At 45.1% G+C, this 57,671-nt stretch carries 50 protein-coding genes and 1 tRNA gene (1 of these 51 running past the window's edge); 26 read left to right on the plus strand and 25 right to left on the minus strand.

Annotated features, from left to right (window positions below; genetic code table 11):
- From ACX0G7_RS05840 to ACX0G7_RS05860, 5 genes are all read right to left on the minus strand, one after another.
- The coding region (locus ACX0G7_RS05840; RefSeq protein ID WP_458922494.1) for a tetratricopeptide repeat protein at positions 1 to 760 on the minus strand (760 nt) is incomplete at its 3' end.
- An 84-nt stretch (positions 761 to 844) separates the two neighbouring features.
- Positions 845 to 1,489 (minus strand): response regulator transcription factor, encoded by a 645-nt coding sequence (locus tag ACX0G7_RS05845; protein WP_458922495.1) that lies wholly within the window; start codon positions 1,487 to 1,489, stop codon positions 845 to 847.
- 140 nt (positions 1,490 to 1,629) lie between these two features.
- Complete coding sequence (locus ACX0G7_RS05850) at positions 1,630 to 3,219, minus strand: DUF1501 domain-containing protein (protein ID WP_458922496.1); 1,590 nt, start codon at positions 3,217 to 3,219, stop codon at positions 1,630 to 1,632.
- A gap of 15 nt (positions 3,220 to 3,234) precedes the next feature.
- Positions 3,235 to 4,911 (minus strand): DUF1800 domain-containing protein, encoded by a 1,677-nt coding sequence (locus ACX0G7_RS05855; protein WP_458922497.1) that lies wholly within the window; start codon positions 4,909 to 4,911, stop codon positions 3,235 to 3,237.
- A gap of 208 nt (positions 4,912 to 5,119) precedes the next feature.
- A complete protein-coding gene (locus ACX0G7_RS05860) occupies positions 5,120 to 6,298 on the minus strand; it encodes a thiolase family protein (protein ID WP_458922498.1) in 1,179 nt (392 codons plus the stop codon).
- A gap of 174 nt (positions 6,299 to 6,472) precedes the next feature.
- Here ACX0G7_RS05860 and ACX0G7_RS05865 point away from each other — a divergent pair, with 174 nt between their 5' ends.
- Entirely contained in the window at positions 6,473 to 7,546 is a 1,074-nt protein-coding gene (locus ACX0G7_RS05865) for a quinone-dependent dihydroorotate dehydrogenase (protein WP_458922499.1), read from the plus strand.
- Between the two features lie 31 nt (positions 7,547 to 7,577).
- Here the strand turns inward: ACX0G7_RS05865 and ACX0G7_RS05870 are convergent, their stop codons facing one another.
- Positions 7,578 to 8,306, minus strand: coding sequence for an RsmE family RNA methyltransferase (locus ACX0G7_RS05870; protein WP_458922500.1), 729 nt, complete (start codon positions 8,304 to 8,306; stop codon positions 7,578 to 7,580).
- Complete coding sequence (gene dnaB, locus ACX0G7_RS05875) at positions 8,296 to 9,855, minus strand: replicative DNA helicase (RefSeq protein ID WP_458922501.1); 1,560 nt, start codon at positions 9,853 to 9,855, stop codon at positions 8,296 to 8,298. The genes ACX0G7_RS05870 and dnaB overlap by 11 nt, the downstream gene beginning before the upstream one ends.
- A gap of 633 nt (positions 9,856 to 10,488) precedes the next feature.
- Between dnaB and pheT the strand changes: the two genes are divergently transcribed.
- Positions 10,489 to 12,915, plus strand: coding sequence for a phenylalanine--tRNA ligase subunit beta (pheT, locus tag ACX0G7_RS05880; RefSeq protein WP_458922502.1), 2,427 nt, complete (start codon positions 10,489 to 10,491; stop codon positions 12,913 to 12,915).
- A 1-nt stretch (position 12,916) separates the two neighbouring features.
- Positions 12,917 to 13,204, plus strand: a complete 288-nt coding sequence (locus ACX0G7_RS05885; RefSeq protein WP_458922503.1) for a hypothetical protein — start codon at positions 12,917 to 12,919, stop codon at positions 13,202 to 13,204.
- Here ACX0G7_RS05885 and ACX0G7_RS05890 read toward each other — a convergent pair whose 3' ends face one another.
- Positions 13,205 to 13,462: a hypothetical protein gene (locus ACX0G7_RS05890; RefSeq protein WP_458922504.1), complete on the minus strand. Its 258-nt coding sequence runs from the start codon at positions 13,460 to 13,462 to the stop codon at positions 13,205 to 13,207. It abuts the gene before it with no gap.
- A 126-nt stretch (positions 13,463 to 13,588) separates the two neighbouring features.
- Here ACX0G7_RS05890 and ACX0G7_RS05895 point away from each other — a divergent pair, with 126 nt between their 5' ends.
- The 6 genes from ACX0G7_RS05895 (at position 13,589) to ACX0G7_RS05920 (ending at position 19,388) form a co-directional block, all read left to right on the plus strand.
- Positions 13,589 to 13,885: a cell division protein ZapA gene (locus ACX0G7_RS05895; protein ID WP_458922505.1), complete on the plus strand. Its 297-nt coding sequence runs from the start codon at positions 13,589 to 13,591 to the stop codon at positions 13,883 to 13,885.
- Positions 13,886 to 14,009: 124 nt separating this feature from the next.
- Positions 14,010 to 15,575: a ribonuclease Y gene (rny, locus tag ACX0G7_RS05900; protein ID WP_458922506.1), complete on the plus strand. Its 1,566-nt coding sequence runs from the start codon at positions 14,010 to 14,012 to the stop codon at positions 15,573 to 15,575.
- Between the two features lie 72 nt (positions 15,576 to 15,647).
- A complete protein-coding gene (gene rplS / locus ACX0G7_RS05905; RefSeq protein ID WP_458922507.1) occupies positions 15,648 to 16,025 on the plus strand; it encodes a 50S ribosomal protein L19 in 378 nt (125 codons plus the stop codon).
- A 279-nt stretch (positions 16,026 to 16,304) separates the two neighbouring features.
- Positions 16,305 to 16,547: a Sec-independent protein translocase subunit TatA/TatB gene (locus tag ACX0G7_RS05910; RefSeq protein ID WP_458922508.1), complete on the plus strand. Its 243-nt coding sequence runs from the start codon at positions 16,305 to 16,307 to the stop codon at positions 16,545 to 16,547.
- 81 nt (positions 16,548 to 16,628) lie between these two features.
- The gene (gene gatA / locus ACX0G7_RS05915; RefSeq protein WP_458922509.1) at positions 16,629 to 18,086 is read left to right on the plus strand and encodes an Asp-tRNA(Asn)/Glu-tRNA(Gln) amidotransferase subunit GatA; all 1,458 of its coding nucleotides are present in this window, start codon (positions 16,629 to 16,631) and stop codon (positions 18,084 to 18,086) included.
- Positions 18,087 to 18,224: 138 nt separating this feature from the next.
- The gene (locus ACX0G7_RS05920) at positions 18,225 to 19,388 is read left to right on the plus strand and encodes a lytic transglycosylase domain-containing protein (RefSeq protein WP_458922510.1); all 1,164 of its coding nucleotides are present in this window, start codon (positions 18,225 to 18,227) and stop codon (positions 19,386 to 19,388) included.
- Positions 19,389 to 19,453: 65 nt separating this feature from the next.
- Here ACX0G7_RS05920 and ACX0G7_RS05925 read toward each other — a convergent pair whose 3' ends face one another.
- The 4 genes from ACX0G7_RS05925 to ACX0G7_RS05940 all read right to left on the minus strand — a co-directional run bounded on the left by ACX0G7_RS05925 (position 19,454) and on the right by ACX0G7_RS05940 (position 25,120).
- Positions 19,454 to 20,761, minus strand: a complete 1,308-nt coding sequence (locus tag ACX0G7_RS05925; RefSeq protein WP_458922511.1) for an anthranilate synthase component I family protein — start codon at positions 20,759 to 20,761, stop codon at positions 19,454 to 19,456.
- 81 nt (positions 20,762 to 20,842) lie between these two features.
- Positions 20,843 to 21,304 carry a hypothetical protein gene (locus tag ACX0G7_RS05930; protein ID WP_458922512.1) on the minus strand — a complete coding sequence of 154 codons (462 nt, stop codon included), beginning with the start codon at positions 21,302 to 21,304 and terminating at the stop codon, positions 20,843 to 20,845.
- A 224-nt stretch (positions 21,305 to 21,528) separates the two neighbouring features.
- Positions 21,529 to 22,794, minus strand: coding sequence for an adenylosuccinate synthase (locus ACX0G7_RS05935; protein ID WP_458922513.1), 1,266 nt, complete (start codon positions 22,792 to 22,794; stop codon positions 21,529 to 21,531).
- An 85-nt stretch (positions 22,795 to 22,879) separates the two neighbouring features.
- Positions 22,880 to 25,120 carry a RelA/SpoT family protein gene (locus ACX0G7_RS05940; protein ID WP_458922514.1) on the minus strand — a complete coding sequence of 747 codons (2,241 nt, stop codon included), beginning with the start codon at positions 25,118 to 25,120 and terminating at the stop codon, positions 22,880 to 22,882.
- Between the two features lie 219 nt (positions 25,121 to 25,339).
- Here ACX0G7_RS05940 and ACX0G7_RS05945 point away from each other — a divergent pair.
- The 7 genes from ACX0G7_RS05945 (at position 25,340) to ACX0G7_RS05975 (ending at position 31,100) form a co-directional block, all read left to right on the plus strand.
- Positions 25,340 to 25,421 (plus strand) — tRNA-Leu (locus tag ACX0G7_RS05945).
- A gap of 62 nt (positions 25,422 to 25,483) precedes the next feature.
- Positions 25,484 to 26,305 (plus strand): universal stress protein, encoded by an 822-nt coding sequence (locus ACX0G7_RS05950; protein ID WP_458922515.1) that lies wholly within the window; start codon positions 25,484 to 25,486, stop codon positions 26,303 to 26,305.
- A 133-nt stretch (positions 26,306 to 26,438) separates the two neighbouring features.
- A complete protein-coding gene (gene tig / locus ACX0G7_RS05955; RefSeq protein ID WP_458922516.1) occupies positions 26,439 to 27,818 on the plus strand; it encodes a trigger factor in 1,380 nt (459 codons plus the stop codon).
- Positions 27,819 to 28,027: 209 nt separating this feature from the next.
- Positions 28,028 to 28,720, plus strand: coding sequence for a ClpP family protease (locus ACX0G7_RS05960; RefSeq protein ID WP_458922517.1), 693 nt, complete (start codon positions 28,028 to 28,030; stop codon positions 28,718 to 28,720).
- 31 nt (positions 28,721 to 28,751) lie between these two features.
- A complete protein-coding gene (locus tag ACX0G7_RS05965; protein ID WP_458922518.1) occupies positions 28,752 to 29,405 on the plus strand; it encodes a ClpP family protease in 654 nt (217 codons plus the stop codon).
- 105 nt (positions 29,406 to 29,510) lie between these two features.
- Entirely contained in the window at positions 29,511 to 30,749 is a 1,239-nt protein-coding gene (clpX, locus tag ACX0G7_RS05970) for an ATP-dependent Clp protease ATP-binding subunit ClpX (protein WP_458922519.1), read from the plus strand.
- A gap of 177 nt (positions 30,750 to 30,926) precedes the next feature.
- Positions 30,927 to 31,100, plus strand: coding sequence for a hypothetical protein (locus tag ACX0G7_RS05975; protein ID WP_458922520.1), 174 nt, complete (start codon positions 30,927 to 30,929; stop codon positions 31,098 to 31,100).
- 240 nt (positions 31,101 to 31,340) lie between these two features.
- Here the strand turns inward: ACX0G7_RS05975 and ACX0G7_RS05980 are convergent, their stop codons facing one another.
- From ACX0G7_RS05980 to porX, 6 genes are all read right to left on the minus strand, one after another.
- The gene (locus tag ACX0G7_RS05980) at positions 31,341 to 32,483 is read right to left on the minus strand and encodes an acyl-CoA dehydrogenase family protein (protein WP_458922521.1); all 1,143 of its coding nucleotides are present in this window, start codon (positions 32,481 to 32,483) and stop codon (positions 31,341 to 31,343) included.
- 163 nt (positions 32,484 to 32,646) lie between these two features.
- Entirely contained in the window at positions 32,647 to 32,841 is a 195-nt protein-coding gene (locus ACX0G7_RS05985; RefSeq protein ID WP_458922522.1) for a hypothetical protein, read from the minus strand.
- A gap of 141 nt (positions 32,842 to 32,982) precedes the next feature.
- Positions 32,983 to 34,176 carry a ComEA family DNA-binding protein gene (locus tag ACX0G7_RS05990; protein ID WP_458922523.1) on the minus strand — a complete coding sequence of 398 codons (1,194 nt, stop codon included), beginning with the start codon at positions 34,174 to 34,176 and terminating at the stop codon, positions 32,983 to 32,985.
- A 382-nt stretch (positions 34,177 to 34,558) separates the two neighbouring features.
- Positions 34,559 to 35,335: an MBL fold metallo-hydrolase gene (locus ACX0G7_RS05995; RefSeq protein ID WP_458922524.1), complete on the minus strand. Its 777-nt coding sequence runs from the start codon at positions 35,333 to 35,335 to the stop codon at positions 34,559 to 34,561.
- A 10-nt stretch (positions 35,336 to 35,345) separates the two neighbouring features.
- Complete coding sequence (locus ACX0G7_RS06000; protein WP_458922525.1) at positions 35,346 to 35,621, minus strand: hypothetical protein; 276 nt, start codon at positions 35,619 to 35,621, stop codon at positions 35,346 to 35,348.
- Between the two features lie 112 nt (positions 35,622 to 35,733).
- The gene (gene porX / locus ACX0G7_RS06005; protein WP_458922526.1) at positions 35,734 to 37,290 is read right to left on the minus strand and encodes a T9SS response regulator signal transducer PorX; all 1,557 of its coding nucleotides are present in this window, start codon (positions 37,288 to 37,290) and stop codon (positions 35,734 to 35,736) included.
- Between the two features lie 155 nt (positions 37,291 to 37,445).
- On the opposite strand from porX, the gene ACX0G7_RS06010 reads away from it, so the two are divergent.
- The 5 genes from ACX0G7_RS06010 (at position 37,446) to ACX0G7_RS06030 (ending at position 43,002) form a co-directional block, all read left to right on the plus strand.
- Positions 37,446 to 38,666 carry an HD domain-containing protein gene (locus tag ACX0G7_RS06010; protein ID WP_458922527.1) on the plus strand — a complete coding sequence of 407 codons (1,221 nt, stop codon included), beginning with the start codon at positions 37,446 to 37,448 and terminating at the stop codon, positions 38,664 to 38,666.
- Positions 38,667 to 38,732: 66 nt separating this feature from the next.
- On the plus strand, positions 38,733 to 39,779 hold the full coding sequence (gene lpxD / locus ACX0G7_RS06015) for a UDP-3-O-(3-hydroxymyristoyl)glucosamine N-acyltransferase (RefSeq protein ID WP_458922528.1): 1,047 nt from the start codon (positions 38,733 to 38,735) through the stop codon (positions 39,777 to 39,779).
- Positions 39,780 to 39,949: 170 nt separating this feature from the next.
- Positions 39,950 to 41,356 carry a bifunctional UDP-3-O-[3-hydroxymyristoyl] N-acetylglucosamine deacetylase/3-hydroxyacyl-ACP dehydratase gene (locus ACX0G7_RS06020; RefSeq protein WP_458922529.1) on the plus strand — a complete coding sequence of 469 codons (1,407 nt, stop codon included), beginning with the start codon at positions 39,950 to 39,952 and terminating at the stop codon, positions 41,354 to 41,356.
- 244 nt (positions 41,357 to 41,600) lie between these two features.
- A complete protein-coding gene (lpxA, locus tag ACX0G7_RS06025) occupies positions 41,601 to 42,407 on the plus strand; it encodes an acyl-ACP--UDP-N-acetylglucosamine O-acyltransferase (protein ID WP_458922530.1) in 807 nt (268 codons plus the stop codon).
- Positions 42,388 to 43,002 (plus strand): ABC transporter ATP-binding protein, encoded by a 615-nt coding sequence (locus ACX0G7_RS06030; RefSeq protein ID WP_458922531.1) that lies wholly within the window; start codon positions 42,388 to 42,390, stop codon positions 43,000 to 43,002. The genes lpxA and ACX0G7_RS06030 overlap by 20 nt, the downstream gene beginning before the upstream one ends.
- A gap of 91 nt (positions 43,003 to 43,093) precedes the next feature.
- On the opposite strand, the gene ACX0G7_RS06035 is transcribed toward ACX0G7_RS06030, so the two are convergent.
- Together ACX0G7_RS06035 and tsaE are read right to left on the minus strand one after the other, a co-directional pair.
- Positions 43,094 to 44,308, minus strand: a complete 1,215-nt coding sequence (locus ACX0G7_RS06035) for an alanine dehydrogenase (protein WP_458922532.1) — start codon at positions 44,306 to 44,308, stop codon at positions 43,094 to 43,096.
- A gap of 76 nt (positions 44,309 to 44,384) precedes the next feature.
- Positions 44,385 to 44,795 (minus strand): tRNA (adenosine(37)-N6)-threonylcarbamoyltransferase complex ATPase subunit type 1 TsaE, encoded by a 411-nt coding sequence (gene tsaE, locus ACX0G7_RS06040; RefSeq protein ID WP_458922533.1) that lies wholly within the window; start codon positions 44,793 to 44,795, stop codon positions 44,385 to 44,387.
- A 65-nt stretch (positions 44,796 to 44,860) separates the two neighbouring features.
- Here tsaE and ACX0G7_RS06045 point away from each other — a divergent pair, with 65 nt between their 5' ends.
- Positions 44,861 to 47,143: a heavy metal translocating P-type ATPase gene (locus ACX0G7_RS06045; RefSeq protein WP_458922534.1), complete on the plus strand. Its 2,283-nt coding sequence runs from the start codon at positions 44,861 to 44,863 to the stop codon at positions 47,141 to 47,143.
- Positions 47,144 to 47,152: 9 nt separating this feature from the next.
- Positions 47,153 to 49,066: a RecQ family ATP-dependent DNA helicase gene (locus ACX0G7_RS06050; RefSeq protein ID WP_458922535.1), complete on the plus strand. Its 1,914-nt coding sequence runs from the start codon at positions 47,153 to 47,155 to the stop codon at positions 49,064 to 49,066.
- A gap of 3 nt (positions 49,067 to 49,069) precedes the next feature.
- Here ACX0G7_RS06050 and ACX0G7_RS06055 read toward each other — a convergent pair whose 3' ends face one another.
- Entirely contained in the window at positions 49,070 to 50,650 is a 1,581-nt protein-coding gene (locus ACX0G7_RS06055; protein ID WP_458922536.1) for a helicase HerA-like domain-containing protein, read from the minus strand.
- Positions 50,651 to 50,699: 49 nt separating this feature from the next.
- Positions 50,700 to 51,077, minus strand: coding sequence for a co-chaperone GroES (locus tag ACX0G7_RS06060; RefSeq protein WP_458922537.1), 378 nt, complete (start codon positions 51,075 to 51,077; stop codon positions 50,700 to 50,702).
- 157 nt (positions 51,078 to 51,234) lie between these two features.
- On the opposite strand from ACX0G7_RS06060, the gene ACX0G7_RS06065 reads away from it, so the two are divergent.
- Positions 51,235 to 51,942, plus strand: a complete 708-nt coding sequence (locus tag ACX0G7_RS06065) for a response regulator transcription factor (RefSeq protein WP_458922538.1) — start codon at positions 51,235 to 51,237, stop codon at positions 51,940 to 51,942.
- A gap of 143 nt (positions 51,943 to 52,085) precedes the next feature.
- Here the strand turns inward: ACX0G7_RS06065 and ruvB are convergent, their stop codons facing one another.
- A complete protein-coding gene (ruvB, locus tag ACX0G7_RS06070) occupies positions 52,086 to 53,114 on the minus strand; it encodes a Holliday junction branch migration DNA helicase RuvB (protein WP_458922539.1) in 1,029 nt (342 codons plus the stop codon).
- 115 nt (positions 53,115 to 53,229) lie between these two features.
- Between ruvB and ACX0G7_RS06075 the strand changes: the two genes are divergently transcribed.
- Positions 53,230 to 53,514, plus strand: a complete 285-nt coding sequence (locus ACX0G7_RS06075) for a hypothetical protein (protein ID WP_458922540.1) — start codon at positions 53,230 to 53,232, stop codon at positions 53,512 to 53,514.
- Between the two features lie 8 nt (positions 53,515 to 53,522).
- On the opposite strand, the gene ACX0G7_RS06080 is transcribed toward ACX0G7_RS06075, so the two are convergent.
- Positions 53,523 to 54,224 carry a peptidoglycan DD-metalloendopeptidase family protein gene (locus tag ACX0G7_RS06080; RefSeq protein WP_458922541.1) on the minus strand — a complete coding sequence of 234 codons (702 nt, stop codon included), beginning with the start codon at positions 54,222 to 54,224 and terminating at the stop codon, positions 53,523 to 53,525.
- Positions 54,221 to 54,703, minus strand: a complete 483-nt coding sequence (locus ACX0G7_RS06085; protein ID WP_458922542.1) for an ankyrin repeat domain-containing protein — start codon at positions 54,701 to 54,703, stop codon at positions 54,221 to 54,223. Before ACX0G7_RS06085 ends, ACX0G7_RS06080 begins: the two co-directional genes overlap by 4 nt.
- Positions 54,704 to 54,961: 258 nt before the next feature.
- Here ACX0G7_RS06085 and ACX0G7_RS06090 point away from each other — a divergent pair, with 258 nt between their 5' ends.
- On the plus strand, positions 54,962 to 57,671 hold the 5' portion of the coding sequence (locus ACX0G7_RS06090) for a S41 family peptidase (protein WP_458922543.1). Its footprint extends 548 nt past the window's final position; only the first 2,710 of its 3,258 coding nucleotides appear in the window; the start codon lies at positions 54,962 to 54,964; its stop codon lies off the right edge, out of view.

The following is a 57,671-nucleotide window of genomic DNA, read 5'->3' on the forward strand; positions in this document are numbered from 1 at the left end:
ATAACCTCAGCGCTTTGCTTGCATATATAAGCGCTGAATCATATCGTTTCTGTTCAACAAAAACATCGGCTATATTCAGGTTAGCAGCCCAGAACCCCGAAAGATTACCCTCATCCTGGTGCTGTTTATAATTATCACGAAAAAACTGCAATGCCTGCTCATACTGTTTCTTCTTGAAATAAACATTTCCCAGGTTATTGTATAAGTTGCTCATGTCGATCTTTGCTTCAACCGGTTTGCCCAGCCTGAGCGCCTCATTCAATACATACATGGCACTATCGTACATTTCGAGCTGTGTAAATATTACACCAAGATTGATATAGGTTCCGATAACCGAGCCCAGCTCGCCTCTTTGCCTCACGAGTTCCGCAGCCTGCTGATAGAATTTTTTTGCTTCATGTGGTTCCTTCACGGCGGTATACACAATAGCGAGGTCACTCAGTACAGAGATCTCATACTCAACTGCTTTGATTCTTCTTGCCTCAGCAAGCGCCTGCAGATAAAATGATAATGCTTCTTCGTAGAAATTGGACAATTCGGCATAATAGCCGTTCAGGCGTAGTGTGAGCACATCGCCTTTCTCAAAGTCAAGACGGTCAGCATGTTTACGGATAAACTCGCTATAGTATTTTACAGAGTCTTTTTTTGATTCATCAAGATCTATGCAGTGATCGTACAAAGCTTTAAGGTAGTTGGTATCTACCTGTGAAACAGCGCACAAGGACGCCAACGAAAATATGAAGGAAAAAATATATCTCAAAGCCCTACTGGATTACAGGGGCAAGTTAATTTCTTTTTTGAATATGAGAAGCGGCAAGATTTTTCGATGGGGATTAAGGGGTGATTATTCTATCAGCTTGTTTTTCAATGCATATTTAACAAGTCCCACAGTATTATTAACCCCAAGTTTAGCTATCAGGTTTTTGCGGTGTGTTTCTACTGTGCTGATGCTAAGGAATAATTTGGCCGCGATCTCGGCATTACTGAATTCTTTACAGATCAGGGTAAGTATCTCAATCTCCCGCTTGGATAAGATCTCGTCAACCTTTTTGTCGTCAACGGTAATTGTCAAACGGAAGTCCTGGTCAGTATCAGTGATATTTATCTCCTTGCTGAAATATTCGCCACCCTCGGAAACAATACGGATAGCTTCCTTTAATTCTTCGATGGAAGCATTCTTCAGCACATAACCCTGGATACGGTGCTTAACCAGCTTATGTATAAAGCGGGTGCCGCGCATCATCGTAAGATATATGATTTTGATGTTGGGCTTCAATGACCTTATCCGGATCAGTAAGTCTTCTTCATTGATGTCATTAAGATGTACATCGAGTAAGAGGATATCTGCGTCAAGATCGGGTAATTGTTCCAGCAGGGACTGCCCTGAAAGGCAAGTGCCGGTTACTGACATTCCCTCTTGCTTGTTAAGCAAGAGCGTAAGACCCTCCAGGTACAACTCCTGGTCATCGGTGATGTGCAGTTTTATCATAACACTTTTAAGATCAGTATTACTGGCAAGAATAGTAACCGGCAATATAAAGCATATTGGGAGATTACAAAGAAAAAGCGCCTAAAATAAGAGGTCTCTAAGCGTTCTTTAATCTGGATGTAAAAACCGGCCAACTGCACTTATCTCACCTTTAGCATTGATCTTACCTGTTGAATTGAACCATTCTGGAACCGGGCATAATACACACCATTTTGTAATCCATAAGCATCAAACGCTACAGAAAACACGCCAGGAAGATATTCCTTGTCAATCAGCACCCTGATTACGCGGCCCAACTGATCCATTACCTGGATCAGGGTGTGGCCACCTTTTGTCCGGAAAGTTATAGTGGTTTTATCGACGAAGGGATTAGGATAATTGGTGATCAGTTCCTCGCCCGAACCCCTGATGACGTCCTCGAGCCCGGTGGTTTTACAGGCGGCGTTTATGCATAGTTGTAGTTCCTGGAAGTTCTTCAGCATGATGGTCTGCAGATCCGTATCATTAACACAAAACCATTGTTTGAGAATCGATGCGTAAATACTCCGGAAATCATATTGAAAAGGTATGTTGTCATTAACGCTGGCTGAAACTGGTATTGCCGGATTGTTTCCCGTAATGCCCGATCTCACATTTTTACCAAACACAAATACCGGGGCAGCAGCACCATGATCGGTACCAAGGCTCGAGTTCGATTTTACTCTTCTTCCAAATTCGGAAAATGTCATACCAATCACCCGGTCGTCAACGCCCAGGCCTTTAAGGTCATCCATAAATGCCTTGATCGCATCGGATACCCTCGACATCAATACTGCATGGGTTCCCGTTGTCGTGTCTGTAGCATTAACCTGGCTCGCATGTGTGTCAAAGCCACCGGTGCTCACCATATATATTCTTGTCTTCAATCCTCCTTTAACAAGCCTCGCAACAATCTTAAGTTGATCGCCCAGCGAATTGGTGCCCGGATAGCTGCCCTGCGTGGGCACTTTAGCAGCGGCATCGCGGATCACCGCAGAATAGATCTGGGTTTGTTCTGTAACCAGCCTGATATATTTGAGCTCTTTGCCCCAGGGTGTATCCGGAACGGGATCTTCCACACCATCAAGAAAATTATAGAAACCCGTGGGATCGCTGATGCTCATACCCATACTTACAGATGGCCCCTGTAAGGTAACAGAAGTTACTGAGCCAATCTGGATAGCCACCGGATCCTGCATCTGCGTATTGGGATAACCGTTAGGAAAGTTGGGATACTCAACCCCAAGGTAACGGCCTGCCCATCCCGAAGTAAGTACCTGGTCAGAATCAGAAGCAGTCATCCATATATCTGTTGCCCTGAAATGTGAAAAATTAGGACTGGGATAGCCAACAGCCTGGATGATATTCACCTTGCCTTCATTGTAAAGTGTTTGTAAGCCCGTCATGCCGGGATGCAACCCCGTTTTCGCCGTTCCATTTAATGTAAGCACTTTGTTTTGCGGAATGGCTATGTTTGGCCTGGCATTGAAATAGTTCGCATAAAACTCAATCGGGATAACCATATTAAGTCCATCATTACCGCCGTTCAGCTGTATAAGCACCAGCACCTTATCTGTTTCAGTGGTTGTTCCCATAAGTGCACGAACAAGTGGAGACTGAGCAGTAAAAGCTTTTACCGATAATCCATTCAGCAAAGCTGGCATTGTTATAGACGCGGGCAATGCCTGTTTCAGAAAATTTCTACGCTGCATATGACGGATTTAATATTAGGACAATTGATATTCAGCCAGGTTCATCAGGTACTTATAAAGATCACGCAGCCGGGTATAAACAGTAGTGTAAGCTGCGTTATCGCCGGGCGATGCGAGGTAAGCGTTCCATGCATTGCTCCAATAGTAATCCTGGTCCTGGCCACTGAGCAGCAATTGCTTTTTGATGATAGCCTTCGAATTTTCAGACAGCGGCACACGGTACAGAATGTTCAACGAATCATTGATCAGTACGTTCGGATCTACCGGGTTAGATAAACTTTTTGCAAAGGCTACCGGATCGATCTGGATCTTTTTTCCATTCCTGCTATACCCGTTTCCAATCAGCTGGTCAGTAAACCTGTTTCTCTTCGGTAACGTATCTGAATTGATCCAGATTTCATAAAACTGCGGAACCTGGTAATATGGTGGCCATCCCGATACACTTGGCGGATCACCCAGATTCTGTTGCATGGTTGCTGCCTGGGACCTCACATATTCATACATAAACACTGCATTCACAAAATCAGTATCCGGCGGAAAGACAACATTGAATTCGCGTATAGTCGTAACCGTTATGTCGATGGGACTTTTTATCAGACATCCCTGGTTGAGGACATCATAAAAATGTTCACTTTTCAATAAAGCTTCAAGTACCGGCTTTATTTCCCAGTTACTGTCACGCAGAATCTTCGCCAAAGGCTTAATAACTGTTGTAACGGTATTGGCATCTATGGTATAATAACAAAACCACAGGTATATACGCTTTACAATATATTCAGAAACCTCCACATCTTTACTGAAGATCATGTTCAACAATTCATCCAGTTCCACATCTCCGGCGGTTGCATCTGTACGCCCGGCAATCACTTTGCCTCCATAAAAAGACGAAAACGTTTTTGCGCTTTTGTCATGCCTGTTTATATCGAAAAACAATGTGTCGTTTGCCGCATTAATGCGCCATCCTGTCAACACCCTTGCGGCTGCCTTTACATCGTCTTCAGTGTAGTTTGGATTGTTCTCCTTTCCCAGCGTGAAGAGTTCCTGCAGCTCCCTTGAATAATTCTCGTCCGGGGCTGTGTTAGTATTAAGATAACCATTCAGGTATCGCATCATTGCCAGATCAACAGTGACTCCGCGAACCAGCGTTTTGAAATTGCCGACAGCCAGTTGCCTCAGTAAAGCGGTATGACGATAGCCGTAAATACCGCGGATATATTCGTTGGATTCCGTGGCGAAATGATTGTGCCAGAACAACACCATTTTTTCCCTGATCGTGCGGGTCTGGTTGATCATGAGACCGGTCCACCAGCTTTTCCATGATGCGATCCGCCTGCTGTTCACAGTGCCGTCACCAGACCAGGTGTTAACCCAGGTAGCGCCCTGTGGAATGGCAAAGTCAGGATCCGTTGCAGGAATACCGGTGTTATCATAGGTTTTTAGTGGCGGTGGAGGAGCTGTGGTACCTATATTCAAAATCTCATCGACTGATTGCGCCATGGTCAGATTTTTGAAATAATTTATGTCCGCCACCTTCGCCCCGAACATCGTCCGTTTAAGCAGGTGGACAACTTCTGTTGATGACCAGGTGCCGGTATAAGTATTTAATCCTGAATAGATTTGACGGATTCCCGCATTAGAAGTGGGCTGGCTTTGCGAAGGCCTGGTCCCGGTAAGAAAGTTTCTTCTGTCCATAGGGATAAGTTGGGTTGGGTGGTTACTGCAGACCGGGTTAGGACTGTAATAACCCTCCTGGGTTTAACGAAACATAAAGAAAAATGTTGCCAATTGAGGCGTCATAAGTCGTCCTTAACTACTACGAATATGCGAAAAAAAAGTCCGCAACGAATTGCGGACTGATTTTAAGCTGCTTAAAGTAACTCGGCACTTAGTAGTTGCTGCGCTAATTAATATTTTCTATTATACCCGCAATGCCCTGGCCGCCACCCACGCATGCGGTAACAATGCCATATTTCTTGTTAAGTCGTTTCATGTCATGCGTGATCTGTATGGTAAGTTTTGCACCGGTACAACCCAATGGATGCCCCAATGCAATCGCACCGCCATTGATATTCACTATAGAAGGATCGATCTCAAGTTTCCGGATAACCGCCAGCGCCTGTGAAGCAAAAGCTTCATTTAACTCTACGAGGTCAATCTGCCCGAGGTTCATATCTGCCTGTTTCAGCGCTTTGGGTACAGCCTCCACCGGTCCTATACCCATCACACGGGGATGCACACCTGCAGAAGTACATGCCACCAGTCTTGCTATAGGCTTCAGCCCAAGCTCATTCACCATCTTCTCTCCCATCACTATTACGAAAGCAGCACCATCGGATGTCTGTGAAGAATTACCGGCGGTTACCGTACCATTCAACGCAAACGCAGGTTTCAGTTTATTCAGCGCTTCGATGTTGGTGTCCTTGCGGGGCCCTTCGTCGGTATCTACGACATATGATTTCTTTTTCTTTTTGCCATTCTCGTCAAGGTAAACTTCATCTACAGTAACAGGCAGGATTCCTGATTTGAAATATCCGTTCTGTATTGCATTGATTGCCTTGACATGGGATTGATAAGAAAACTCATCCTGGTCTTCGCGGGAAACTGAATATTCCTTTGCCACTGCTTCAGCAGTAAGCCCCATGCTGAGATAATAATCAGGCTCCTCGGATGCGATGCTATAAGCAGGAACGGTTTTCCATCCTGCCGTAGGAACCAGACTCATACTTTCTGTACCACCGGCAATGATACATTCGGCCTGCCCTGTCCGGATCTTGGCAGTGGCAATAGCGATTGTTTCCAGGCCTGATGCGCAGTACCTGTTAACCGTCATCCCGGGTACTTCAAATCCAAGTGCCCGCGCAGCAATAATACGGCCGACCTGTAAACCCTGCTCAGCCTCTGGCACCGCATTGCCAACAATCAGATCATCCACCCTTTTTGGATCGAGTTGCGGAACCGAAGCCAGGAGACCGCGGATCACATCAACCGCCAGGTCGTCGGGACGGTAAAAGCGAAACCCGCCTCTTTTAGCCTTGCCAACGGCAGAACGGAACCCGGCAACTATATAAGCTTCCTGCATATTCTTTAAATTTTAAAATTGTAAAATGCCGGGGCAAATTTCCCCGGACTCGGTAGTTGTTTATGCAACCTTCTATACCAAATGTAAGAGAATATTGTCAAAAATACCAGCCCTGCCTTTTGCGAAATTCGGTCTTTAGCACTTCATTAGCACGCCTTATCTTCGCGGTCAGCTATGTACAAACTGATCAGAAAATTTCTTTTTCTATTTCCGACCGAGCCTGTTCACTACTTTTCTATGAATTCGCTCAAACTTCTCAAGGAAGTGGGCTTCATCAGGCGGTGGATCACAAAAAAATTTACTCTGCGGGATAACTCGCTTGTCACCCAATCCTTTGGCCTGCGTTTTCAAAATCCCGTTGGGCTGGGTGCCGGCTTCGACAAAAACGCAAGGTATCTTGAGGAACTGCAGATGCTGGGCTTTGGTTTCGTCGAGATCGGTACTGTTACACCGAAACCACAGGCCGGAAATGAAAAACCCCGGCTGTTTCGCCTTCCTGAGGACCAGGCGCTGATCAACCGGATGGGTTTTAATAATGATGGCGTAAAGGCCGTTGCCGCAAGGCTAAAGGACTGGAAACTCCGGTCCGAAAAAACCAAAAATCGGATCATCATCGGGGGTAACATTGGCAAAAACAAAATGACGCCCAATGAAGACGCCTGGAAAGATTACGAGATCTGCTTCCAGCAACTGCTGGGTCTGGTGGATTATTTTGTGGTAAACGTGAGTTCGCCGAATACACCCGGACTGCGTGAGTTACAGGAAAAGGATTCTCTTCGTAAGATCCTCTCTCATCTTCAGACCATCAATGCCCAACAGTTGAACCCCACCCCATTGTTGCTGAAAATAGCCCCGGATCTGACCGATGAGCAGCTCAATGACGTGATTGATCTCGCTATGGAAATAAATCTCGATGGGATTGTCGCTTCAAATACAACGATCAACCGCCAGGGTTTGAATACACCGGAAAGCAAACTCACCGATATCGGCGCCGGTGGTTTAAGTGGTAAGCCGGTAAAGAACCGGTCCACTGAGGTGGTGAGGTATATCAGTGCAGGTTCAGGGGGGCGCTTACCCATCATCGCATCGGGCGGAATATTCACCGGGGATGATGCGGTCGAGAAACTGAATGCCGGGGCTGTACTGGTGCAGGTATGGACCGGTTTTGTTTACCAGGGACCATCGATCACAAAAAACATCTGTGCAAAAATCCTTAGGTCACAATCGCAGCTGGTAAAGCAGGCCTAGACATTTATTACTGATAGTTTACAGGAGCCCCTCAAAGATTTAGCTGTATAATCGTTGCGGCAACCACGCCGGCCGTTTCCGTTCTGAGCCTTGTCCCGCCCAGCTCTACGGGCAAAAACCCTTTACCTGTGGCAAGGCTGATCTCTTCCGGCGTGAAGTCACCCTCGGGCCCGATAAGTACCAGCTTTGGTTTGGCGTTTCGATGTCCGGAAGCATGCAGCGGCTCCCTGGTAGTGTCCTCGCAGTGTGCGATAAAACCAAGCGAATCTGAAAGCAGATCCCGTGAAAGAAAATCTTTGAAGGTTATTGGAACCGACAATTCGGTTAACCATGGTTGTTGAGACTGGAGCATGGCACTTACCAGGATCGACTTCATCCGATCATAACGAAAATGCTGTTTCTCGGTGCGCGCACAAATAAGTGGTACAATCTTACTGATACCAAGCTCTGAAGCTTTCTCGAGAAACCATTCGAATCTTGTATTATTTTTTAGCAGCGAAATTGCGATCACATTCGCAGATTCCGGGCGGGGTGCCAGGTAAACCGCGCTGATGGTTACTTCCGTTTTTTTCTTATGATCGTTGATTATTACTGCTTCGGCCAACTTGCCCAGTCCGTCTGTCAGTCTTAACAACTCCCCGGTCTTCATCCGCAGCACCTGCACGATATGCTTCGAAGCTTCCTCCGAAAGCATTTGTGTAGCACCTTTATCACCCAGAGTTTCGACAAAAAAAAACGGCTCGGTTCTCTTAGAAGTCATCGTCAAAAGGTATGTCCTTCATTTTGCTGCCGGTCTGAACATACAGGCGGGCATTATCTCCACCGGCCGAAGCATCTGGTGTAACCGGCTTCCAGCTTCCGCCGCCAAGACCAAGATTGTTGAAATCATCCTCCTCCATATCATTGAACTTCTGGATATGAAGCAAAGCCCGCAGTTTAATGGTCTCGAGTGTACCGTTACGATGCTTGGCGATACGGACGTGGGTTTCCCCTTTATTGCTCTCTCCCATTTCGTTGGAAGTAATATCATAATACTCCGGACGGTAAAGGAACATTACCATATCTGCATCCTGCTCGATCGCACCTGATTCACGAAGATCACTCAGCTGTGGCATCTTGGCTCCGTCTTTTCTTTTCTCCACTTCCCGGCTTAACTGGGACAAAGCGATGATGGGCACCTGCAGTTCTTTAGCCAGGCCCTTCAGATCACGGGAGATCTTACTGATTTCCTGTTCACGGTTACTTTGCCTGTCCGAGGTTCCGCTCATCAGCTGCAGGTAATCGATGATGATCAGGCCTATATTGTGTTTATTTTTCAAACGGCGGCATTTTGCCCGAAGCTCAAATATATTCAACGCAGCAGAATCATCTATAAATATAGGCGCCTGCGCCAGCTTTTGTATACCCTTCGCATATAGCTGTTTCATTTCATGCTCTTCGAGCTTACCACGGCTGATCTTTTCGAGCCAGATCTCAGATTCTGCACTCAGGATACGCTGAACCAACTGGCTGGCACTCATCTCAAGGCTGAACAGCGCTACGGGTGTCGACTTAGTTGGATGAAGGGCAGCATTCCTAGCAAGGTTAAGCGCAAAAGCGGTTTTACCAACCGCAGGTCTTGCTGCAAGAATAATAAGATCAGTAGCCTGCCATCCATAGGTCACCCGGTCCAGCGATACGAAACCGCTTGGAACACCGGTGATATCTTCCTGGCGGTTGCGCATGTCTTCAATACGCTGCACCGTTTTCACCAACACCTGGTCGATACTGTCAAAGTTTTTGCGCAGGTGATTATTGGTGATCTCGAAAAGCTTCGATTCTGCATCATCGAGCAAATCAAATACATCAGTACTGTCTTCATAAGCATCCCCGATGATCTCTCCACTTATCCTGATTAATTCACGCTGAATAAATTTCTGCAGTATGATCCTTGCGTGCGTTTCAATATTAGCAGAGGAAACAACTGAGTTAGTGAGTTTGGTTACATAATAGGGACCGCCGACAACCTCGAGTTCTTCCCTTGTTTTCAGCTCTTCCACCACTGTAAGTATATCAATAGGCTGATTTTTTTGCTGCAGTCCCTGCATTGATTTGTAGATGCGCTGATGTGCATCAACATAAAAACATTCTGGTTTCAGGATCTCAATCACAGCATCGAACGCACTTTTTTCAAGCATTATGGCACCAAGTACCGCTTCCTCCAGGTCCTTTGCCTGGGGTGGTACCTTTCCATATACCATTGTACTCAGGTCAATCGAACTCTTCCGCCGGCTCTTCCGGTCCTTATTATTCAGGTTAGTAATATCCATTTTATTGTTGAGCGTAATAGGTTAAAGCAAAAGTCTGGCCTGGCAATAACCTGCCAGGATCCGGTCTGTTTAAACAAGTTCAGGATTACTGGTTCTGATAGGAAGACAATGAAAAATGCCGGTGGATTTATGTACTCCCTCGACAATTGGTAAATTTTCAATGTTAACCGAATGTTACCAGCGTTCCGGGGAGGGCGAATATAAACCCCCGGACAACAGCGAAAAAAAAAATCGCAAATCAATATTTTATACCACGCGACTCACAATGATATGCACATGAAATGGCGGGTTATCCACAGCAGCCCGCTAATCTTTCCACAAAATACAAAAGTTTTCCGGCGATGCGGATTGGTAATCAACATTCGTTGTGCGAAATAAAAAAGACAGTTTTATTTGGCTAGCAATCTTATTGCATAAGATGCCCTGCCATAGTACATATGGGGTTTTTTCTTCACAGTAACATGATGCTTCACGGTACTTTCAGCTTAATCAAACCGGTGTAATCAAACAACAACAATGGTTTCCGCTTACAAAAAACCATTAGTTGCTATTGCTGCTTTGTTTCACGGATCGATAATTACATTTCAGCTTCTGATCAATCATTATCTTTGTTTTTAAGCATAAGAACTATACATGACAATCTCATATAACTGGTTACAGGAATACCTGCCTGTAACAATAGAACCGGAACGACTTAATAAGATTTTGACATCGATTGGCCTGGAAGTAGAAAATTTTGAAGCATATGAAAGCCTTAAAGGCGGACTAAAAGGATTGATTGTAGGAGAAGTTATAGAGAAAGAAAAACATCCGAATGCAGACAAATTATCCGTTACAAAAGTAGACATCGGCGGATCGGAACTCCTGCAGATTGTTTGTGGTGCACCAAATGTTGCTGCCGGACAGAAAGTAATAGTGGCGCCGGTAGGTACTACCATATTTCCGGGATCGGGTGATCCGCTCACCATGAAAACAGCAAAGATCAGGGGTGTTGAGAGCCAGGGGATGATCTGTGCGGAAGACGAGATAGGGCTGGGAGAAGATCATAATGGTATCATGGTCTTATCCTCCGATACAAAGACCGGCTCGGAAGTTGCGAAATTATTTGACACTTACTCAGACTATATTTTTGATATCGGCCTCACGCCAAACCGTATGGATGCAATGAGCCACCTGGGAGTGGCCCGTGATATCTGTGCATACCTGAGTCATCATGACGGAATTGATCTCAAAGTAAAACAACCCTATCCGGATCATTTCAACGAAGGCACTAAAGAGCCGCCAGCGGTGCTGATAGAGAATACGGATGCCTGTCAGCGTTATGCCGGGATCAGTATCAGCAACATCGTTGTAAAGGAATCACCATTGTGGCTTCGTGAGAAGTTGAAAGCCATCGGCCAGCGCCCGATCAATAATATTGTTGATATCACCAATTTCATTCTCCACGAAACCGGGCAACCACTTCATGCCTTTGATATAAGCGCAATCGCCGGCAACCGCATAATTGTAACCAATCTCCCCGACGGAACTCTGTTCAGAAGCCTGGACGATAAAGAAAGAAAGCTTAGCGCTTCAGATCTCATGATTTGCGACGGCAACCGTGAACCCCTGTGTATAGCCGGCGTTTTTGGAGGGATAAACAGCGGTGTCAGGCCAGGAACAACAGGCATCTTTCTGGAAAGTGCCTGGTTCAACCCGATCGACATCAGGAAAACATCTTTCCGCCACGGCCTGCGGACAGATGCAGCCACGCATTTTGAGAAAAACATCGATATATCGAATGCGGTAAAGGTGCTTCAGAGAGCCGCCCTGCTTATAACAAGTATCGCGGGCGGAGAAATTGATTCGAAGCTGGTTGATGTTTATCCGCATCCGAAGGAAAAGACGGAGGTCACCGTAAAATACGCGTTCCTTAAGAAGCTGAGCGGAAAAAATTATACTGCCGGTACCTCGAAGAAAATACTGCTCTCGCTTGGTTTTGAGATCATCCGGGAAGACGAAGCAGGGATAACTGTGCTCGTTCCTTTTAGTAAGCCTGATATCTCACTTCCGGCTGACCTGGTGGAGGAAATCATGCGGATTGACGGGCTTGATAACGTTGAGATCCCGGGCGCCATTACCATTTCGCCCTCAATAGATACCAATGGTTTCCGGCAGATCCTGGCGGAAAAAACGGCTATTTACCTGGCCTCTGTGGGTTTCAATGAAATTCTGACCAACTCCATTACCAACTCGGCATATTATGATGATAAGGAGTTGGACAAAGCCGTCAGGTTGTTGAACAACCTGAGTGCGGATCACAACATGATGCGTCCGTCGATGCTTGAAACAGGGTTGGAGTCACTGGCCTACAACATCAACCGCAAAAATGCCGATCTGCGTTTTTTTGAGTTCGGTAAAACTTATCATCAGCAAGGTCCCGGCGTTTATACGGAAACAAAAAAGCTTTGTCTTTATGTGACCGGTAACCTCCATAATGATAGCTGGAAGGGAAAGTCTGGCAGTGCTGATGTTTACTATCTGAAGGGAGTTGTGGCAAGAATCTTGCAACTGATCGGGGTTGAAAAAACGGAGTGGGAAGCCGGCACCGGGAGTAAGCTCGAATCAGGTTTACAGGTGCGCATCAATGGCGATATAATCATCGAAGCTGGTCTTGTGGCGGAAAAGGAACTGAAACGTTTTGATATTAAGCAACCGGTCTTTTTCGCGGATATTAATTGGGAAAGATTATTGGAAAGCAGACCGGGAAAGGGCGTTCAGTATCGGGAACTGCCTCGCCAATTGCCGGTACTCAGGGACCTGGCAATGGTTGTTGATAAAGAGGTACCTTATGCGGCTATAGAAAAATCGATCAGGAAACTAAGGTTAGAGAAGTTGGAAAAACTGCAGCTCTTCGATGTTTTTGAGTCCGAAAAGCTGGGTAAGGATAAAAAGTCAATGGCTGTAAGTTTTACTTTCCTGGATGAGCAAAAAACACTTACTGACAGCGAGATTGATGATATGATGCAACAATTAATAAAGGCCCTGACACAGGATCTACAGGTTGAAATCAGAAAATAATATGAATGACATCGGGCAACAACTCAAGCGAATCAATGAAAAGCTTCAGCTTGTTCTGAAGCAAAATCAATTGTTGCTCCGGGATAATGAAAAGCTTAATGCAGATCTTCGCCAGGCAAAGGAAATCCATGATGACCAGCTCAAAAAAATAGACGAGCTGGAACAAAAAATTTCATTGCTGAAAATGGCAACCGGGCAATTGCTCGAAACTGATAAAAAAGAGTTGGAAAAAAGACTCAATCTTTATATCAGGGAGATAGATCGCTGCATTACCATGCTGGGAGAGTAACTAAACCCTTTTTACAAGGCGCATTTTCATTTCTTCCTGGCCGTTCGAAAGTTCCAGGGTATAAACACCGTAAGGGAGGTCATTGAGACGATTCCAGGTTACAACCTGGTTGCCTTCAGGAATTTCTCTTTCGAAACGACTGCATTCATACCCGGCATCATCGCGTAAAATAGCGCAGATACTGCAGGCAAGTGTAGCAACCATTTCAAAGCTCAGCATGTCGATGAAGACAGGCGATTTAATTGTAGCAAAAATCATAATCGTTGGGTTATGGATTAAAAAATAAATTTCCAATAACTATCCAAACGATCCGTAAAAACTGTCCAAATAAGCCGTGACACTTATATGGACTAAATTTAATCAAAGGTTTTCAAAATTGCAAGCATGGACACACTGATTCCTATTAATATTATTATTGCGGACCGTAGTTACCGGATAAAAATCGAACCTGCGGATGAAGAAGTCGTCCGGAAAACGATAAAGCTGATCAATGACAAAATCATTGAATATAAAAACCAGTTTGCCGGCAAGGATATGCAGGATTATATTTCCATGGTAATACTATGGTATGCGACCGATATGAAACAGCGTGGCGCCGGCGAAGCAGCCATCCGGGAAATTTCCACCAGCTTCAACCTTCTCGAATCTATGCTCGACAAAGCTTTAGAGAAAAAAAGCTAGTTACTCATAATTCATAATTCATAACTCTTTTTCAGTATTTTCGCAAATTCCCTCTCGTTCTACTTGAATCACAACAGATAACGAGCGCTGAATATGAAAGAACAATCTAAATTATTTGTACAAAATGGAACCAAACACATTGACCTATATAGTTGGCATAGTGGCACTCATTGCCGGCATTATAGCCGGTAAGCTCATTTTCGCCAAAAATACACAGGCAAAAATCAACGAAGCAGAGTCAGAAGCATCAAGAATTATCGCAGACGCAAAAACAAACGCAGAGAATCAGAAAAATCAGAAAATGCTGGAGGCCAAGGAGAAGTTCCTTCAGCTGAAATCAGATTATGATAAAGATGTCCTTGAAAGAAACCGCAAACTGGGCGATGCGGAGAACCGGATGCGTCAGAAAGAGCAGACGACCAGCCAGAAACTCGAGCAGCTGGAAAAACAGATAAAAGAAAATGACGCCATCAAGGAAACGCTCAACCGGCAGATCGAGGTGGTCAACCTGAAAAGGACCGAACTGGAGAAACACCAGGAGGAACATATGCGGAGGCTGGAGAAAATTGCCGGGCTCACGGCTGAGGAAGCCAAGGCGCAGCTGATCGAGGGACTCAAACACGAGGCTCATACGCAGGCAATTGCCATTCAACAGGAAATTGTTGATGACGCCAAACAAAAAGCCAACAAGGAAGCAAGAAAGATCATCATTCAGTCCATACAGCGTACCGCTGCCGAACAGGCCATAGAGAACTCGATAACGGTTTTCAACCTTGAAAGTGACGAGATCAAAGGACAGATCATCGGCCGGGAAGGAAGGAACATCCGGGCGATCGAGGCTGCTACAGGTGTTGATCTTATTGTTGATGATACCCCGGAGGCAATTATTCTTTCTTCATTCGATCCGCTGAGACGTGAAATTGCCCGTCTGAGTCTGACCAGGCTGGTAACGGATGGCCGTATCCACCCTGCGCGCATTGAAGAAGTGGTTGAAAAAACACGCCGCCAGATCGAAGAACAGGTGATGGAAATAGGCGAAAGAACAGTTATTGAGCTTGGCATTCACGGCCTGCATAAGGACCTTGTCAGGATCGTCGGCAAGATGCGGTTCAGGTCATCTTATGGCCAGAACCTCCTGATGCACAGCCGGGAAGTTGCTAATCTCTGTGCTATAATGGCCTCTGAACTCGGCATGAATCCAAAACTGGCAAAACGTGCAGGGCTTTTGCATGATATTGGCAAGGTGCCGGATGAGGAAACTGAATTGAGCCACGCGTTGCTCGGCGCTAAGCTGGCTGAGAAATACGGTGAAAATCCGGCGGTCATCAATGCAATCGGTGCGCACCACGATGAAATGGAAATGCAGTATGTTATCTCACCGATCGTCCAGGCCTGCGATGCCATCAGTGGTGCACGTCCGGGAGCGCGGAGAGAGATTATGCAGCAGTACCTGCAACGCATCAAGGATCTGGAGAATCTGGCCATGGCCTATCCGGGGGTTGAAAAAGCATACGCTATCCAGGCCGGTCGGGAGTTACGTGTAATTGTGGAGTCAGAAAAAGTGAGTGATGCAGATTCTGACAGACTTTCATTTGAAATAGCCCAGAAGATACAGAATGAGATGACCTTTCCGGGCCAGATCAAGGTGACCGTGATCAGGGAGAAGCGCGCAGTGAATGTTGCCAGGTAAAAAAAGCTTGCAATATCTGACGAATTTTAATTTTTTTAATTACCTTTGCCTCCCTTAAAAAAAGTGAATGTTATGAGTACCGCAGTCCAATTTGTACACGAACAGTTAATGGGCCAGAAAGAATTTCCAAAATTCAAAGCTGGTGACAATATAACTGTCAACTATAAAATCGTCGAAGGTGGCAAAGAGCGTATCCAGAGTTTCCGCGGCGATGTTATCAAACGCCAGGGCACTGCGCATACTGCTACTTTCACAGTGAGAAAGATTTCTGATAGTATCGGTGTTGAAAGAACTTTCCCTATTTATTCACCTAATATCGATTCTATCGAGGTAAATAAATCAGGCCGTGTTCGCAGGGCTAAATTGTTCTTCCAGAGAAGCCGTAGCGGTAAGAGCGCCCGTATCCAGGAGAAAAGAAGAGCTGTTGCAACTGTGCCTGCCAAATCTTAATTGCCGGCAACAACATAATTCTGAGGGCAGGATCAAACACGATCCTGCCCTTTTTTATGGTTTTTATAACTAAAATCCAGCGCAAACCGTACTAAGACATCCTATCTTCAACCGTCAGTTCCCTGAACACACCGATCCCTTACCTTACAATAATAGTTTTATAGTACCGTTCATCTTTATTGACTTCATTTGGCAATTAGCGAATTCAATAAGCGTTATTAGATCGCAAAAAGCTGTAATTTCGTAACTGTATCTATACTTAATAAAAAAATCAGTATCATGTCTATCTTAAATTCCAACTTCCTGATGATCTCAATGCCCGGCGGTACTGAGTGGATCCTCATTGTATTAGCTGTGTTAATTCTCTTTGGTGGTCGCAAAATACCTGAGTTTATGAGAGGTATTGGTCGTGGTATCCGTGAGTTCAATGACGCGAAAACCAATGTAAAGAAAGAGATCGAAGAAGGTATGACTGAAAAAGAAAAACAAACTACGTCTACTTCTTCTCCATCTCAGAACTAATTCTTTTGTTACCTTCGCGGGCACCGGTTAGCAGCTGATAAATTCTTAGTTATCTGCAATTTAACCTGCCGGTCTTGTGCGGTGAAATTCGAATCGATCTCAAAATATCATACGGAATTGTTGAATGGTACTACCACCTGCGTGGGTACTGTTCAACATTTTTTATTTCAGGCTGAGTCTAAGAAACATCTGAACGCTTTTGTTGAGGTGTACGCGCAGGAAGCGCTCGACCGTGCCGCCTTCCTTGACCAGGAAATTGCCGGGAAAAAACCTTTCCGCAGGTTACACGGGGTTGTCATCGCCCTCAAAGATGTGATCTGTTACAAAGATCACAGAGTCACTGCTGCTTCAAAGATCCTCGACGGTTTTACTTCTATTTATAGCGCCACGGCGGTAACAAAGTTGCTCGAAGAAGGGGCTATTATTATAGGTAATACCAACTGTGATGAATTTGCCATGGGATCCACGAACGAAAACTCGTGCTACGGCCGGGTGCTTAATGCCATGGATGAAAGCCGGGTTCCCGGGGGCTCGTCCGGCGGTTCCGCCGTTGCCGTACAGGCCGGTCTGTGCATGGTAAGCCTGGGCAGTGACACCGGTGGATCAGTACGCCAGCCAGCAGACTTTTGCGGAATCGTAGGCCTGAAACCAACCTATGGAGCAATCTCCCGCTACGGGTTGATCGCTTATGCCTCGTCTTTCGATCAGATCGGCATTTTCGCAAACAATATACCGGATACCGCCCTGGTGCTGGACGTAATTTCCGGACCCGATGACTTTGACAGTACAGCCTCACCAGAGAAGATTAACGCCGACCCGGCACTCGTGATCAAATCCCCAGGGAAGCCACTTCGCATTGCTTATTTTGATGAAGCATTGAACAGCAGCGCTTTAGACCCTGAAATTAAAACAGCGATCTTCGGACTTATCAATAGGTTGAAAGCAGATGGACACGACGTGCAACCGGTTAATTTTGAATACCTTGACTACATCGTGCCGGCTTATTATGTGTTGACAACGGCCGAAGCCTCCTCCAACTTATCCAGGTTCGACGGAATCAAGTACGGATTCCGCAATGTGGATAAAAACAATGATTTAACGGACCTTTATAAAAAGACCAGATCTGATGGTTTTGGCAGAGAAGTAAAGAGGCGGATCATGCTCGGAACCTTCGTGCTCAGCGCCGGGTATTTCGACGCCTATTTCACCAAAGCCCAACAGGTGAGACAATTATTGGTGCAGAAAACCGATTTGGTTTTCAACGAGTTTGACGTTTTACTTCTACCAACCTCCCCCACAACTGCATTTTCAGCCGGCGAGAAAACCGACGATCCCATCGCGATGTACCTGGCTGACATATTTACAGTTTTTTCCAATCTAACAGGACTTCCCGGAATCTCACTCCCGCTTTTTTGGCACAGTAATGGCTTACCATTTGGCGTACAAGCTATGACAAACCGATTTTGCGAATTATCTTTACTGCAGCTGTCACACCAATGGATGCAGTTATACAGAGAAACCGGTAATGAAAGACCCTAACCATTCGACCCCGGTTTTTTACCATCTGTACTGATATTCCACCAATTATCCTATGCATTTCTTCCCAATAGTCCTGTAAGAAATCATCCCTTTAATCCATACCTGAGCGTCGGCATTGTTGAGCAAATTAAAATGATGATGAAACAAAAATTATTTCTGCTCGCCATTTTGTGCATTGGAACGCTGAACCTCGTATCTGCGAACGACGGAGAAAAAAAGAAGACTACCACGTCTTCAAAAACAACCGTTAAAAAGAAAGCAACTACAGGAACAAAGCGACCGGCAAAAAAAGTATCAGAGAAAACACCCGCTGTAAAAACTATTATCCTCAGGGATACTATACAGTCGCCTGGTAAATTTGATACAACTACTAATACAGAAGGCTTCGAAGATCTTTTCGAGCAAGATACAAAAGCCGGAATACTATTAAATGCCAAGGCTGTTGAGTTCGTAGAAGATTATATGGAGAAAAACTCCGATGATCTTTTGGCTATGAAGTCTTCATGTACGCCTTATTTCAAAACTATTGAGGGCATACTTTCACAGTACGGATTACCAGTTGAGTTAAAATATCTTGCCTTTATAGAATCACAGCTTAAGATTAAAGCTAAATCATGGGCAGGAGCTGTCGGTCCATGGCAATTGATGCCGGTTACCGCCCGCGAACTCGGTCTGACCGTTAACAAAACAAGGGATGACAGGTACGATTACAAAAAGAGTACCCATGCCGCTTCGAAATACCTGATTGACCTTTACAAAGAATTTGGCGACTGGTTACTGGTTATCGCTGCTTATAATGGCGGTCCGGGTAATGTTTACAGTGCCATCCGGAAAAGTGGTGGAAGCCGTAACTTCTGGAAATTACAGAATTTCCTTCCGGCCGAATCCAGAACACATGTCAAAAAATTTATCGGAACTCATTATATTTTTGAAGGCTCAGGGGGTGTAACAACACTCACTAACGCAGAAGCAAAAAAACAAATCGGGGTAACAGCCACTTATTTACTGAACAGGAAACTTACCAGTAAAGAGAAAGCAAACGCAAAAACGCTGATCGTCTCCGGTAAGTATCGCTCTGAAATGATCTCGAAAAACATCATGATGAGCCACGAAGATTTCCTTCGATACAATCCTGAATTCGACAAAAAAATGTCCAGCAGCGACAACGCCTATGAACTGAAGTTGCCTGCCGATAAAATGGAACTATTTAACGCCAACAAGTATAACATCCTGAATGATTCAGTTCAGTCAATGATGAATTCCAATACGGTTATGACTGTAAGGACTGACGCAGGACAATAACCTTCAAACTCTTAAGACAATCAACAGGGAATCATAATAATTTATGGTTCCCTTTTTTTATCGCCTTACCTAAGGATACTCCGTATCGCGGCTACTTTTAGCAGGCATTCTTCATATTCTGATTCGGGGTCGCTGTAAAACGTGATGCCTGAACCGGCAGGAAACGATAGATACCCGGTGCTTTGATTATATATCAGGCTCCGGATTACCACATTCAAGTCAAAGTCTTTTTCAGGGCTGATATATCCTATGGCCCCGGAGAATATGCCCCTTTTCGAACGCTCATATCTTTCGATCAGCTTTAGTACCATCTGCTTCGGAGCTCCCGTCATGGATCCCATCGGAAAAGTGGCCCGGATAACTTCAAGCCAGTCCATATCAGACTTTAATTCGCCACTTACAGTGGAAATCATCTGGTAAACCTGTGGGAACGTATAAACGCCGAACAACTCGTCTACCTTAACTGAACCTTCAACGCATATTCTTGACAGATCATTACGCACTAGATCGACCACCATAACGTTTTCAGACCTGTCCTTGGCACTTACGGACAGGCGTTGCCGGTTGGCAGCATCATCGTCAGTATCGTTAAGTGGGCGCTTGAGGGTGCCTTTAATGGGTTGCGAGATAACCCTGGTCCCTTCTTTTTTAAGGTATCGTTCCGGGCTCGCACAAATCAGGTACTTATCATCAAGTTTATAAAACGCAGAAAACGGGTTTGGAGACAAACGGTTCAGTCTCAGAAACACCTCGACAGGGTTCATTGAAATATTGTCAGCATAGAATTCCTGGCAAAAATTGATCTCGTAACAGTCCCCCCGAAGGATATGTTGCTTAAGCAGATTGATCGTGTGCAGGTATTCATCTTTTGAGTAGCGCTCGCGGATATCGAAACCCGCATTCAACTCCTGACCTGTTACGGCTTCATCCCTGGTTCCCGGCAAATGGATATTGATTATCTCATTGTAGGCAGAATGAGTAGCGTCGCCGATGGTACCTATCCGCATACTGTTTGCCGTTAGCTCTACAACTATCTCGGGAACAAAAAAAAACAAGTCGGGAAAACTGATCCTGTCGGGATGCGAAGAAGTTAACTGTTCGGTCTCATTTTTCAGATCATAACCAAGATGCCCGAAGATCCAGTCCTGGTGTAAATTGCCAAACTCCTGGAGTTGAGCCAGGGCGTTCCCGCTGCTGGCCGTTAACGAATGCATTGCCCCTGCTCCGACAAGGCATTCTATTTTATGATGGCCGGAATCATAGCCATTGTTATCCAAAAAACAACAAATGTTGAACCGGTTGGCCCAGTTCAACATTTGTAATTTTGTGTTGTCGAAATCCTGAATAGGATATGAAACGAAATTTCTGTTCACTTAGTTAATTGGAACGCTGCAAAATATTCAACCAGGTACTCATTACCACGAAATCATTTACGATTACCTGCAGCGTGATGATCAGTAGTCATCGTCATCATCATCAAAGCCACGGTCATTGAAGAGGTCAAGATCTTTGAATTCTTCATCTACGCTAAGATCATCGTCGTCATCCCCCTTGCCAGCTTTCTTACCGGCGCCGGTGCCACCTGTTTTCTTAACCTTTGATTTAGGCAGATCAAACTCCTCAAAATCGGGATCCCAGTTTTCTTCTTCCTCCGGCTTTTCCCAATCATCTGGTTCATCTGCTGCATCGTCATCATCGTCGTCATCAGCGTCCTCATCCTTCTTTTTTGCAGTAGTGCCTTTTGCAGATTTTTTGGCGCCTGCCTTAGGAGTGTCCAACTCTTCATCGTCACCCAAATCATCATCCTCCTCATCCTCATTTACTTTCTTCGCCTTGGATGCATCTTTCTTAGGAGTTTCCTTAGAAGACTTTGGTGCACCGCCGGTCTTTTTGTCTTTGTCAGATTTTGTGGCCATAGTCTGGTAAGATTTTACCGGGGGTTAATGATTTTTCAATTAATTGATTAAAATTGGATCAGTGGAAAAGCCCGGGTTTCTTTTGTTAGGATCCAATTGCAATAATAAGATTACTGTAAAATTTCAGCGAAGTTTTTAATTCGCCAAACTTTTTTTTAAAAATTTTTAAGCGGTAATTTTTTAAAGAAAACACCTGTTTATTTCAATAATTTTCTCTAATCAAGTTAGTGAATTTTTATTAATTGATCCCTGCCTGGACCGTTCGATATAAAGTGAATATTTACTCCAAGGTAGTTATTAATGAAGTCAACATACTGAGACATTTCACCAGGTAATTCTGTAGCCGATTTCAGAGCTGTGATGTCTTTGTTCCAACCTTTGAAAGATTGAAGTTCCGGTTCAATTTTAAGCCTGGTCATCTGGAAAGGTACTTCTTTGGTCTGGCTGCCATTGATATTATACGCAGTGCACACTTTCAGGTCTTCAAAAGCATCCAGAACGTCGGCCTTTGTCATAACCAGTTTAGTGACCCCATTGATCATGCAGGCGAAGTTAAGCGCTACCAGGTCTATCCAACCGCATCTGCGTGGTCTGCCGGTTGTTGCTCCGAACTCAGCCCCGATCTTCCTTAATTCTTCACCGGTGGCGTCATGTAGTTCTGTGGGGAAGGGTCCACCACCAACCCTGGTGCAATAGGCCTTGGTTACTCCGATTACGTCTTTAATGTGTTGTGGAGCGATTCCCAGGCCTGTACAAACTCCGGCTGAGATGGTATTGGATGAAGTAACATATGGAAATGTTCCGAAGTCAACGTCAAGCATAGAGCCCTGCGCCCCTTCTGCCAACACTCGTTTTCCCTGCCTGATTTTTTCATTGATAAAATACTCTCCGTTTACAATTTTGAATTCTTTCATAAATTCAACGGCTTCGAAAAATTCTTCTTCCCAGGCTGAAATATCCTCATGGAAATTCATGCTGTCAAGCAGTTTCTGATGTTTCAGCCTGAGCTTGATATACTGCGTTGTAAAAGTTTTGTCGAACAGATCACCTACCCTTAAACCATTACGGCCGGTTTTATCCATATAGGCGGGGCCTATACCTTTGAGTGTTGACCCGATCTTTTCACTTCCCTTTATTAATTCTGAAGCTTTATCAAGTGCCCTGTGCGTTGGAAGGATAACATGGGTACGCTGAGCGATATATAAATTCTTACTATAGTTGACGCCGAACGCCTTAACGGCTTCACATTCCCTTTTCAGGGTTACCGGGTCAAGGACCACTCCGTTGCCGATCAGGTTAATGGTATTTTCGTGGAAGATGCCTGAAGGTATCTGGTGAAGAACAATTTTTTTGTCGTTCACGTATAAAGTATGACCCGCATTTGGTCCGCCCTGGAATCGTGCAATAACATCGTACTGGGGCGCAAAGAAATCCACAATCTTGCCTTTGCCTTCATCGCCCCATTGAAGACCTAATAATACATCAACCATTGATTTGCTTTTAAGTTTTGCTTGAAGAGCGGCAAAAATAGGTAGATTAGGTTAATATGCGGAAGGCATTTTGAGCTGTAGCTTATTATGGGGATTCTGTATCATAACGGTCAACCGTTTCGATACCAGGAAGTTTTTTCAGTCTTACCACGAGCTCATCAAGCTCTTCCTTATCATGCACATAAATCCTGACATTTCCAAAAAAGAGGCCCTCTTTGGCTTCGATGGTCATTGCATTGATATTGATCTTCAGTTCACCGGAGATAAGGTTAGTAATTTTATGGATCACGCCCACATCATCAAGCCCAACGATCTTAAGACCCGTGAGGAAGGATATTTCTTTGTTTTTCGCCCATTTGGTTTTAACCACGCGGTGGCCATAATTTGCCATTAGTTTCGCCGCATTCGGGCAATTGGTACGGTGAATGGTCAGCCCTTTACCGGTGGTTACAAACCCGAATACATCGTCTCCGGGAATCGGTTTGCAACAGTTTGCAAGATTGTACACGATGCGGTCGCTGCTTTCACCAAAGATGATCAGCTCTGCATCTTTTTTTGCCATTGCCGCCTGGGCCGCACTTTCCGTTTTTACTTCCTGGATCACTCTCACCGGTTTGGGAGGCTCAAGTTTGTCACCGAGAAGCTGGAACTCATGGAGTTCTTTCAGGTCGATCGTTTTTACCGAAATCTGGTAATAGAGGTCAAGTGGAGATGGTAGTTTATAGTAGGCAGTAAGTATGTCTACATTATGCTGCGTGTAGGCTGCACCGAAATTCTCCAGCTTTTTCTGCAACATGTATTTACCGTCATCTGCAACTTTTCGTTTTTCTTCTTTTAGTGAATCTTTGATCTTGGTTTTCGCCTTTGCAGTTACAACCAGTTTCAACCAGTCTTCATTCGGCTTTTGTTTAGCTGAAGTGATAATCTCAACCTGGTCCCCGCTGCGAAGCTTGTGACTAATGGGCACCAGTTTGTGATTCAGTTTGGCACCAATACACTGCGAGCCGACCATCGTATGGATAGCAAATGCAAAGTCCAGTGCTGTTGAGCCAACCGGCAACATTTTTACATCTCCCTTAGGCGTATAAACATAGATCTCTTCCGCAAGAAAACTGGTCTTGAAATCCTGGAGAAAATCCACTGTATCGGTATCCGGGTTGTTAAGCATTTCCCGGATCTGGTGAAACCATTTATCAAACCGGCTTTCATCTGAGGTACCTTCTTTGTATTTCCAGTGTGCAGCAAGACCTTTCTCGGCAATCTCATTCATCCTCTTTGTCCTGATCTGTACTTCAACCCATTTTCCCTGGGGTCCCATCACCGTGGTATGCAGCGCTTCGTAGCCGTTTGCTTTTGGATTGCTCAGCCAGTCGCGCAGGCGTTCGGGAGCAGGGGTGTATTCATCAGTGATCAATGAGTAAACCTTCCAGCAATCTTCCTTTTCCCGTTCCTGCGGTGAATTCAGAATCACACGGATCGCAAACAGGTCATACACTTCTTCGAAGGCAACTCCTTTTTTGCGCATCTTGTTCCAGATAGAGTGTATGCTTTTCGGACGCCCGTAAAGTTCAAATTGGAAGTTGCCCTTTTCGAGTTTTTCCTTGATCGGTTTTACAAACTCATTGATATATCTTGATCTCTCTCTTTTGGTTTCAGCAAGTTTCCTGGCGATCTCTTTGTATTCTTCCGGCTCAAGATATTTCATGGAAAGATCTTCCATTTCCGTTTTTATATTATACAAGCCCATTCGGTGTGCGAGGGGTGCATATACATAAACGGTTTCCGAAGAAATCTTAAGCTGCTTCTCCCTTTTCATGCTGTCCATCGTCCGCATGTTATGCAGGCGATCTGCCAGTTTGATCAGGATAACCCTTGGATCATCAGTAAGGGTCAGTAATATTTTTTTGAAATTTTCTGCCTGCTGCGAAGCATTGACATCAATTACATTGGAGATTTTGGTGAGTCCGTCAACAATACGCGCAATTTCGGAGCCGAACTCGCGCTCTATATCTCTTAAGGTGATATCTGTGTCTTCAACGGTGTCATGCAGTAAAGCGCAGATGGTCGACCGCACACCAAGGCCAATTTCCTCGATACAGATCCGGGCTACGGCCAACGGATGAAGTATGTAGGGCTCACCGCTTTTACGGCGGGTGGTAACATGTGCTTCGGCTGCCATTTCAAATGCAACGCGCACAAGCTCCTTATCTCCGGGTTTTAATTTCGGCTTCAATCCGCGTAACATAGCCCGGTACTCACGCAAAATCAACTTCTTTTCCTGCTCTTCGTTCAGGTTATATTTGGGTATTGCAGCAACTGTATCCATTCATCCCTTCATAATTATTTTAAATTGTTCCCGCACGTGCGGGAGAAACTCCCTGTACACATCTCCAAGGGTGTCAAAATCCAACCTGGGTGTTTCATCTTATTATCTCTACGAATTTACAAAAAAGAAAGTGTTTTCTCTATTTCTATTAAAACTCCTACTTTTGCAAACCTTAAAGGAAAGGTTGACTGACTTTTAAGGTGGATCCGATTACAGATTGCGCATGTGGCGTAATTGGTAGCCGCGCCAGACTTAGGATCTGGTGGAGTGATCCGTGGGGGTTCGAGTCCCTCCATGCGCACAAACGGTCCCGCCAGGTAGCGGGACCGTTTTTATATTTGTAACTTTAGGAAAATTACGGTTATGGATACACTACTTGTTCCAATCGACTTTTCCCCTTCTTCAAGAACCGCGAGTATTTATGCTGCATCCCTTGCCAAGGCATACAAAGCAAAACTGATCCTCTTTCATGCCTACATGATGCCAACGCCGGTTACCGAGGTCCCGTACGTCATGATCTCCGTGAATGAACTTCAGACGGAAAACGAACAGATGATCCGCCGTGAAGCCGCTGAATTGCATGAAAATTTTGATATTGAGGTAGAGAGCCAGGTCCAGATCGGTATGCCCTCAGAAGAGATAACGCTGGCTGCCCAGGAGGCAAAAGCCGACCTGATCGTTATTGGCATGCGCGGTGCAGGAGGCCTTGACAATTTAATAGGAAACACATCGGCAAGTGTAGTAAGAAAAGCAAAGACACCCGTGTTGGTGGTACCGCATAACGCAGTGTTCAACCCCATAAAACAGATTGTTTATGCCAGCGATTTCAGTTATTCATTTTCTGCCAATCTTTTCCGCCCGATGCTGGACATAGCAGAAAAATTCCAGGGGCAGGTACATATCGTCCACATCAGGAAAGCCGGGATCAGCGAGAGCAGCGAGCGGGAACTTCTTTCGAAAAAGAACATTTCGGCTTTGCTCGGCACCGTCAACCACAGCTTTACAATTATCACCGACGAATCAATCACTCACGGCATCAACCACTACGTTGATGAACACGATATCCAGATGCTGGTAATGCTGGCCCATAAGCATACATTTTTTGAAAGATTATTCAATAAGATCCATACCGCCGAAATGGCCCATCAGACCAAAATCCCGCTGCTGGTGCTTCATGATGGCTGAAATCCCGGAAATTGCGAATGAACTCCCCGGAAATTGCCAGATAAAAGTTAAAATATTCGATCTGAAAATATTCAACTGTATTCTTACCTTTGCACCCCAAAATAAAATTTGGGACATTTTCAAATAAAAATATATGGCAACAGTAACAAGAGAGAATATTGGTCTGCTGAACGACAAAATCACAGTGAAAGTAGGCACCAATGATTATCTGCCTTCTTTTGAAAAAGCATTAAAAACTTACAGCAAATCTGCAAATATCCCGGGTTTCCGTAAAGGAATGGTTCCCGCCGGCATGATCAAAAAGATGCATGGCCCCGCTGTTTTTACCGAAGAGGTACTAAGAACCGTTGAGAAGGAACTTAATACCTACATGACGTCTGAAAAGCTGGAGATCTTTGCTCAACCCCTCCCACTTTCGGAGAACGATGCGCGCCAGATCGACATGAACAAACCGGACGAATACGCCTTTGCATTCGAAGTGGGTCTCAAACCGGAATTCCAGTTACCTGATCTGCGTTCTGAACCGCTTACCCGTTACAAGGTCATAGTGACAGACGAAATGATCAATGACGAGATCGAGCGTGTCCGCCTGAGAAATGGTAAAATGACCGACCCCGAATCAGTAACCGGTGATGAAAATGTCCTGAACCTGACCTTTACTGAAATTGACGCTGACGGAAATGAAGTAGAAGGCGGTATCAAAAAAGATAATTCGCTCCTTGTCAAATATTTCTCAGAAAGCTTCCGCCCTAACCTGATGGGAAAAAAGATTGGTGACACTGTCAATGTCCGGTTGTCTGAAGCGTTTGAGCCAAAAGAAAGAGAATGGATCATCAGTGACCTGGGCCTTGACAAAAATGATCCCGCAGCTGCTGAGCGCCGCTTCCGGCTCGATATAACAAAGGTTGGTCATGTAGAAAAGCCGGAACTCAACGAAGAATTTTTCAAAACCGCGTTCCCCGCGAAGAACATCCCTACTGAAGAAGAGTTCAGGGCAGAAATCAAGAAAGATATTGAGTCGTACTGGGAGACCCAGAGCCGCAATCACCTGCAGCATGAGATCTATCATGTGTTACTCGATCATACCAATATCGAGTTCCCTGAAAGCTTCCTGAAAAAATGGATGCAGACAAACGAGGAAAAGAAAAAAACTGAAGAAGAAGTTGAAGCGGAATTCCCCTCTTTTGTAAACCAGTTAAAATGGACCCTGATCATCGACAAGATCGTTCGTGAAAATAAGATAGAAGTTCTCCCTGAAGATCTGAAGGCCTTCGCTAAACAGCAGCTTTTTGGTTACATGGGTATGAATGCGGGAGATGCAGAACAACCATGGATCACGGAATATGTTAACAAAATGATGCAGGATAAGAAATTTGTTGAAGATGCTTATCATCGTATCCAGACCGACAAGGTGTTCAGTTTCGCTGATCAGCAAGTGAATGCAGCGGAGCAGGAGATCAGCGTTGATGATTTCGCTAAAGAAACTGCTAAACATCAGCATCACCAGCATTGATCATTTAATTCTCCGGTACCCGGCCTCGTTAGCGGCTACAGTACAGGAATAAAGTTACCGGCATGAATGCAAGTCTTTTGGCTGCTTTTCATGCCGGTTTCGTTTAGACGAACGCCAATTTGTCCGTTTTTTTATTTTGCATGGTATTTGGTTTCCTACAATGGCTTAAATTGCCGGTCACAATTAAAATTACTCATTAACAATATCATATGCATTTAGGAAAAGAATTTGAAAACTACGCGGTTAAACACCGCGGGATCTCCAGTAATACATTGAACGATTACAACAAGCACATGATCACGAACCTGACTCCTAATATCATTGAGGAAAGACCAATGAATATTGCGGTTATGGATGTGTATAGCCGTTTGATGATGGACCGCATTATCTTCCTCGGATACCCGATCAACGATGAAGTTGCGAACATCGTCACTGCCCAGTTGTTGTTCCTTGACAGCACAGATCGCCAGCGCGACATTCAGATGTATATAAACAGCCCCGGTGGCAGCGTTTATTCAGGCCTCGGTGTATACGACACGATGCAATATGTAACTCCTGATGTCTCTACCATCTGTATTGGTATGGCTGCCTCTATGGGTGCAGTTCTGCTGACCGCAGGTGCATCTGGTAAAAGAACTGCGCTTAAGCATAGCCGTGTGATGCTCCATCAGCCTAGTGGTGCCATAGGCGGACAGGCCAGCGATATTGAGATCACTGTTGCCGAGATAAAAAAGATCAAAAAAAATCTGTACGATATTATTTCCAACCATACGGGTAAGTCGCTCAAACAGGTTGAGAAGGATTGCGACCGTGATTACTGGCTTACATCTGAAGAAGCAAAAGAATACGGCCTCGTAGATGAAGTACTGGTAACAAACCCAAGAAAGGATAGAAAAGATTAATCCCCTTATTAAAATTATCAAAGAAAAAATTATGATTATTAATCCAGGATATTTATTGAAACCACTGGTCAGTGAAAACGGAGATGATGATGATGAGCCGGAAGAAAAACCGGTAAAAGATAAAGGAGCCGAAGCGGCCATGTATGCCAAGAAACTCGAAAAGTACTTTTTTCAAAACCGCGCCGTGTATTTATGGGGTGTGGTAGATGATAAATCGGCAAAAGATGTTACCACAAAACTTTTGCTGCTGGATGCAGATAAGCCCGGTGAAGAGATCAAGTTTTTTATCAACAGCCCGGGAGGCGTGGTGACCAGTGGAATGGTGATCTACGATACAATGCGGATGCTGAAGAGTCCTGTAAGTACCATTTGCATGGGCCTTGCGGCTTCTATGGGTTCCATCCTGCTCAGCGGCGGTGTGAAAGGCAAAAGGTTCATATTTCCGCATGGGGAAGTGATGATCCACCAACCGAGCCTGGGTGGTTATATCCAGGGCGTTTCCGTTGACCTGGAAATCCAGGCGAAACAAACAAAACGTGTCAAAGAAATAGGTGCCAGGATACTTGCTGCAAACTGCGGTAAAAAGCCAGAGCAGATCATGAAGGACTTCGACCGGGATTACTGGATGGACGCAAAGGAGGCGATTGATTACGGCATTGTGGATCAGCTAGTTGAGAAATTATAAAAGAATTATAAAAGGCCGGTTTTTCGCCGGCCTTTATCAAGATATCCAGAGAAATTGGTAGTATAATCCAATTTGTTGGATACCTTTGCAATCAGACTGAATAAAATGGCAAAAACAACATTACATTGTTCCTTTTGTGGCCGGAGCCGGGATGAAGTGAAGATCCTGATCGCCGGGCAGGAAGGTCATATTTGTGAGAACTGTGTTGAACACGCGAGGGAAATCATCGAGCAGGAGCTGATGATCCGGAACGATAATTCAACATCAGCCTCCCAGTTCAAGCTCAATGTAAAGAAACCAGTAGAGGTTAAACGTTTCCTGGATGAATACATTATCGGGCAGGACGAAGCTAAACGCGTGCTTGCAGTAGCAGTTTATAATCATTACAAAAGGTTGCAGCAAAAACCTGCTGACAATGACATCGAAATAGAAAAGAGCAATATCGTGATGGTGGGTGAAACCGGTACCGGTAAAACCCTGCTTGCAAAGACCATCGCTAAATTGCTGAACGTTCCATTCGCTATCGTGGATGCTACCGTATTCACCGAAGCCGGTTATGTTGGTGAAGATGTCGAAAGCATACTCACCAGGCTTCTGCAGGTTTGCAATTACGATGTTACCGCTGCCGAAAGAGGTATAGTTTACATCGATGAGATTGATAAGATTGCCCGCAAAGGCGACAATCCTTCAATTACCCGCGATGTAAGTGGTGAAGGAGTACAACAAGGCCTGCTAAAATTACTGGAAGGCACTGATGTACTTGTGCCGCCACAGGGTGGGCGTAAACATCCGGAGCAGAAGCTGATAAAGATAAACACACAAAATATACTTTTCATCTGCGGTGGGGCATTCGATGGAATTGACAAGGTTATCGCCCGCAGGGTGAATACCAATTCAATCGGGTTCAACGTGAATAAGGAACTGCAGGACAACATGAAGAAAAACCTGCTTCAGTATATCAACGCAACCGATCTTAAAAGTTTTGGATTGATACCCGAATTGTTGGGTCGTTTGCCGGTGGTTACGCACCTGAACCCGCTGGATAAATCAACCCTTCGTTCAATTCTTACAGAACCAAAAAACGCGCTGTACAAGCAGTATCGTAAACTGTTCGAACTGGAAGGTATACAGTTAACCATTGAAGAAGAAGTGCTCGACTTCATGGTCAGCAAGGCACTCGAGTATAAGCTCGGAGCGAGGGGCCTCAGAAGCATTTGTGAAAGCATCCTCACCGATGCCATGTTTGAAATGCCTTCAACCAAACAGACGGCTTTCAATGTAAACATCCAGTACGCACGTGACAAATTTGATCACAGCAAGATGAGCCTTCTGAAGGTAGCCTGATGAGCAATGCTGTTATCTGAGTCCAATTTCCTGTTCTTTAGGTCCAGTTTATTTAGTCAATATAAATTACACTTTCCTTAGCGATATAATCTAATTTAGAAACCGGGTTTTGCCCGGTTTTTGTTTGCGCTCATTTTGCGATATTAAACAGTTTTCAAACCCATCAATCATCTCACCATGCAGGATCTTGTAGAACGTTTAAAAGCAGCTGGCTTATCAGAAGAACAGGCCTATGCAGCGATCGGAATTGTAAAGGATTTCACCAAGGAAAAATTTCCGATGTTTTCCGGCGCAATCGATAAGCTGTTCGATAAATACAGTCCAAAGGAAGATAAAGACTTCCTGGATTAACGATACTTTCCGGACAGATAAGCGTGATTCAAACATACTCTATTCCGGGGTTAATGGCGACTTACCCGTAGAGGGCGTTCATAGTGCAAGAGGTGTTATAAACAAAAGGCCCCCGAAAATCCACGGAGGCCAAGATGACAAGCAATCATCTTCACATAAAAATATTTAGTCTAACGCTTCCGAATGATTTAGTCTTTCAACACTTCCGGATTATTCAGTCTGTCAACACTTGCGAATGCTTTAGTCTTTCAACACTTCCCTGGCGATGACCAGTTTTTGAATTTCAGAAGTGCCTTCACCTATCGTGCAAAGTTTACTGTCGCGATAAAATTTTTCAACCGGGAAATCCTTGGTATAGCCGTAGCCACCAAAAACCTGTACAGCCTCATTTGACACCTTTACTGCTACTTCGCTGGCATAATACTTTGCCATTGCGGCTTCTTTTGTCATCTGTTCACCCCGGTTCTTGAGATCACAGGCCTGCATGGTCAACAACTCAGCTGCCATGATCTCTGTAGCCATATCCGCAAGCTTGAAAGAGATGCCCTGGAAATTCGAGATCGGCTGATCAAACTGGTATCGCTCTTTCGAATACTTTATGGCTGCATCATAAGCCCCTTTCGCGATGCCTAGTGACAAAGCTGCAATTGATATCCGACCGCCATCCAGGATCTTCAATGATTGTTTGAACCCTGCTCCTACCTCACCAAGCCGGTTACTATCCGGAATTGTGCAATTATCAAAGATCATTTCTGCCGTCTCACTGGCCCTCATCCCTAGTTTATTCTCTTTTTTTCCACCAGCGAAACCGTTAGTGCCTTTCTCTACCACGAATGCCGTCGCATTATTCTTGCTTCTTGGCTCACCGGTTCTTGCTATTACGACCGCAACATTACAGGAAATACCATGCGTTATCCAGCATTTGGTTCCGTTCAATACCCAGTTTTCGCCTTCGCGAACAGCTGTGGTTTTCATGTTCCCTGCATCACTCCCGGTTCCCGGTTCAGTTAAGCCCCAGGCACCGAGCCATTCGCCGGAGGCCAGTTTTGGCAACCACCTCCTCTTTTGATCCTGGTTACCAAAGTTCAGGATATGACCTGTACATAAAGAATTATGCGCAGCAACACTTAGTCCGATTGATCCGCAAACGCGGGCAACCTCCTGTATAACGTTTACATATTCAAAATAACTCAGGCCTGCCCCTCCATATTCTTCAGGGACCAATACACCCATTAAACCCAGCTTACCCATCTCACGAAGAACGTCAACAGGAAGTTCCTGTGCTTCATCCCATTTCATCACATGGGGCCTTATATACTGATTAGCGAAATCACGGGTACTCTGAGCCACTTGCTGGGTCAGCTCTGAAGACTGAAAATTCATACTTTGATAATGATTAAAGGCAAGCAATCGTTGATAGGCTGGTGCAATTCGTTAACACCCGTATCCGCTAACTAAACCCGTTAACGGCCCATGCAATCTAAGAATTTCTGCCGATAAATGCTAACAAATGTTAGTTTTTATTTTGATCTTTTGCATCCATCAGTTAGTGGGTAACTATTTGTCTGGCAAACCGGTCAATGTTGTCAGGCACTTCTCTAAACATCGTTATTTTATTTATTGATTCGATGTCTTTTGATATTGTGTCGAGCCTGCTGTCTACAGCATCAAACCTGGAATTGATATTGAATTGCAGCTCAGAAACCAGGCGTTTCAATTCGTTCATGTCGCCCCGACTCATAATTGAATGCTTAGGTAGGTAGCGCAGCTAAAGTATTAAAAAAATATTATACGTCAGTACTAAGCCATTGCCGAAACTATTTTGCCGGGCATTTCGCTAACATAATGGCTCCCCGACTTATATATAGTAGCGGTATTTTACTCAAAGCGTTAAATAATGAGAGATCCGGTTAAACAATTCCGAGGTAATTGATACTACCTGTTTAAGGTCATCGATTTCTTTGAAACTACCGTGTTGCGAACGATAGTCAACGATTGCCCTGGGGAGTGGTGGTCTGAAGTATGGGTGCTGCCCGAGCAATTGAGGGGTCGCCTCATTCACATTTATTTTGCGGACCCCGGCCACCAGGCTAAGAAAAGGAAAAATCTTTTCATAAACACTGTCCTGTAAACCATAAACTTCCCCGACCTGTTCAATGGAATAAAAACCTCCGAGGCGATCGCGGTATTTGATGATCCGTTGACTTAGTACCGGGCCGATTCCAGGCAGGGAACTCCAGGCGATACTATCCGCTGTGTTGATGTCGATAATTCGGGAGATCTTTCGTGGATAAGATTTGTGATCATCAACCGGTTTTCCCGGATTATACGGTTGCTTTCCTTCAGCTGGTTCGTTGAAGCTGCCTTCTATCGATTCCTTGATCCGCCCGGTCTGCGATTCCTGATTGCGGATTTTTACAAAGGGTAATAACCTCTTCTTGTCGTGCTCCGATAACCCATAGATGCGCAGAAGATCTTCCGCTTTCCGGAACCTTCCGCCTTTGGACCTGTATCTATCAATGGTAGCTGCTGTCCTTTCGCTCACTCCCAACCGGACCCAGCCAGCTGTTGTGATGGCATTCGGATCAAAATCAAACATCACCACGTTTTGCTTTTTTGATCCATATTTTTGTTTTTCTGACCTGTAATTGTTCCTGTTTTTTGTATTATCGGCAGCATTATTATCCGCATAATCATTATCCGAGTCACCGATATCAGAATCACCGTTATCCGGATATTCTCTCTTGTCGGAATATTCCCTCTTTTCTGCATACTCCCTTTGGTCCGCATAACCACGGTTATGCCAGGAGTCATTCGTTGGTGATTGCCTGTTCCCGTACTCGCCGCGCCGTTCACGATAGGCGGAGTCGGTACCATTCCGGTAATCATCACCCGCATCAAGCACTTTTATCTGGTCATTGAAGCGTTGAAGCATTGTACTATCCACTTCCCGGATATCATCCGGGCTATAAAATGCCGGGGCGACTGCCGTTGCGATGACGATTGTGATCAGAACCAGGACTCCCGTACGCTCTTTTTTACTGAATGTGAAGTATTCTTTTATAGTCTCGCGCATATGCAAAACTGCGACTTTGGCTGCTCCAGGCAATGAGAAAAACAACCGAAATAAATGTGGAATCCAACGTCGATTATTGACAACTACAACCACAATTAATGAGGACTACAACCCAATCATTGAGAACAACAACCACAATCAATGAGAACAACAAAAATCACGATGAATGAAGATCACCCGGGATATAAAAGAAAATGATGGCTCAGACCATCAATGATAATAATCGCCTCAATCAACGATAACAACAGCCCCAATCAACCACAACAACAGCCTCAATCAACCACAATAACAGCCTCAATCAACCACAATAACAACCATGATCAATGAGAACAACGAACACGATAAAGAAGAAGCTGCACCAGCATATAGAAGAAATACCGGCTTACACCACTACCTGCAGCATGTCATAAGCAAGCGAAATTCCGGAAGGCAATTCAACACATACTTCTGCATGTTTTCCCATCTGGTGACTCATGTGTGTGAACCACACCTGCGGGATGTCTAACTCGCGGGCGAGGTCAACACCTTCCTGCAAAGAGAAATGAGAAATGTGTTTTTGTTTTCTCAGGGTATTTAACACAAGGACCTCCGATCCCCTGATCTTTTGTTTCTCAGATTCCTCGATCCGGTTAGCATCCGTTATATAAGTGAACCTTCCAAAACGATAGCCCAGCACCGGCATTTTGAGATGCCAGACCTGTATCGGTATCACCGGTATATCGCCCAGTACAAAAGGGTCAAGTGCTATAGAATTGAGTTGTATCTCCGGCACACCGGGATAACGTGTATCCTTAAACGCATATGGAAACTCCCTGATCAATACCTGCTGGGTCATCTCATCCGAGTAAACGGGCATGGGCTGACCCGAAAAAAAATTATAGGCACGCACATCATCCAGGCCTGCAACATGATCTTTATGGGAATGCGTGTAAACGATCGCATCAAGATGTTTTACATCTGCCCTCAACATCTGGTAACGAAAATCCGGTCCTGAATCCACTACAATTGTTGTATGTGGCGATCTGATGAGAATGCTGGATCTGAGTCGCTTGTCTTTTTTGTCTGTTGATCTGCACACCTCACAATCGCATCCAATCATGGGTACGCCCCCGCTGGTGCCGGTGCCTAGAAATGTTATTGTAAGAGGTGGGATATTCATCTGCTATTTGTCAGCTCAGGCTCTCGGGCTTGCGGTTCATCACTTCAAGATAAAGCTTCCTGGTTTCAGGAGTAAAGTTTTCGGTATCGATAGCTAACTGGGGAATTATATCAAACAAGGTATTGATACGCCCTTCAGTCTGCAAAAACTTATTAAGCACTACTACTTTTTTGTCTTCAAGAATACAATAACCGCTCTGAAAAGTACCTCTTTCATATCGAACCACATAGGAGGCCTCATCAAGTATCTTTTCAATTTTATCCAGCGTGTTCTGCGTGTATTTCATTCGTTCATTGATTAAATGATCTCTCTCAGGCGGCAAATTTAAATGAAAAATAGCGGCTGGCGGACCATATTATCCACATCCCAGCCGCTATAACACTAATCCGATCGCCCGGTTACCGGTTACTCATCCGGATCACGGGAACTATCATTTCTTCCAGGCTCAATCCACCGTGCTGGAAACTGTTTTTATAATAATTGACGTAATAATTGTAGTTGTTCGGATAACAGAGAAACACATCTTCCCTGGCGAAAATATAGGAAGAATTGACGGTCGGTACCGGAAGGCCGGCCTCTTTGGGATCCCGGAACGCCAATACCTGTTTCGGCTCGTAATTCAGGTTTCTGCCATGTTTGTAACGCAGGTTGGTTGTCGTTTGTTTGTCACCGATCACTTTGGTCGGGGTCTTCACCCTCACGCTGCCATGATCCGTTGCGAGAATTATATTGATCTTTTTATCTGCGACTTTCTTAAGGGCCTGGTGCAGGGGTGAGTGCTCGAACCAGCTCCTGGTAACCGACCGGTAACTGATCTCGTCACCTGCCAGTTCTTTCAGCACTTCCATCTCAGTACGGGCATGACTCATCATATCCACGAAATTGTAAACGATCACATTCAGATCATTTCCCAGCAGGTTATGCATATTGTTGACCAGGTCCTGTCCTGCCTGGTAGTTAACCACCTTGGTATAAGAAAACTTTATATCTTCTCTTTTCAGTCTTTTCAGTTGAGCACGAAAGAAATCTTCCTCGTTCAGGTTTTTGCCGCCATCATCTTCATCGTTTTTCCATAGCTGTGGAAACTGCTTTTCGATCTCGACCGGTAACAGCCCGGCAAAGATTGCATTACGTGCATACTGCGTTGCCGTGGGAAGAATACTGTAAAAAGTATCTTCTTCATGTATGCGGAAATTATCTGAAAAGATCGGCTGTATGGCTTTCCACTGATCGAACCGGAGATTATCAAGCAGCACAAAAAACGTTGGTACGCCCTTTTCAACATGGGGCAGCACCTTAAATTTAAAAAGCGTATTTGACATGATTGGCCCGCTGTCGCCTTTCGGATTCACCCACTTTGCATAATTCTTCGAAACAAACTTGAAGAATTCTGTATTGGCCTCGCTCTTTTGCGATTGCAATACTTCCTGCATTTCAGGGCTATCGCTTTTTTCCATTTCAAGCTCCCAATAGATCAGCTTTTTATAGATTTCCATCCACTCATTGTGATCAGGGTTACTGTTCAGTGCCATAAACAAATTACGGAACTGTTGCTGGTAAGCGGTGGTTGTTCTTTCGGCCACCAGCCTCCGGTTATCAATGATCTTTTTCAGGCTTAACAGTACCTGGTTCGGATTCACGGGTTTGATCAGGTAATCACTTATCTGCGAACCAATGGCATCATCCATCAGGTTTTCCGTTTCATTTTTAGTGATCAGCACAACCGGGATCTGCTGATTCACTTCTTTTATTTTTGCTAATGTTTCAAGTCCTGTTATACCCGGCATGGTTTCATCCATCAGCACCACATCAACCGGGTTGATCTTTACATAATCTACGGCGTCAAATCCATTTGTCAGCGCATTCACTTCATAACCCTTATTACGCAGAAACATTATCTGCGACTGCAAGCTCTCAATTTCGTCATCTACCCAAAGTATCTTTCCTAATGCCATAATAAAATTTAAATAATGAATGATTGCCGATACCAACTATCCGGGCTTGTCTGAAAAGGGCGGATAGAAAGCTAACAAAATTATTTTATCTAATTTCCCTTTGTACTTTTGATCGCTGCAATTGGCAGTAATTTTAACAAAACGGAAAGCAGCGCATGCCGGTTAACCCAAGAAAAATTATCAATGACCCGGTTTATGGATTCCTGACCATAGATCATCCACTTATTTACCAGGTTATCTCTCATCCCTTTTATCAGCGGTTAAGACGGATTCACCAGATGGCGTTTGCGGAACTGGTATTCCCGGGTGCAGTTCATAGCCGCATGCATCACTCCCTTGGAGCTTACCATTTGATGTGCAATGCCCTGACCGAGTTAAAAGGAAAGGGAATTGAAATTACTCATGAAGAAGAGGTCGCCGCAAAAATCGCTATACTTCTTCACGATATAGGACACGGCCCATATTCTCATGCACTTGAAAATATACTAATACCCGGCATTTCACATGAAGCACTTTCAATCCTGATCATGCGGGTATTGAATGAACAATTCAACGGACAGCTTGAAACGGCAATACAGATCTTTACAAACAACTATCACAAATCTTTTTTGCACCAGCTGATCTCCGGTCAACTGGATGTTGACAGGATGGATTACCTCACCCGGGATAGTTTTTTTACAGGTGTCTCTGAAGGTGTGATTGGTTATGATCGAATCCTGAAAATGCTTACGGTAAATCACGGTGATCTGATGGTAGAAGAAAAAGGCATCTACACCATAGAAAAATTTCTTGTATCAAGGAGGTTGATGTACTGGCAGGTTTATCTGCACAAAACGGTACTGTCTGCTGAAAAGATGCTTGTCAAAATTATACAGCGCGCCAAAGAACTTATCAGCCTTGGACATCGCGTACCGGCATGCTCACCTGTTCTTGATTTCTTTCTTCACTACGATGAGCTCAAAACGCCTATTGAAAAGCACCTTGACAAGTTTTGCCTGCTCGATGATTACGATATGCTGGCAGCGATAAAAAACTGGAGCTTCCACGAAGACAAGGTGCTGTCCATCCTCTGCAGGAGCCTGGTAGAAAGAAAACTGCTAAAGGTAAAAATGCAGGTTGATCCAATCGATGAGACCTGGATACAGGAAATACGGGCACGGGTTTGCAGGAAGTTTGGCCTGACGGGTAATGAATGCGATTATTTTGTTTTTGGCGGAACGGCAGTTAACACCACCTATGATCCATCCGAAGAAAGCATCAACATCCTTTTTAAGGATGGTACTGTCAGGGACATCTCCAATGTAGACAACGCGCTGATCCAGCATAATCTGTCTACCCCTGTGAAAAAAAATTATATTTGTTACTATAACTGTTAATGGCAGTCAACATCATCATTAACACCAGCAGTAAAAATTCCTCAGAACGGTATCAATAACATAATTATGCAATTCACAGCGACACAAATTGCCACACTGATTAATGGAAAGGTGGAAGGAAATCCGGAAGAAGCAGTCAGTTCTTTTGGCAAAATAGAAGAAGCGAAGAATGGCCAGCTTGCATTTCTTGCAAATCCCAAATATGAGGATCACCTGTACAATACCCAGGCATCGGTTATTATTGTGAATGAAACGCAGGTATTACGGGAACCAATAAACGCCACACTCATCCGTGTTCCGGATGCTTATACTGCATTCGCCACCCTTCTTTCCACCTACCAGGAAATGATGCAACAGCAACTTACAGGGATACAGGACCCGGCTTATATAAGCAAGAGCGCAAAAATCGGGGAAAAGGTTTTTGTTGGTGCGTTTGTTTATATCGGTGATGATGCAGTCATAGGCAACAATGTCAAGATCTACCCCCAGGCCTTTATCGGCAATAATGTGAAGGTGGGAGACAATACCGTTATTCATCCGGGCGTCAGGTTATACCACGATTGTATGATCGGGAAAAACGTTACGATCCACGCAGGATCAGTGCTCGGGGCAGATGGATTTGGATTTGCCCCGCAGGCAGATGGCAGTTTTAAGAAAGTGCCCCAGATAGGGAACGTCGTTGTCGAAGACTTCGTGGAGATCGGTGCGAACGCCACCATCGACCGGGCTACCATCGGATCCACGTTGATTAAAACCGGTGCAAAGCTGGATAACCTCATCCAGATAGCCCACAACGTGGAAATTGGCCCCAATTCGGTGATTGCTGCCCAAAGCGGTATCAGCGGCAGTACCAAGATCGGCAAAAACTCGATGATCGGGGGACAGGTCGGGATCGTTGGTCATATCACCATAGCCGATGGCACCCGTATCAATGCCCAGAGCGGTGTAAGCAAATCAATCAAAGTTCCGAACAGTGCAGTGACCGGCAGCCCCGCATATGATTATACAAGTGCCCTTCGCAGCCAGGCAGTCAGCCGGAACCTTCCGGAGCTGGAGAAAAGACTCATTTTGCTGGAAAAACTTGTGCAGCAACTCACGACTGAAAAGAGCTGAGACTAAGAATTCACGGCACAGAGCACGGAAAGCACCTTCCAGCCGGCTCACTAATTGCTATACTAATGCATCCTCTCAAAACCGGGGTTAAGCACACTATTTCCTATATTTGCCACTTCTTTTGCAGGTTCGGAACAAACAATTAAACAAAAAGTAACTCCTTTCTCTTAATGGACGCATTATTAAACTCTGACAAGCAGCATACATTAGGTTCAGCAGTCAGCATTTCAGGAACAGGTCTTCACACAGGAATTAACGTAGATATGACGCTGAAACCCGCCAATGCAGGCTTTGGTTTCCAGTTTCAGAGGGTAGATGTACCAGGTAAACCATTAATAAAGGCGGACTGCGACCTGGTCACCGATACATCAAGAGGAACAACGCTTGAGGATAAGGGAGTGAAAATCAGCACAGTTGAACATATCCTGGCCGCTCTGGTGGGCATGGGCGTCGATAATTGCCTTATCGAACTTAACGGCCCCGAAATTCCCATCATTGATGGCAGTTCAGAGCCTTTCGTGGAAATCATTGAAGATGCCGGTGTGGTAGAACAGGACGCCGCCAAAGTGTGGTACACACTCGACACCAATCTCACTCACTATGATGAAAAGAAGAGAGTGGAAATGGTTGTTTTGCCAGCTACCGATTATAAGATCACCACATTAATCGACTTCAACAGCCCGGTCCTCGGCACCCAGCACGCGAGCCTGAAGTCAATGCGTGACTTCAAATCTGAAATTTCACCCTGCCGTACATTTTGCTTTTTACATGAACTGGAGGCGCTGCTGGACAATAATCTGATCAAGGGCGGAGACCTCAATAACGCAATAGTGGTTGTTGATAAGCCCGTCACGAAAGATGAGATGTCTAGGCTTGCAAAGGCGTTTGGCCGCGAAACCATGGATGTCAAATCTGAAGGCTACCTCGACAACCTTGAGCTTCGCTATCCGAATGAGCCTGCCAGGCATAAGCTGCTTGATGTAATAGGCGATCTTGCCCTCGTTGGCTTTGCGATCAAAGGACATATCATCGCCCACCGTCCGGGGCATTCCAGTAATGTTGAATTTGCAAAAAAGATAAAAAATTATATTAAGAAAAACAGAAATGCGAAGGATATTCCGGTGTACAATCCGAGCCTCCCACCTGTCTATACCTTACAGCAGATCGAGAAGACCCTACCCCACCGTTACCCGTTTCTGCTCGTAGATAAGATCATAGAACTTACTGACAAACAAATTGTTGGTATCAAGAATGTAACTTACAATGAACCGTTTTTTGTAGGTCATTTTCCGGGTAATCCGGTCATGCCGGGCGTTCTTCAGATCGAAGCACTGGCCCAGACCGGGGGTATTCTTTGTATAAATGCGCTACCTCCTGGTGATTATGACACATATTTTCTAAAAATTGATAATTGTAAATTCAAGTTAAAGGTCGTTCCCGGAGATACCATGATCCTTAAAATGGAGTTATTATCACCAATACGACGAGGTATATGCGAAATGAGGGGAACCGTGTATGTCGGCAACAAGATTGCAACAGAAGCGGATCTGATGGCCCAGGTGATAAAGAGAAATTAGAAACGATTTGCTTGGCCAGCCATGGATATTTTGTTAAAACTTAAGTTATTAAGGTTTATCAAATTAATTATATTTTTGCCGGTCGGTTATATATTTAGTTTCTAATAAGATAACAAACATTATCAAACGTCAATCGCTCCATAAAGGCTCACTAAGTGACGATCTTCGTCCGGCCTCCTCAGGAGAACAATTGCCTGATGCCTCTAAAGAATTTTCAGCATCACCACTCAAGAACGTAAATAAAATGATTCACCCTCATACCTATATCCATCCTAACGCCAAACTGGCAACCAATGTCAAGATTGACCCGTTTACAGTGATCCACCAAAACGTTGAAATCGGCGAAGGAACCTGGATAGGTAGTAACGTGACAATCATGGAAGGTGCCAGGATCGGGAACAACTGCCGCATCTTTCCTGGTGCAGTGATAGCTGCCATCCCCCAGGACCGTAAGTTCGCCGGTGAAGACACTTTGGTTGAAATTGGCGATAACACAACGATCCGCGAATTTGTCACCATTCACCGCGGAACATCAGACAAGTGGAAAACAGTAGTCGGCAACAATTGCTGGATACTTGCATATAGTCATATTGGTCACGATTGTCATATCGGCAATAACTGCACACTAAGTAACAACACGCAGCTTGCCGGGCATGTCCAACTCGGAGACTGGGTGGGACTAGGCGGTGTGTGTGCCGTCCACCAGTTTGTGAAGATCGGGCAACATGCATTTATCAGTGGCGGTTCTCTTGTGGGTAAAGATGTACCTCCCTATATCAAAGCCGGCCGCTCACCGTTGAGTTATGCGGGCGTTAACTCCGTGGGTTTGAAGAGAAGGGGCTTTACCGTAGATCGGATCAATCATATTCTTGATATTTACCGCGTTATTTACAATAAGGGATTTAACACCAGCCAGGCCCTGGAAGTACTCGAAGAGGAATTTCCAGCTACTGATGAACGTGATGAAGTCGTAACCTTTATCAGGGAAAGCGACAGGGGCATCATTAAACGCTATTCTAAAAATAGTGTGGATGAAGATATCGTTAACTAATTGCGGCAAGCGCTTCAACCGCGATTGGATCTTCCGGAATTTCAACTACGAATTTTTACCTGGTCAACATTATGCGATCACCGGTCCTAACGGGTCGGGCAAGTCTACTCTTTTGCAGGTTATTGGTGGAGCTATTGTTACCAGCGAAGGTGCCATAAAGTATCAGGGCAATGCTGACATTGCTATAGACGATGTTTTCAGGCAAATCGCCATTGCCGCCCCATATCTCGAAGTGATCGAGGAGATGACACTGAATGAATTCCTGCGTTTCCATCAACAATTTAAACCATTTCTAAAGGGAGTTACTACCGAGCAAACTATCGCACTGGCGGGGCTTAACGCAGCGGCTGATAAACAGATAAGATATTATTCATCCGGCATGAAACAACGGGTGAAGCTTATCCAGGCAGTATTTTCAGATGTCGGTTGCCTTTTGCTGGATGAACCATGTACGAACCTGGACACTGAAGGCATTGAATTATACCAGCAACTTATCCGGGAATTTGCTAACAACCGGACCATCATCGTCAGCTCAAATGACATCCAGGAATATGGATTCTGCAAACATATAATCCGAATCACGGACTTTAAATAAGGCACGGTTCCACAAGAATCATGATCGGGGTACAGCCATTTGCGGGCCGGCTGATCGATTCGTCCTTCTTAATGCCACTCTTTTACCTTCTTTATCTTTGGCTGGCTATAAGCAGGTTCAGATCTGTGTATTTCAGATCAAACCGCTGACTGAGATGGAAATTCGTGAGGGCTCCCTTGAATAAATAGATACCGCTCCGCAAATGCACTTTCTGCCAGACGAGGCTTTCAAATCCACCTTCATCACTGGCTTCCAGCAATAATGGCATCAAAACATTCGAGATGGCCTGTGAAGCTGTACGCGCAAAACCCGACGGAATATTTGGAACACAGTAATGGATAACTCCATATTTCATGAATATAGGCTGTTCATGAGTAGTGATCTCGGAGGTATCAAAGCATCCGCCCCTGTCGATGCTTACGTCAATGACAACACTTCCGGGGCGCATGTTGCTGACCATTTCTTCGGTTACCACAACAGGAGTTCTCCCGCTTTGGGAGCCTAGTGCACCCACAGCTACTTCGCAGGTCTTAAGCTGCTTGGAAAGAATGCGCGGTTCCATAACCGAGGTCCACATTCTCTGGCCTATATTGTTCTGAAGTCTTTTTAACCGGTAAACACTGTTGTCAAATACTTTTACAGACGCTCCGAGCGCAAGTGCTGCCCGGGCCGCAAATTCACCAACGATCCCGGCTCCCAGGATGATCACTTTGGTTGGTGGAATACCCGAGATTCCCCCTAATAAAACGCCTTTGCCATGATTGGCTGAACTTAGATATTGAGCAGCAATAAGCATGACTGCTGAGCCTGCGATCTCGCTCATGCTTCTTACAATGGGATAGCTGTCACTGTCATCCTTAAGGTTCTCGAATGAAATGGCGGTGATCTTTTTTTCCATCATTTTTTCGAGCAACTCCGCCTTCATAGCCGAAAGATGGATCGGCGATATGATCACCTGGTTCATCTGGAGATAAGGCAGATCCGCATCCACCGGGGGTGCCGATTTAACCAGGATCGGCGCCTTGAATACCTCGGCTTTTTCATACACGATTTTGGCCCCGGCCTCACTATAATCTTTATCCCGGTAATGGGCCGCTTCCCCCGCGTTGTGTTCAATCACCACCTGGTGCCCATTGCTTATCAAAACACCAACCGCTTCTGGCGTAAGTGCTATCCTGTTTTCCTGGAAAGCGGTTTCTTTTGGTATTCCAATGTGTAAAAGTGCGCCGAGGGGTTTCACGTCGAGAGTTTCCTCAAGAGTCTCGTAGCTGAAAGAAGTACTGATTACAGGTTTTTGTTGCGACATCCGCCTATTAGGATTTATCCCCGAGCTATTTCGGGAGTACAATTTACGATTTAATATCTCTTCCCGAACCGGCGATTCAGGATGTTACTATTAATTTTCGGGTATCCGGATCGATTAGCTCCAGGAATAGATTTAGTGTTTCATCAGGAAAAATACCCGGCGCCACTTCCGGCCACTCCACCAGGCAGACCGAACCTGAATACAATACGTCCTCAACCCCCGCCTGCACTGCTTCATCACTGTTTTTCAGCCGGTAAAGATCGAGATGATAAATGCTTCCATCACCGGAACTATATTCATTTATGATCGAGAATGTCGGGCTCGAAACCTGTCCCTTCACCCCAAGCACCCTGCAGAGCGTCGTAATAAAAGTCGTTTTTCCTGCACCCATTTTCCCATGAAAAGCAAAGACTTTTTTATCCAGGAACGACTGGTGAAATGTCCGGGCGGCCTCGTCTATTTCATCCAGGGTAAAAATCAACTCCATTTTTCAAAAATATCGAATTTTGCCATGTATAACCGATTTTGGGTTTATAGAATACCTTTGCAGTAATGGAAAAAGTGCAATGGATTGTTGAAGGAATGACCTGTTCAAACTGTGCCTTGACGGTAAACAATTACCTCCAGAAACAGGGAGCAGAACAGGTCAAGGTGAATCCTATTACCGGCGAAGTCAGTTTCGGCGTTGAAGACCCGGCTAAAAAACCCGCTTTGATCCGGGGGATCGGCTCGCTTGGATACCAGGTGGTGCAGAAAGATGGGGAGACTCCGGTCGCCACCAGGATATTATTTGCCAATCACCGGCAGCGCCTGCTCTTCTGCCTGGTATTTACATTACCGCTGATGCTCCACATGTTCGACAGGTGGATCCATATTCACTGGCTGATGAATCCTTATGTGCAGCTCGCACTTTGTATCCCGGTCTTTATTGCGGGAATGGATTTTTTTGCAAGATCTGCTGTTAAAAGTATCGCTAACGGTTTGCCGAATATGAATGTACTCGTAACGATCGGTGCCGTTGCCTCTTTTGGTTACAGTCTTACCGGAACAATGCTTAACCTGGGTCCCGATTACCTGTTTTATGAAACTACCGCATCCATAATCACACTTGTTCTGTTTGGTAACTACCTGGAAGATGTTTCTATAAGGACAACGCAAAAGGCCATTCGATCACTGGCTCGTTCACAAAAAGTGATGGCTAACATGATAGCTTTCGACGGTGATCACCAGGAAATCATTTTCCCAGTCGAAAATACAGTATTGAAACATGGTGACCTGGTCCTGATAAAATCAGGGGAACAGGTTCCTGCAGATGGCAGGATTTTATGGGGTGATGCGGGCATTGATGAATCCATCATAACCGGTGAGAGCCTCCCGGTAGAGAAACATGCAAAGGATACGGTGATCGGGGGAAGTATGGTGATTGATGGCACATTGAAAGTGTTGGTAACAGCTGAGGCCAGTGATTCTGTTTTATCTAATATCATCAATCTTGTTAAGCAGGCACAGGGAGAAAAAATGGAGATCAGGAAACTGGCAGATAAGATCAGCGCTGTTTTTGTTCCGGTAGTGCTGGTGATATCGTTGATCACATTTGTGGTGAATTACCTTGTTCTTGGGAGTGTGGCTGATCCGTTGATGCGCAGTATCGCCGTCCTGGTGATAGCCTGTCCATGCGCGATGGGTCTTGCCACACCCGCTGCTATTGCTGTCGGATTAGGCAGGGCAGCCAGGAACGGGGTTTTGTTCCGGCATGCCCAGAGCCTGGAACTTTTCAAAGATATCAGGCAGGTGGTTTTTGACAAAACAGGAACCTTAACCACCGGGAAATTTGAGATTGAGAAATACAAAATATCAACCGCTGATCTTGATGATGATAATTTCAAACGCGTATTATTTTCGATTGAAAAATATTCAAATCATCCTCTCGCAAAAACGATCACCAATGCCTGGAGAACCAAAAATGAGATCCGTTGGGCAAAGGTTGTAGAACTAAAAGGCTTTGGCATGCAGGCAACGGATAAGGAAGGGAATGTTTACCTGGCCGGATCTTACAGTCATGTGATCGCTACGCTTACTCATAACCGTCAGAAGAGTCACTCTTCACTGGTTCCGGGGGCAGTTCATAACCCAGGTAATTATGCTGCGGCTACAACGGTAACCCCGGCATTAGCTTCAGCAGAAGCGGGCAGCATTGAAGACGGAGATAACAGCATTGAGGACGGAGATAACAGCATTGAGGACGGACACAATTTATACCTCAGTATTAATGGCGAAATCGCCGGCTGGGTGGATATGAAAGATGAGATCAGGCGCGAAGCAAAAGAGGTGGTGAGTTACCTGAAGTCCCGCGGAATCAAAACCTGGTTGCTGAGCGGGGATAGAAAAGTAAAATGTATCCCGGTTGCCCGCGAACTGGGGATTGACGAAGTAATGGCGGAACAGAGCCCTGCACAAAAGTCGGCCTTCGTTGGCGAACTGACCGCTAAGGCGCCGACCGCAATGGTTGGCGATGGTATCAACGATGCACCTGCGCTGGCTAAAGCCACCATCGGTATTTCAATGGCAGATGCTTCACAGATCGCCATAGAAACCGGGGACGTGATCCTGATGAACAAAGGCCTGAAAAATCTGCCCCTTGCACTTGGTCTGGGCAAACACACTTATCTTACTATCAAACAAAATCTATTCTGGGCTTTTATCTATAACATCATTGCCATACCCGTGGCTGCCCTTGGCTTACTTACACCAACTTTTGGTGCGCTTGTGATGGGACTCAGCGATGTGGTGCTTGCCATTAATTCGGGTCGACTTTTTGTTAAGAAAGTTGTTTAATGTGAAGCAATGGCAGAATTAATTCACCAGGTATTAAAAAGTTATTGGGGGTATGATTCCTTCCGCCCTCTGCAGGAAGACATCATAAAGTCAGTGTTAGCCGGCAACGATACGCTGGCCTTGCTGCCAACCGGTGGAGGAAAATCGCTCTGCTTCCAGGTGCCCGCCATGGCCACTGAAGGCTTGTGTCTTGTTATTAGTCCACTGATTGCACTCATGAAGGACCAGGTTGAAAACCTGCGCCGAAAAGGCATTACAGCTTATGCTATTTTTTCCGGGATGAGTCGCAAAGAAGTGATCAATGTACTTGAGGTTGCCATGAACAGCAACTGCAAGTTTTTATATGTGTCACCTGAAAGGCTTGAAACAAAGTTGTTCAGGGAATATCTCCCGGCGTTCGTCATAAACCTTATTGCCGTTGATGAAGCACATTGTATCTCGCAATGGGGCTTTGATTTCAGACCACCCTACCGGCGCATTGCAGCATTAAGAGAAGAATTGCCCGGGGTGCCGGTCCTTGCGCTCAGTGCCTCAGCTACCGCTCTTGTACAGGATGACATATGTGAGCAACTGCGCTTTAAAAAACAGATTGTTTTCCGGCAATCATTTGCGAGACCCAATCTCTCTTACTCTTCATTCAGGACCGATTCCAAAATCAACCGCATCATTGAAATTCTTCAGAAGGTTCCGGGTGCATCCCTTGTTTATTGTAAGAGTCGAAAGCGCACGAAATTCATCAGCGATCTGCTCGTCATGCAAGGCATAAGGTCAGACTTTTATCACGCTGGTCTTACACAGGAAGAGAGAAGCCGGAAACAGGAAAGCTGGATAAAAAATGAAACCAGGACCATCGTCTGTACCAATGCTTTCGGAATGGGCATCGACAAACCGGATGTCCGGGTGGTGATTCACGCGGATACACCTGACTGCCTCGAAAACTACTACCAGGAAGCCGGCCGTGCGGGACGTGATGGGCTAAAGTCTTATGCGGTTTTGTTATACGATGCCAAAGAGCTTGAGGAGCTTAAAAAACAACCTGAGATCCGCTTCCCAGGCATATATGAGATCAGGAAAGTATACCAGGCTTTGGTTAACTACCTCCAGATACCCACCGGCCTCGGTGAGGGAAGATATTATGATTTTGACCTGAACGACTTTCTTAAGAAATTCAGGCTTGATACCCAACTGGTCGTTCACGCATTGAAGGCCCTCGAACAGGAAGAACTGATGAGCTTCAATGAGCAGGTCTTTTTACCTGCAAGGCTACAATTTACCTGCGATAAAAACACGATCAATGATTTTGAAAGAACAAACCCGGAGCTGACGCCCCTCATTAAAGTGTTACTGAGAACTTATGAAGGTATCTTCGATCAACCGGTGCCCATCTTTGAAAAAAACCTTGCTTTCCTGCTAAGAGCTGATCCGGCCCAGGTTAATGAATCCCTCAAAAAACTCCAGGCATTCGGAATTGTCAGTTACCAGCCACAGAAAGACAAGCCACAGCTTCTGCTGATACAGGACAGGATAAGAGAGGACCAGGTCCGCATAAACCAGGATTTGTATCAGCAAAGAAAAAAACAACTGGAAGAAAGAATCACCAGGATGATTTCATTTGCAACGACAGTTGATGACTGCAGAAGTACCTATATCGGTTTATATTTTGGCGACAAGCAGATAAAAGACTGTGGCATCTGCGACAACTGCCTGAAGAAAAAATCATTACCGCTGACGGCTGAAGAATTTGAAAACATACACCTTCGCATAACCGAGACAGTTAGCAATGGCAAAATAGCCGGGGCTGAATTTTTTCGGTTGCTGAGCGGCGTACGTAAAGATAAACTCCTGAAGGTGCTTGAATTTTTACAGGCAGAAAACAAGATCCTTATCAATGGGCGCGACGAAATAAGTTTGCCGGGTAAATAGTGTTCAGAACCACGAACTCTTTTTCTTTTTTGAAGAACTCCTGCCACCAAGTCCAAGTGCTCCCAGTAGTCCCCTGACGATAGTAGTGGTTGCCGTTCTTCCGATCTGCCGGGTAACAGAATTGTCCAGTACTTTTTCAAGTGTGGATTTTTCGGCCCTCCCGGATGTTTTCTTCACGACAGCTTTCCCTGCTTCTTTTTCTGCGGCTTTCTCCGATGCAATTTGTGCAGCCTCTTCAAGTTTGGCATTCAAAATTTCATAAGCACTATGCGTGTCTTCCACTTCTGCATATTTCTGGGCAAGCTTTGAGCCGGAGACCATAGAATCTATTTCCATTTCCGACAACACATCCATGCGGGATCTTGGCGGCACCATCATAGTATGTACAAGCGGAGTGGGAATACCCTTTTCATTTAATACGGTAATAAACGCTTCACCGGTTCCGAGCTGCGTCAGTAATTCATCAACATCGTAAAAGGTGGTTTCCGGGTAATTCTGGGCCGCCTGTTTTATTGTTTTACGATCTGCAGCTGTAAATGCCCGAAGAGCATGCTGTATTTTAAGGCCAAGCTGACTGAGCACCGGTGCCGGGACATCCTGCGGATTCTGGGTGCAGAAAAAGATCCCGACTCCTTTTGAGCGGATCAGTTTAATCACTGTTTCAATTTGCTGGAGCAATGCTTCGGTAGCTTCCTGGAAAACCAGGTGTGCCTCGTCAATAAACAAGACGAGTTTGGGTTTGTCCATATCACCTTCCTCCGGAAGGGAACCGTACAGCTCTGCCAGCAGGCTCAACATAAATGTCGAAAAGAGCTTCGGACGGTTTTGCATATCGGTTACCCGCAAAACGCTGACTATACCGCGACCGTCATTGGAAATCCGCATGAGGTCATCTACATCGAAACTGGGCTCACCAAAAAATATATCAGCGCCCTGTTGCTGCAATTCGATCACTTTGCGGAGTATCGTGCCTGTAGTGGTAGTAGATATCTTCCCATACTCCTTTTCAATTTCAGCCTTTCCTTCATTGCCTGCATATTGCAATACCTTGATAAAATCCTTCAGATCAAGCAGGGGCATTTTATTATCATCACAATATTTAAAGATCATCGAAACCACTCCTTCCTGGGTGTCGTTCAAACCAAGAATCTTGGAAAGTAATATAGGTCCGAACTCACTCACGGTGGCGCGCAACCGAACACCTTTCTCGGTGCTCAGGCTTAGCAGTTCGACCGGAAAGCCCACGGGTTTAAATTCACCACCCATCCTGGTCATTCGCTCAGTGATCCTGTCGCTGATCTCTCCAGGGGCCGCTATGCCGCTGAGATCACCTTTAATATCCATCAGTAAAACCGGCACACTCGCATCACTCAGGGCTTCGGCAAGCACCTGCAAAGTTTTTGTTTTGCCGGTTCCCGTTGCTCCTGCGATCAGGCCATGACGGTTCATCGTCCTTAATGGTATGTGTACATCAGCGCCTTTGATCAGTTCGCCATCAAGCATAGCTGTACCGGCGCAGAAAGATTCACCTTTGAATGTATAAGCCTGTTTCAGCAGGTCTGTAAAAACGGTTTTGTCAGCCATAGCGTAAAATTAAACTTGACACCAGTTGTGAGTGAATGAAATCAAACCATCAGAGATCTTCTTCTCTTTCGAGCATAAGGATCGCACTTTGCGGAACAATGTAATATTTTTCCCCTTCATACATAACTTCTGTTGCGCCGCTGAGTAAAAAAATAGCGAGATCGCCTTCTTTGGTTTGCAATGGAATATATTTTACGGGATCCTCCTGGTGTTTCCAGGGTTCGTCGTCAACCGGCATGGGGATGGCATATCCCGGGCCGGTCTTAATTACATAACCCTGTTGAACCTTTTCCTTTTCCTGTACACCGGCCGGAAGGTACAGGCCGCTTTCCGTCTTCTCACTGGCCTTGGTTAACCTCACCAGCACCCGGTCCCCGATTACGATCAGTTTCTTGAATCTGTTATCTGCTGTTACATGTAGTGCCATAGATGTAAATAAACGACAAAAATTAATATTTAAACGATAACTTAGGAGTTATAAAATTGATGCATAATGTGCATTATTAACAAAAGATTATCCACCCTGATTGCATACCAAACATCGGAAGACATTTATTTGTTAGAGAAATAAAAAAATATAAAACATGGAAGGAAAAAAACCCAAAATTTTATTATGCGAAGATGATCAGAATCTGGGGATGGTGTTGAAGAATTATCTGGAGCTGAATGATTTTGATGTTACTCTTGAGCGCGACGGCCGCCTTGGCTTAGCTGCATTTCAGCGTGAAAAATTTGATCTGTGCCTGCTAGATATAATGATGCCGCATATGGACGGATTTACTATGGCGGAAGAGATTCGTGATGTTGATCCTGATATTCCCCTGTTTTTCCTGAGTGCTAAAACCATGAAGGAAGACATCATACAGGGTTATAAACTGGGTGCTGATGACTACATCACCAAACCATTTGACTCTGAGGTGCTTTTACTCAAAATCAAAGCCATCCTCAAAAGAAATGAAGAGGGCAACCGCGAGCAGGAAAACAAAGAATATGATCTTGCCAGCTACCATTTCAATCCGAAGCTTCGTGAGTTGAGCCATGCAGGTAAAATGCAGACGCTGTCGCCCAAAGAAAATGAATTGCTGAAGATGCTGGCTGAGCATCTTAACGACCTGCTGCCAAGGGAACAGGCGTTAAAAAAGATCTGGGGAAGCGATACTTACTTTAACGGTCGTAGTATGGATGTATATATCGCCAAGCTCCGGAAATACCTGAAAGATGATCCTTCCATTGAAATAGTCAATATTCACGGAAATGGGTTTAGGTTAGTTGTGCCTGTTCCACAAGCGTAAAACAGTTATGGGTGATGAGTGATGAGTGATGAGTTTAGTTATGAGTTGAACAAGTTATGAGTAATTACGAAATTCAACCACGTTTTCCACTCATCACTCATTATCTCTTCACTCACTCATAACTCATCACTCATAACTCATAACTAAAATAACGACGTTCCTCCTTGCGCTCCCGGCACCTTACCTAAGTGTGCATAAGCTTTTTCCGTTGCCTCCCTTCCACGTGGTGTACGCTTGATAAATCCTTCCTGGATAAGAAAAGGTTCATAAACCTCTTCAAGTGTACCTGTTTCCTCACCTACCGCGGTTGCAATCGTGGTGATTCCTACGGGGCCCCCTTTGAATTTTTCGATAATTGTCTGGAGGATCTTATTATCCATTTCGTCAAGACCATGGGTATCTACATTCAGGGCTTTTAAAGCATGCTCTGTAATGGCAAGGTCAATGACTCCATTACTCAGCACCTGGGCGAAATCACGGACCCTTCTCAGGAGACCATTTGCTATGCGGGGAGTTCCACGGCTGCGGCGCGCGATCTCAAACGAAGCGTCAGAAGTGATTTTGGTTGAAAGAATATTTGCAGATCGAAGCACTATTCCCTGTAAAGTCGCGGCATCATAATACTCGAGTCTGGACTTTATGGCAAAGCGGGATAAGAGCGGGGCGGTTAACAGTCCGCTCCTTGTGGTAGCGCCAACCAGCGTGAAGGGCTCGAGGTTGATCTGGATACTTCTTGCACTTGGCCCACTATCTATCATAATATCCAGCCGGAAGTCTTCCATTGCGGCGTACAGGTACTCTTCGACGACGTTACTGAGCCTGTGTATTTCGTCGATGAACAATACATCATGTTTCTCCAGGTTCGTCAGCAGGCCGGCCAGGTCCCCAGGCTTTTCGATTACCGGGCCCGAGGTCTCCTTGATGTTTACTCCGAGTTCGTTTGCTACAATCCTTGACAGGGTAGTTTTTCCAAGGCCCGGCGGTCCGTGGAATAAGATATGATCGAGCGCCTCGCCACGGAGCTTGGCCGCCTTTATAAAGATCTTGAGGTTTTCGATGATCTGCCCCTGGCCCGCAAAGTCCTGTATCTCCTGGGGCCTGATATTATTTTCGAATTCTTTATCCGGATTGGAAAGAATTTCTTTGCCGTTGTTTAAATTTGGATTTGCCATCTGTTGTAGCGTAAAACTACATCAATTGAGCTGATTAGCCATTGAAACCGCAGGCTAAATGGTCAGCATTCTGACCAGGATATGTTGGTTGCCGGAAGGCATTTAAGCACTGTTTATGACCTTTGACGACTTTAAAGCTTCGCTGAAAAAAGACACTCCTCCACAGGGCTTGAACCCCTTGTTGATAGCCTTGTGGTATGATGGCCGAAGCGACTGGGAGGGTTCCCATAACATAGCGCAGGACATTCATTCGGCCCAGGGCTCCTGGGTTCATGCATATCTTCATCGCAAAGAAGGCGATCCTGCGAATGCGGCATACTGGTACCGGAAAGCCGGCAAAACAATGCCAACCCTATCGCTCGAAAAAGAATGGGAAACTATTGTTAAAGCGTTATTGTGAATATGGATTCACGCATCACTTTGAATGAACCTGTTCATCTGCAAAATCACATCGGGATCAGGTGAGTTATCTAACCACTTTGTTTTTTCTGACACGCGGCATACCCCGGGATAATCGCCGCGGAAAGTTCCCATATCATAGATCACCTGGAAATGTAGATGGGGAGGCCAGTTGCCGTTTTCAGCCGGTGGTCCGAAATGACCAATCTCCTCCCCGCGGACCACATACTGACCCTCGGACAAGTGATCAATATCCCGCAGACTCAAATGACCGTATAAAGTATAAAATGGAAGACCATCGAGCTGATGCAACAAAATAATGGTTGCCCCGTAATCTCCAAAAGCGTTATTGTAGTTGAAGCTATGAACCATGCCTCCCATCGGGGCAAAAACAGGTGTGCCCTCTTCTCCCCAGATATCGGTTCCGAGATGTAATCGCCTTGGCTCCTCGCCTTTTTGGCCGGCATCAAACACAACGCTCCTGCTGTAGACAGTACGATGTTCGTTGTAGCCTCCAATGCCATATTTCGCATTTGCCGACTTCAACTTGCCGGTGATATACCGCGAAAACAAAAGAGTATCGGCTACAATAGCGGAACTTATTTCCGGGTTAGCAGAGGTTAGATCGATCAGTAATAATTTGTCGGTTGCTGCATCAAAAGGAACAACGGGATGATATTGCGACTGGTACCTGGTAAGTATATTATTCAAGAGCGTGCAAGTTCATCCATGATTTCGATAGCTTCCACATTCCCCTGCTGAACGGCAAGATCATACGCGGTCAGGCCGCGATTCTCAGTTAGTGTTACATCCGCGCCATGCTCCAGCAGAAGCCTCACTACTTCGTTTCTGCCAAACATTGTAGCAAACATAAGCGCAGTACCACCGTTTCCGTGTTTCAGGTTTATATCTGCGCCGTTTTCAAGTAGCCACCTGGCGATCGCGGTGTACCCTTTAAAACTTACTCCCATTAACGCGGTGTTCCCCCCCGCATCCCCGGCGTTCAGATCTGCACCTGCCTCAAACAATACCCGGGCAGCCTCGGGTTGATTATTATACGTTGCTAAGATAAGAGGAGTAAATCCCCGGGCATCTGTACAATTAACTTCGGCACCATCAACAATCATTTGCTTTAACAAAGTGGTATCGCCGGTTCTTGCCGCATCAAAAATTCTATTATCAACGCTCATTCTTATTTATTTAGTGAAATTTAATTTGCTTTTTTTAGAAAGGCACAGCTCAAAACAACTTTTCGTCCGGCCAGTGGTTTATCTGTCGGGTCTAAAGTTATCGATTTTTAAGTGGAGCTTCAACATGCACTGCACATGCGACTGCAATTGCCGTTCCCGGTAGCTATGGCTTCCGCTTATCAATTTGTGTTTCTTCGAAATCTATAATCATTTAACTTAGGAATCGCCAATAATAAAACCAGCCAAACTATACACTGTATGAAACATCTGACCAGCCTGCTGCTCACATTGATGACGACCACCGCGGTCCTGTCACAAAATTCTCCCTTGTGGATGCGATACCCCGCTATCTCCCCGGATGGAAAAACAATCGTTTTCAGTTACAAAGGAGACCTGTATAAGGTTGCCAGTGCGGGTGGCGATGCAACACCACTGACGCTTCATGAGGCACATGATTATATGCCCGTCTGGAGCCGGGACGGAAAATCGATTGCTTTTGCAAGTGATCGCTATGGAAATTTCGATGTATTTATCATGCCTTCGGGCGGTGGTGAAGCAAAACGTATTACTTACCATTCTGCCCACGACTATCCTTATGATTTTACTCCGGATGGCAAACATGTGCTATTTGGTACGGGTAGAAACGATATCTATACCAGTGCCCGGTTCCCGATCCGGAACATCTTTACTAAACTTTATAAAGCACCTGTGGAGGGAGGAAGATCAGTGATGTTTCTTTCTGCCGGATCCGAATTTGCCAGATTCAATAACAAGGGCGACCAGCTTATCTTCCAGGATCGCAAAGGTTTTGAAGATCCCTGGCGCAAACATCATACCTCATCGGTAACACGCGACATCTGGTTATATGATGTAAAAAAAGACGAGTACCAGCAAGTGTCCGGCTTCGAAGGGGAAGACCGCGAACCCGTGTTTTCCTCGGATGATAAATCATTCTATTACCTGAGCGAAAAAAATGGCGGTACGCAGAACATTTATAAGGCCCCGGTCGGATCGAAGTCCGGTGAAACCCAGATGACCAAATTCACGAAACACCCGGTAAGACATCTTACCCGTTCAAATGATAACCTGCTTTGTTTTACTTATGATGGTTCTGTTTACACGCTGAAAGAAGGCGAGTCTCCGAAAAAAGTCGCCATAAACATAAACACTGATGGCAGAACAAATACAGAAAAAATCATCCCTATAAATACCGGTGTTACGCAAACAACTCTTTCACCGAATGGAAAAGAAATTGCTTTTATCGTTCGCGGGGAAGTATTTGTTACTTCGGTTGAAGGAGGAATTACAAAACGCATAACCAATACGCCCGTGCAGGAGAGAACCGTTGAATTCAGCCCGGACGGCCGCTCACTCGTTTATGCGTCTGAAAGAAATAACAGCTGGAACATTTACCGTTCAACAATCGAAAGAAAAGAAGAGCCGTATTTCTATACTTCCACAGTGTTGAAAGAAGAGCCGTTACTCACCACCGATGCCGAAGAATTTCAACCGGTGTACTCACCTGATGGAAAGGAAATAGCCTACCTGGAAGAAAGAAATATCTTAAAGGTGTATAATATCGCAGATAAAAAGTCAAGGACCATTGTGCCAAAAGGAATAAACTTTTCTTATGCCGATGGCGATCAGTATTTCACCTGGTCACCAGATAGCAAGTACCTCGCTTTTAACTCTGCTGAAGGCGCCTGGAGCCGTGCCGAAGTTTCTTTAATGAAAGCTGACGGTTCAGGTGAAAGGATCAACCTGACCCAAAGTGGCTTTTTTGATGGTGGGGCTAAATGGACGATGGGTGGAAAAGCAATCATCTGGGCTACTGACCGCGATGGCAAGAAACCGCTTGCTTTCCAGGGCGCACGTGAAGTAGATGTATATGCGATGTTTTTTGACCAGGAACTCTATGATCGATTTAAATTGAATAAAGATGATTTTTCACTTTTGAAAGAAAAAGAAGAAAACGAAAAGAAAGAAAAAAAGGATACTGCGTTACAGGCTGCCATAGCAAAAAAAGAAAAAGACTGGAAGCCAGCATTTGAGAACCTTGACAACCGTAAGATAAGGCTCACGATCAATTCTGGAAATATCTCTGATTATATGCTCTGTAACGATGGTGAAAAATTGTACTACCTCGCCCGCGTTGAGAAAGGTTATGATCTGTGGTTAACAAATACCAGGTCGAGGGAAACAAAAATTCTTTCCAAGCTGGACGGTGGTCCCGCCGGTATGGAGGTCTCAAAGGATGGTAAGAACATTTTTGTTGTAAGTGATGGCAGGATCATGAAAGTTGATGCAGACGCAGGTCGTGTTTCGCCCGTAACTGTAAATGGTGAGATGAACCTGAATACAGCTGCAGAGAGATCTTATATTTTCGAACATGCATGGCGCCAGGTTATGAAAAAGTTTTATGATCCGGAAATGCAGGGGGTTGACTGGAAACTGTATAAAGAAACCTATGCGAAATTCTTACCTCACATAAATAATAACAATGACTTCCAGGAGTTGCTGAGCGAAATGCTCGGGGAACTCAACGCGTCGCATACTGGTGGACGTTACTCGCCTGCCGTTACAAATCCTGACATCACTGCCAGCCTCGGTTTGATCTATGACGAAACATTTGAAGGGCCAGGCGTTAAGGTAATGGAAGTACTGGAAGGCGGCCCGTTCCTGAATGCTAAAACAAAGCTGACCAAAGGTGTTGTGATCGAAAAAATAGATGGCGAAACAATTACCGCTGACATGGATTGGAACAGGTTGCTGAATCGCAAGGCGGCTAAAAACGTATTACTCACTGTTTACAATCCGGCTACAAAAGAACGTTTCGACGAAAGCATGAAACCAATCACACCGGCTGAAGAGCAGACCTTACTATACAATCGCTGGGTAAAGATGATGCGTAAAAAAGTAGATGAGTTAAGTGGTGGCAAAGTTGGTTATGTGCATGTACAGGGCATGA

The sequence above is a fragment of the Flavitalea antarctica genome, assembly GCF_054461535.1.

Coding starts and splice junctions, on each gene's coding strand:
- ACX0G7_RS06075 (WP_458922540.1), top strand. CDS start 53,230: ATGACCTTTGACGACTTTAAAGCTTCGCTGAAAAAAGACACTCCTCCA.
- lpxD (WP_458922528.1), top strand. CDS start 38,733: ATGCAATTCACAGCGACACAAATTGCCACACTGATTAATGGAAAGGTG.
- ACX0G7_RS05990 (WP_458922523.1), bottom strand. CDS start 34,176: ATGCGCGAGACTATAAAAGAATACTTCACATTCAGTAAAAAAGAGCGT.
- ACX0G7_RS06000 (WP_458922525.1), bottom strand. CDS start 35,621: ATGAAATACACGCAGAACACGCTGGATAAAATTGAAAAGATACTTGAT.
- ACX0G7_RS06020 (WP_458922529.1), top strand. CDS start 39,950: ATGGACGCATTATTAAACTCTGACAAGCAGCATACATTAGGTTCAGCA.
- rny (WP_458922506.1), top strand. CDS start 14,010: ATGGAACCAAACACATTGACCTATATAGTTGGCATAGTGGCACTCATT.
- ACX0G7_RS06030 (WP_458922531.1), top strand. CDS start 42,388: ATGAAGATATCGTTAACTAATTGCGGCAAGCGCTTCAACCGCGATTGG.
- ACX0G7_RS05965 (WP_458922518.1), top strand. CDS start 28,752: ATGATTATTAATCCAGGATATTTATTGAAACCACTGGTCAGTGAAAAC.
- ACX0G7_RS05860 (WP_458922498.1), bottom strand. CDS start 6,298: ATGCAGGAAGCTTATATAGTTGCCGGGTTCCGTTCTGCCGTTGGCAAG.
- tsaE (WP_458922533.1), bottom strand. CDS start 44,795: ATGGAGTTGATTTTTACCCTGGATGAAATAGACGAGGCCGCCCGGACA.
- ruvB (WP_458922539.1), bottom strand. CDS start 53,114: ATGGCAAATCCAAATTTAAACAACGGCAAAGAAATTCTTTCCAATCCG.
- tig (WP_458922516.1), top strand. CDS start 26,439: ATGGCAACAGTAACAAGAGAGAATATTGGTCTGCTGAACGACAAAATC.
- porX (WP_458922526.1), bottom strand. CDS start 37,290: ATGGCATTAGGAAAGATACTTTGGGTAGATGACGAAATTGAGAGCTTG.
- ACX0G7_RS06010 (WP_458922527.1), top strand. CDS start 37,446: ATGCCGGTTAACCCAAGAAAAATTATCAATGACCCGGTTTATGGATTC.
- ACX0G7_RS05980 (WP_458922521.1), bottom strand. CDS start 32,483: ATGAATTTTCAGTCTTCAGAGCTGACCCAGCAAGTGGCTCAGAGTACC.
- ACX0G7_RS06055 (WP_458922536.1), bottom strand. CDS start 50,650: ATGGCTGACAAAACCGTTTTTACAGACCTGCTGAAACAGGCTTATACA.
- ACX0G7_RS05920 (WP_458922510.1), top strand. CDS start 18,225: ATGAAACAAAAATTATTTCTGCTCGCCATTTTGTGCATTGGAACGCTG.
- ACX0G7_RS05885 (WP_458922503.1), top strand. CDS start 12,917: ATGAATGACATCGGGCAACAACTCAAGCGAATCAATGAAAAGCTTCAG.
- ACX0G7_RS05960 (WP_458922517.1), top strand. CDS start 28,028: ATGCATTTAGGAAAAGAATTTGAAAACTACGCGGTTAAACACCGCGGG.
- ACX0G7_RS05895 (WP_458922505.1), top strand. CDS start 13,589: ATGGACACACTGATTCCTATTAATATTATTATTGCGGACCGTAGTTAC.
- ACX0G7_RS06045 (WP_458922534.1), top strand. CDS start 44,861: ATGGAAAAAGTGCAATGGATTGTTGAAGGAATGACCTGTTCAAACTGT.
- ACX0G7_RS05845 (WP_458922495.1), bottom strand. CDS start 1,489: ATGATAAAACTGCACATCACCGATGACCAGGAGTTGTACCTGGAGGGT.
- ACX0G7_RS05910 (WP_458922508.1), top strand. CDS start 16,305: ATGTCTATCTTAAATTCCAACTTCCTGATGATCTCAATGCCCGGCGGT.
- ACX0G7_RS05890 (WP_458922504.1), bottom strand. CDS start 13,462: ATGATTTTTGCTACAATTAAATCGCCTGTCTTCATCGACATGCTGAGC.
- lpxA (WP_458922530.1), top strand. CDS start 41,601: ATGATTCACCCTCATACCTATATCCATCCTAACGCCAAACTGGCAACC.
- ACX0G7_RS05975 (WP_458922520.1), top strand. CDS start 30,927: ATGCAGGATCTTGTAGAACGTTTAAAAGCAGCTGGCTTATCAGAAGAA.
- ACX0G7_RS06085 (WP_458922542.1), bottom strand. CDS start 54,703: ATGAGCGTTGATAATAGAATTTTTGATGCGGCAAGAACCGGCGATACC.
- ACX0G7_RS05950 (WP_458922515.1), top strand. CDS start 25,484: ATGGATACACTACTTGTTCCAATCGACTTTTCCCCTTCTTCAAGAACC.
- ACX0G7_RS06050 (WP_458922535.1), top strand. CDS start 47,153: ATGGCAGAATTAATTCACCAGGTATTAAAAAGTTATTGGGGGTATGAT.
- pheT (WP_458922502.1), top strand. CDS start 10,489: ATGACAATCTCATATAACTGGTTACAGGAATACCTGCCTGTAACAATA.
- clpX (WP_458922519.1), top strand. CDS start 29,511: ATGGCAAAAACAACATTACATTGTTCCTTTTGTGGCCGGAGCCGGGAT.
- ACX0G7_RS05865 (WP_458922499.1), top strand. CDS start 6,473: ATGTACAAACTGATCAGAAAATTTCTTTTTCTATTTCCGACCGAGCCT.
- ACX0G7_RS06035 (WP_458922532.1), bottom strand. CDS start 44,308: ATGTCGCAACAAAAACCTGTAATCAGTACTTCTTTCAGCTACGAGACT.
- ACX0G7_RS05995 (WP_458922524.1), bottom strand. CDS start 35,335: ATGAATATCCCACCTCTTACAATAACATTTCTAGGCACCGGCACCAGC.
- ACX0G7_RS06065 (WP_458922538.1), top strand. CDS start 51,235: ATGGAAGGAAAAAAACCCAAAATTTTATTATGCGAAGATGATCAGAAT.
- ACX0G7_RS05850 (WP_458922496.1), bottom strand. CDS start 3,219: ATGCAGCGTAGAAATTTTCTGAAACAGGCATTGCCCGCGTCTATAACA.
- ACX0G7_RS05935 (WP_458922513.1), bottom strand. CDS start 22,794: ATGGTTGATGTATTATTAGGTCTTCAATGGGGCGATGAAGGCAAAGGC.
- ACX0G7_RS05930 (WP_458922512.1), bottom strand. CDS start 21,304: ATGGCCACAAAATCTGACAAAGACAAAAAGACCGGCGGTGCACCAAAG.
- ACX0G7_RS05985 (WP_458922522.1), bottom strand. CDS start 32,841: ATGAGTCGGGGCGACATGAACGAATTGAAACGCCTGGTTTCTGAGCTG.
- ACX0G7_RS05855 (WP_458922497.1), bottom strand. CDS start 4,911: ATGGACAGAAGAAACTTTCTTACCGGGACCAGGCCTTCGCAAAGCCAG.
- rplS (WP_458922507.1), top strand. CDS start 15,648: ATGAGTACCGCAGTCCAATTTGTACACGAACAGTTAATGGGCCAGAAA.
- ACX0G7_RS05870 (WP_458922500.1), bottom strand. CDS start 8,306: ATGACTTCTAAGAGAACCGAGCCGTTTTTTTTTGTCGAAACTCTGGGT.
- dnaB (WP_458922501.1), bottom strand. CDS start 9,855: ATGGATATTACTAACCTGAATAATAAGGACCGGAAGAGCCGGCGGAAG.
- ACX0G7_RS05940 (WP_458922514.1), bottom strand. CDS start 25,120: ATGGATACAGTTGCTGCAATACCCAAATATAACCTGAACGAAGAGCAG.
- ACX0G7_RS06060 (WP_458922537.1), bottom strand. CDS start 51,077: ATGGCACTACATGTAACAGCAGATAACAGATTCAAGAAACTGATCGTA.